Origin of the sequence: Streptomyces sp. CHD11, from assembly GCF_018638295.1 — a bacterium.
Lineage (GTDB): Bacteria > Actinomycetota > Actinomycetes > Streptomycetales > Streptomycetaceae > Streptomyces.
Genome location: NZ_JABTTS010000005.1, coordinates 170,862 through 227,473, shown reverse-complemented (window position 1 = coordinate 227,473; position 56,612 = coordinate 170,862). Strand labels below are relative to the sequence as shown.

The window sequence follows — 56,612 nt, the reverse complement described above, 5'->3', positions numbered from 1 at the left end:
CGTGGGCAAGGAGCTCGAGGCGAAGATCATCGAGCTGGACAAGAATCGCAACAACGTGGTTCTGTCCCGCCGTGCCTGGCTCGAGCAGACCCAGTCCGAGGTCCGCCAGACCTTCCTCACGACCCTCCAGAAGGGTCAGGTCCGTTCCGGCGTCGTCTCCTCGATCGTCAACTTCGGTGCCTTCGTGGACCTGGGTGGCGTCGACGGTCTGGTTCACGTCTCCGAGCTGTCCTGGAAGCACATCGACCACCCCTCCGAGGTCGTCGAGGTCGGCCAGGAGGTCACGGTCGAGGTCCTCGACGTCGACATGGACCGCGAGCGTGTCTCCCTGTCGCTGAAGGCGACCCAGGAAGACCCGTGGCAGCAGTTCGCCCGTACCCACCAGATCGGCCAGGTCGTGCCCGGCAAGGTCACGAAGCTGGTTCCGTTCGGTGCGTTCGTCCGCGTGGACGAGGGGATCGAGGGTCTGGTCCACATCTCCGAGCTGGCCGAGCGCCACGTGGAGATCCCGGAGCAGGTCGTCCAGGTCAACGACGAGATCTTCGTCAAGGTCATCGACATCGACCTCGAGCGCCGTCGCATCAGCCTCTCGCTGAAGCAGGCCAACGAGGCCTTCGGTGCCGACCCGTCGACGGTCGAGTTCGACCCGACCCTGTACGGCATGGCCGCGTCCTACGACGACCAGGGCAACTACATCTACCCCGAGGGCTTCGACCCCGAGACCAACGACTGGCTCGAGGGCTACGAGACCCAGCGGGAGGCGTGGGAGACCCAGTACGCCGAGGCGCAGTCCCGCTTCGAGCAGCACCAGGCGCAGGTCATCAAGTCCCGCGAGGCGGACGAGAAGGCCGCTGCCGAGGGCACCGACACCGCGGGTGCGGCTCCGGCCGCGTCCGGTGGCGGCGGTGGCGGCGGCGGTTCGTACTCCTCCGAGGGTGGCGACCAGTCCGGCGCGCTGGCCTCGGACGAGGCGCTGGCCGCGCTGCGGGAGAAGCTGGCGGGTGGGCAGAGCTGACGCTCTCCGCTGAGGCTTAGCCGTTGACTGAGGGGCCGTACCTTTCGAGGTGCGGCCCCTCAGTGCTGTCCCGGGGCGGAGCAGCACTGTCCGGGAGTGGGGCAGGCGGATCGCCACAGGGCCGGAGGGGGCTTGTCGCACAGGTCCCGCGCCCCCGACCGGAGAAGTCGCCCCTGATCGGCTCGGGCCCGGGAATGCCGGTGTCGCCGGCCACGTTGTGCTGTACGGACACGAGGAGGAGCGGTCACTGTGCTTGATCCGCAGGGTTTGTACGCATGGGAGCCGAAGGGGCTCGGCGTCGTCGACATGGCGCTGGCCCAGGAGTCGGCCGGACTTGTCATGCTCTACCACTTCGACGGATACATCGACGCGGGGGAGACCGGCGACCAGATCGTCGACCGGCTGCTCGGCGCGCTGCCCCACCAGGTCGTCGCCCGGTTCGACCACGACCGGCTCGTCGACTACCGGGCCCGGCGTCCGCTGCTGACCTTCACCCGCGACCGCTGGAGCGACTACGAGGTCCCCGCCATCGAGGTGCGCCTCGTCCAGGACGCCACCGGGGCACCGTTCCTGCTGCTGTCCGGGCCCGAGCCGGATGTCGAGTGGGAGCGCTTCGCCGCGGCCGTCCAGCAGATCGTGGAACGGCTCGGCGTCCGCCTCTCGGTCAACTTCCACGGCATCCCCATGGGCGTTCCGCACACCCGCCCCGTCGGCATCACCCCGCACGGCAACCGCACCGACCTCGTCCCGGTGACCAGCAGTGTCTTCGACGAGGCGCAGGTGCCCGGCAGCGCCGAGGCGCTGGTCGAGTACCGGCTCATGCAGGCCGGACACGACGTCCTGGGCGTCGCCGCGCACGTGCCGCACTACATCGCCCGTTCCCCTTACCCGGACGCGGCACTGACCGCCCTGGAGACGCTGACGGCCGCCACCGGACTGGTCCTGCCCGGTGTCGCGCACTCCCTGCGCACCGACGCCCACCGCACCCAGACCGAGATCGACCGCCAGATCCGGGAGGGCGACGAGGAACTGACCGCCCTCGTCCAGGGCCTCGAGCACCAGTACGACGCCGCGGCGGGCGCGGAGACCCGGGGCAACATGCTGGCCGAGCCGGCGGAGATCCCCTCGGCGGACGAGATCGGCCGCGAGTTCGAACGTTTCCTGGCGGAACGGGAAGGCGACAGCTGACGCCCTCGGCACACCCGGCGCCGTTCCCGCTCGCCGGTGGCGCGCCGGCGCCCTCCCCGGCGCCGCCCGCCGGACCGGCCTGGCTAGGCTGCTGCCCATGCTGACAGTGGGTCTGACCGGCGGTATCGGGGCCGGCAAGAGTGAGGTGTCGCGGCTGCTCGTCGAGTGCGGGGCAGTCCTGATCGACGCGGACCGCATCGCGCGGGAAGTCGTCGAGCCGGGCACGCCGGGCCTCCGCGCCGTGGTGGACGCCTTCGGTGAGGGGATCCTGGCCGAGGACGGCAGCCTCGACCGGGCCCGGCTGGGCTCGATCGTCTTCGCCGACCCGGAGAGGCTCGCCGTCCTGAACTCGATCGTCCACCCCCTGGTGGAAGCCCGCTCCCGCGAGCTGGAGGAGGCCGCCCCCGAGGACGCGGTCGTCGTGCACGACGTCCCGCTGCTGACCGAGAACGGTCTGGAGTCCCTCTACGACCTCGTGATCGTCGTGGACGCGAGCCCTGCGACCCAGCTCGAGCGGCTCGTGGGCCGGCGCGGCATGACGGAGGAGGACGCACGCGCGCGGATGGGCGCCCAGGCGTCCCGCGAGCAGCGCCGGGCGATCGCCGACATCGTCATCGACAACGACGTACCCCTCGACGAGCTGGCGCAGCGCGTCAAGGACGTGTGGTCCGGGCTGGAGCACCGGGCACGGTCGTCCGGCCCGGAATAGACGGCTTCCGGCGGGGCGTTGAACGTGCTGAGTGAGGGAAGGATTCCGCCGTGCCCGAGATCAGTGGTCCGACCGGACGTACGCCTCAGACGCATGTCATCGACTTCCGTGCCGCCGAACAGCTGCTCGCCTCCCGTGACCCGAAGGGCGCGGTGAAGCTGCTGGACGGCGTGATCGACGTCCACCCGGAGAACACCGCCGCGCGCCTGCTGCGGGCTCGCGCCTTCTTCGCGGCGGCCCAGCTGCGGCCCGCCGAGCTGGAGTTCTCCCTGGTCCTGGAGCGCGAGCCGGACAACGCCTTCGCCCACTTCGCCCTCGCCCGCACCTATCAGCGGCAGAACCGCCCGCACCCGGCCAGGCGCCACTTCCGGCTGGCGGCCGCCCTGGACCCCAATCCGGAGTACCTGAAGGCGGCCCGCTTCGACGCGTGACGGCTCAGGCGCGTGACGGCTTCGGCGCCTGACGGCGACGCGCCCGGCTACGGACGTCGCTCCGGCGGTTCGTAGGGAGGGATGTCCGGGCCGGGCTGGTAGCGCGGCCCGTGGCGGATGTGCCGGACGACGACGATCAGGTCGACCGTGATCAGCAGCCACAGCGCCCCGCAGGCCACCGCCCAGCCGGGATGTCCGGCGAGCGCGAACGCCACCGTCCCGGCCGCCGCCCAGACCACACCCCACACGCTCAGCCAGAACCGCATCCGCAGAGCACTGCGGGCGGTCACCGGTTCACTGCCCGTACGCATCGACCTCACCACCACTCTCGCCCGCCACCTGCGGTTTTCCCTGTCCGAGTGCCCGGAACAGGCCGGTTCACCACCCGCCGGAAGAGACCGGCACTCACTCGAACGGGTGAACCTGCAGGAGGTGGGAACGGGCGTGCGGAAAGGGTCCGTTGGACGGACATGGAGCTGAGAAGGCGTGACGGGTACGGAGGGACGGGGCCGGGGGCGATCACCCCGGACGGCTGTGCGGTGGAGCTCTACTCGCGGCTCACCGTCGGGGACGAGCCGGACATCGTCGCCGGCGCGGTGCCGACGGGAGCACGCCTGCTGGAGCTGGGCAGCGGTGTGGGACGGATGACCCACGCGCTGCTGGAGCGGGGGTTCGACGTCACCGCGGTGGACGAGTCCGCAGAGATGCTCGAGCGGGTGCGCGGGGCGCGGACGATATGCGGCCCGATAGAGGGACTCGACGCGGGCGAGACGTTCGACGTGGTCCTGCTGGCGTCCTTCCTGGTGCACGCGGGGGATGTGGAGGTGCGGCGGGGCCTGCTGCGCACCTGCGTGCGACATCTGGCCGAGGGCGGCTGTGTGCTGATCCAGCGGGAGGGCGAGGACCACCACACGGATGTGCCGCGCGAGCGGAAGGACCCGTCCGGCGGCACCATACGGATCGTGTCGGCGGAGCCGGTGGGCGACGGGGTCGACTCGGTGCACGTGGAGTACGTGTTCCCGGACGCGGTCTGGACCCAGACGTTCCGAGCCCGGCCGCTGACGCGGCAGCAGTTCGAGGAGGCACTGGGGGAGGAGGGACTGAGGGTGGACCGGTATCTGACGGCGGACAGGACATGGGTGCGGGCGGTGCCCACGGCCGGCGGATGACGGCGGAATGGCCCCCGCGCGCGATGAGTTCGGGGGAGGGCGTCGGTCTACCTCTGTGACAGCACCACGGACCGCATCCCACAGGAGACCCCCGTGCCCGAGACCTCCGCTCCCGTCACGACTTCCGTCCCTTCCAGGACCGTTGTCGCCGAGTCGGCGACAGCCCGTGGGCGGCGGGCCCGTACCGCCCTGCGCGGACTGCAGATCCTGCTCGCCCTCTTCTACGCGGTCGCGAGCGCGCTGCCCAAGCTGATCGCGCACTCCTCGGCGGCCGGTCCCTTCGACGAGATGGGCTGGGGCAGCACGGGCATGTACGCCATCGGCCTCCTCGAACTCGCCGGAGCGATCGGCCTGCTGGTGCCGGTGCTCCAGTCCGCGGCGGCGACCGGTCTGGCCGCGCTGATGGTGGGCGCCTTCGTCACGCAGATCACAGTCCTCGACGGGGAGAACGCGGCGACACCGGTCGTCCTGATCGTGCCGCTCGTCCTCATCGCCTGGGCCCGCCGGGACCACAACAAGGACCTGCTGCGACTGCTGCGGCACCGGAGCTGAGGCCCGCCGGGCAGTGGGGACCCTTGCCCCGGTCAGGGCCGTGTCGCGGAGGCACACCTCCCCGTCCCCGTCCTCCCGGGCCGGGGCCTCTCCTCAGGGCCCCGAACCCCCGAAGCGGCCCGGTGCCCGTCTCCGCGGGGCCTGATGCGGTGTGCACGACGAGCGTCCGGTCAGGTGGGGCGCACGCTGGCGGTGCGCGTGCCGAACACCGGGGCGGGCGCCGTCGGCGGCCGTGCCTGCGGGTGGACGCGGCCCGACGGGGTGCCGGTCATACGGCGACCTTCCGGTCAGGCGGGGCGCGCGCCGCCGGAGCGTCTGCCGCGGGACCTGCGGCCCCCGTCGTCGGCCCGGCCTCCGGCTCCGCCACCCTCCCCGGCCGTGTCCGGCGCCCGGCCGCGACCACCGCCCGCGCCAGGCGCTCGGCGGTCATCGGTTCCCCCGCGGCCACCGGCATCCCGGGAAGCGGCGCCCAGGCCGCCGGGCCCGTCCGTCACACCACTCCCGCGGGGCGGCCCGGCGGTTCGGCCGGGCGCCCCGGCACCGAATCCGCCCAGTCCGCGCAGGCGTTCCAGCTCGCGGCGGTCACGCTTGGTCGGACGGCCGGTGCCGCGGTCGCGGATTCCGGCCGGGGCGACGGCGTCGCGGGGCGGGGGCGGCGGGGAGTTGTCGAGGTAGCACTGGACCGCGACCGGCGCGCCCACCCGCTTGCGGATCAGCCGTTTGACGACGACGACCCGTTCCCGGGTCTCGGCCCGCAGCCGCACCTCGTCACCGACCCGGACGGAGTGCGAGGGCTTCACCCGCTCGCCGTTCACCCGGACATGTCCGCCCCGGCAGGCGGCGGCACCGAGAGAGCGGGTCTTCACCAGCCGCACCGACCAGATCCAGCTGTCGATGCGCACGGACTCACCGCTCCCCGGTCCGGCCGCCTCGGCGGCGGCCACGGCGGCAGCGTTCTCGGGGTTCTCGGCACTCTCGGAAGCCATGCTCCCGACCTTAGTCTCCGGAGCCGGCCGGTGACGCGGGGATTTCCCGGCCGGCCCGGCCTCTACCGTGGAGTGATGGACCCCAGTGGCCTCTCCCTGCTCGATCAGCGCATCGCCGGCTGCCGTGCCTGCCCCCGGCTCGTCGACTGGCGTGAGGAGGTGGCCCGTACCAAGCGGGCCGCGTTCGCGGACTGGACGTACTGGGGCAGGCCGGTGCCAGGATTCGGGCCGCCGGACGCCCGGCTGCTGATCATCGGACTGGCGCCCGCGGCCCACGGCGGGAACCGTACGGGGCGGATGTTCACCGGGGACCGCTCCGGAGACGTCCTGTACCGGGCGCTGTACGACGTGGGGCTGGCCTCGCAGCCGGGCTCCGCCCACGTCGGCGACGGACTGGAACTGTACGGAGTGCGCGTCACCTCGCCCGTGCACTGCGCCCCGCCCGCCAACAAGCCCACCCCCGGGGAGCGGGACGCCTGCCGGCCCTGGCTGGTGCGGGAGCTGCGCCTGTTGCGGCCGACGGTCCGGGCCGCACTCGTCCTCGGTGCCTTCGGGTGGCAGGCGGCGCTGCCGGCCCTCGCCGGGGCGGGGTGGACCGTCCCGCGGCCCCGGCCCGCCTTCGCCCACGGCGCCCACACCGCACTGGACGCCCCCGACGGCCCCGGCCTCCACCTCTTCGGCTGCTTCCACGTCAGCCAGCGCAACACCTTCACCGGCCGGCTCACCCCGGAGATGCTCAGGGAGGCACTGCGCACGGCGGCCGCCACGGCGGGACTGGAGACGGCGTAAAGGGGAGGTGCGGACCCGGCCGGTGCCACTACGGTGCCCCGATGGGCAGATACCCGGAGATCGAACCGTACGACCACGGCATGCTCGACGTCGGTGACGGCAACCACGTGTACTGGGAGACCAGCGGAAATCCGCACGGCAAGCCCGCCGTGGTGCTGCACGGCGGGCCCGGCTCCACGGCCGGTCCGGGCCTGCGGCGCTACTTCGACCCGGCCGCCTACCGGATCGTCCTGCTCGACCAGCGCGGCGCCGGACGGTCACTGCCCTCCGCGAGCGACCCCGCCACCGACATGAGCGTGAACACGACCGCCCACCTCGTCGCGGACCTGGAACTGCTGCGCGCCCACCTGGGCATCGAGCGATGGCTGGTGTGGGGCGTGTCGTGGGGGTCGGCCCTGGGCCTGCGGTACGCGCAGACCCACCCGGCAGTCGTGTCCGAACTGGTTCTCACCGGCGTCGCCACCGGATCGAACGCCGAAGTGGCCCTGCTGACCCGGGGGCTGGGCACGTTCTTCCCCGAGGCCCACGAGCGTTTTCTCGCCGCACTGCCCGCCGGCGCACGCGAGGGCAATCTGGCCGCCGCTTTCAACGGGCTGCTGGAGTCGCCCGACCCGGGGGTCAGGGAGCGCGCCGCCCGTGCCTGGACCGACTGGGAGACGGCGATCGTCCCCGCCCCACCGGGCTCGGTCGAACGCTTCCACGACCCACAGTTCCGTCTGGGCTTCGCCCGTACCGTCACGCACTACTGGGGCAACGGCCACTTCCTCGGCGGGGCCGAGGGCGAAGGCAGGGACGACGGCGAGGGTGTCGTCCTCGGCGACGCCCACCTCCTGAAGGGCGTCCCCGGAACCCTGGTCCAGGGCAGTCTCGACGTCGGCAACCTCCTCGGCATCGTCTGGCGGCTGCACCACGCCTGGCCCGACAGCGAACTGGTGATCGTGGACGGGACCGGTCATGACGCGGGGGCGGCCGGCGACGAGGCACTGGTGGCGGCGACGGACCGGTACGCCCGCCCCCGCACACCCGACTCCCGGTCCCGTCCCTGACGTCCCACGACCGGTGACGTCGCTACGGCCGCCACACGTACCGCACGTCCGGCTCCCGTTCCTCGTTGGCGGAGCCGTCCGTGCACTCCACGGCCGCGAACCCGTGGCGCTCGTAGAAGCGGTGCGCGGGGGCGTTGACCTGGAAGGTCCACAGGGACAGCCCTCCGGGTCTGCGCTCCTTGGCCAGGGTGACGAACCGGTCACCGATCCCGCGTCCGCGCCACCCGGGGGCGAGGTACAGCTGCTCCAGCTCCTCACCCTCCAGCACCAGCACACCGACGACGCCGGCCCCCGCCGCCCCGGCCACCCACGTCTCACGCAGGGGCACCAGAACATGCCGGAAGTACTCCCGCACCTCGTCGTCGGACCGGGGCCGGACCACGTCCGGCAGCGCTGCGGCGAAGGACCGCAGCCACACCCCGGCCGCGGCCCCCGCATCGGAGGCGACGGCCCGGCGCAGGACCACCGTCCGCTCCGTGGCCGTCACGAGCCGGCCGGGTCGGGTACGACCGCCGTCGCCGTGATCTCCACGAGCTGCCCGGTGTAGCCGAGGCAGGCCACACCGATCAGGGTCGACGCGTGGGGTCCGCTGCTCAGCCCGGAGGTCTCGACGACCTCCCACACGGCGGAGAGCGTGGCGGGCTCGGCGCTCACGACGTACACATCCGTCGCCACGACGTGCTCCAGGCCGCTGCCCACCGCCCGCAGCTGTTCGCCGAGGTTGGCGATCACCTGCCGGGCCTGCCGCACCGGATCCCCCTCGCCGGCCAGCTTCCCGTCCGCGTCCAGCGGGACCGACCCGGCGAGGAACGCCAGCCTGGTGCCGGCCTCGACGACGGAGGCGTGGGAGTAGGCGGGCGGCGGGAACAGGGAGGGCACGGTGACACGCTGGATCACGGGAACTCCTGGAGAGGTGGACGGCCGGCGTCGCCGATCGTCCACCACCCTGGCCGTTGCCGCATCCGGATTTCGCCCGCCGGGGCCCGCCGGGCGGCCGTGTCACGGGCGCAGGATCACCTTCGTGTAGCCCTCGATCCGCTTGTCGAACTTGTCGTACGCCGACGGTGCCTCATCCAACGGCAGTTCATGGGAGACGACGAAGCTGGGCGCGGCCCGTCCCTCGATGATCATGTCGCGCAGCTGCCGGTTGTAGCGCTTCACGTTGCACTGCCCCGTGCCCAGTTTCAGCCCCTTCTCGAAGAGCTTGCCGACCGCGACGAGGAGCATGCCCTGCTTGGACTGCTCGTCGGGGGCGCCGGGGTCGGAGGGGACGTAGAGCCCGGGGACGCCGAGCATCCCGGTGGCCCGGACCGTACGGATCAGGGAGTTCAGGACGGTCGCCGGTTCCTCGCGGTCGGTGTCCGTGCCGCCCGCCGACGCCTGGTAACCGACCGCGTCGACGCCCTTGTCGGTGCCCAGGCCCTCGGTCTGCTCGTGGATCTGCTCGACCGGGTCGCCCTCGGCGAAGTTGATGGGCACCGCGCCGATCTCCTCGGCCTTCTGCAGCCGCTCGGGGACCCGGTCCACGACGAACACCTTCCTCGCGCCGCGCAGCAGCGCCGAGTAGGCGGCCATGAGACCGACCGGGCCCGCGCCGTACACCGTGACGCTCTCGCCGGGGCGGACCTGGGCGAGTTCACAGCCGTGGTAGCCCGTCGGGAAGATGTCGGCGAGCAGGATGAAGTCGTTCTCGTGTTCCTTTCCCGGCGGCAGTTTCAGGCAGTTGAAGTCGGCGTAGGGAACGCGCAGATACTCCGCCTGACCGCCCTTCCAGGGGCCCATGGCGACATAGCCGTAGGCGCCGCCGGGGAAGCCGGGGTTGACGGTCAGACAGTAACCGGTGAACCCCTCCACGCAGTTGGTGCAGAACCCGCAGGCGACGTTGAAGGGCATGACCACGCGGTCGCCCTCCTTGAGCGAGGTGACGCCCGAGCCGACCTCAGCGATGGTCCCCATGTTCTCGTGACCGAACGTGATGCCGGGCTCGGCGGCAGTACGGCCCTCGTACATGTGCAGGTCGGAGCCGCAGATCGCGGTCGAGGTGACGCGTACGATCACGTCGTTCGGATGCTGAATGGTGGGATTGTCGACGTCCTCGACCGCGACCTCGAACGGTCCCTTGTACACGACGGCCTTCATGTCTACGACCTCCACTCGATGGCATACGTGTCCGGTGGCGCGCCTCTCCCCGATGTTCCGCGTGACCGATATCTCATGATTCTCCGGTCTGTCCCTCGAGGCAAGCCGGTAATGTCCGCACACAGGTCGTCCGCAGGCACGCCGGGAATCCGGGAGTCCGGGATCCGGGGAGCGCCGGAGGGCGGCGTGAGTGACGAGAAGCCGAGACCGACGAGACCGACGAGAAGCGGAGAGGGGTCGACATGGCGGCGCAAAGACTGGGAACCCTGCTTGTCCCCGTGCCCGGGCTGTCCGGTACCACCTACCCGCCGGGGACGACGGTGACGGTCCGTGGTCGGGGTGCGGCGGTCGACGGCTTCGTGAACGGCGACTGGCTGCCGCTGTCGTGGTGGGAGTTCTCCGACGGCCTTCGCGAGGACATCTCCGACCGCTGACCACGGTGTCCGGCGCCTGCCGGCGACCGCGGACACCGTGAATCGCGGATACCGCGGGGACCGTCACCTGCCGGTCAGGCCCTGTCCGGGCCCGCGGATCCCTCCCGGGACACCGTCAGTCGTCGTCGACCTTGACCCAGTCCAGGGTGCGCTCCACCGCCCGCTTCCAGTCCTGGTAGCCCTGTCGGCGCCGCTCCTCGCTCCACTCGGGGCTCCAGCGCTTCGACTCCTGCCAGTGGGTGCGCAGCTCGTCGGTGTCCCGCCAGAAGCCGACGGCGAGCCCGGCGGCGTAGGCGGCGCCCAGTGCGGTGGTCTCGGCGACCACGGGACGGCTGACCGGTACTCCCAGCACATCGGCCTGGATCTGCATGCACAGATCGTTCGCGGTGACGCCGCCGTCGACCTTGAGCACGTCCAGGTGCACACCCGAGTCCTTCTCCATGGCCTCGACCACGTCGCGGCTCTGGTAGCAGATCGCCTCCAGCGTGGCCCGTGCGATGTGCCCCCCGGTGTTGTACCGGGCCAGGCCCACCATGGCGCCGCGGGCGTCGGAACGCCAGTACGGGGCGAACAGGCCGGAGAAGGCCGGGACGAAGTACATCCCGCCGTTGTCCTCCACCGAACGGGCCAGCTGCTCGCTGTCCGGGGCACTCCCGATGATCTTCAACTGGTCGCGCAGCCACTGCACGGCCGCGCCGGTGACGGCGATCGACCCCTCCAGTGCGTAGACCGCGGGACTGCCCGCGAACTGGTACGCCACCGTCGTCAGCAGACCGCTGCGCGAACGCACCAGCTCCTCGCCGGTGTTGAGCACCAGGAAGTTGCCGGTGCCGTAGGTGTTCTTGGCCTCGCCGGGGGAGAAGCAGACCTGGCCCACGGTCGCCGCGTGCTGGTCGCCGAGTACGCCGGTGATCGGGACGGCGGCGCTCAGCGGCCGGGAGGTACGGGCATGCCCGTACGCCTCGGCGTCGGACGAGGCGTGGATCTCGGGCAGCATGGACCGCGGGATGCCGAAGATGCCCAGCAGCTCGTCGTCCCAGTCCAGGGTCTCGAGATTCATCAGCATGGTGCGGCTGGCGTTGGTCACGTCGGTGGCGTGCACACCGCCGTTCGGTCCGCCGGTGAGGTTCCACAGCACCCAGGCGTCGGTGTTGCCGAACAGGGCGTGGCCCGCCTCGGCGGCCTCCCGCAGCCCGTCCACGTTCTCCAGCATCCACTTGATCTTGCCGCCGGAGAAGTAGGTGGCCGGCGGCAGACCGGCCTTGTGACGGATGACGTCGCCATGGCCGTCGCGTTCGAGGGCGGTGGCGATACGGTCCGTGCGGGTGTCCTGCCAGACGATCGCGTTGTGGTACGGGCGACCGGTGCGCGGGTCCCAGACCACCGTCGTCTCACGCTGGTTGGTGATGCCGATGGTCCGCAGATCGGTGGCCGCCAGGCCTCCGTCGCGCAGGGCGTTCTGGATCACCGTGTTGGTGCGCTCCCAGATCTCCACCGGGTCGTGCTCGACCCAGCCGGACCGCGGCAGGATCTGCTGGTGCTCGAGCTGGTGCTTCGCCACCTCGTTCCCGGCGTGGTCGAAGATCATGAATCGGGTGCTGGTGGTTCCCTGGTCCACCGCGCCGACGAATTCGGGCATTGCTGCCACCTCTCCTGGTGTGACGACAGGGCCTGGGGATCTACGGTTCCTCGGTGGCGGGGCCTTCCTCCTGCGCTCCTGCCCTGGCGGTGATCACGGGCTTGATGATCAGGTCGTAGACGAGGACGCCGGCGACTCCGCCGATGAGCGGGCCGACGATGGGGATCCACCAATAGCCGCTGAACCATCCGAATGTACCCGGCAGGGCGATGTCGCCCCAGCCCTCGAAATAGGTGAACAGCCGGGGTCCGAAATCTCGCGCGGGATTGATGGCGTATCCGGCATTGGTGCCGAAGGTCAGCCCGATCGCGACGACCACCAGTCCGATGAGGAACGGGTGGAGATTCGACAGCGGAGCCACGTTGCGCATGTCGATGAGGGAGCAGATCAGCAGCAGCAGGATCCCGGTTCCCACGATCTGGTCGAGGAGCGGTCCCCACCAGGAATCACCGAAGTATTCGGCGGGGAAGGTGGCGAAGATGGAGTAGGTCGCCAGTGACTCGTCCCGTGCGAGTTCCGCCTTGGCGTCGGCCGCGTCGATGGCCCACCGGTAGCAGGCGTACACGAGTGCGGCGGCGACGAAGGCGCCCACGACCTGGGCCAGCCAGTACGGCAGGACCTTCCGCCAGGGGAAGTCCCTGCGGACGGCGAAGGCCAGTGTCACCGCCGGATTGATGTGGGCTCCGCTGATGCCGCCGGCCACATAGACGCCGAAGACGACGGCGAGACCCCATCCCCATGCGATGATGAGCCAGTTCGCCGGCCCGAATTCCACGAATTGCCGCCCTGAACCGGGCAGGCCGACGACGGCGACAGCCACCGATCCCACGCCCAGCAGAATCAGGACGAACGTACCCAGGAATTCGGCAAGCATATCGCCGCCGACGCCTTCTTTGTAACCACGGCGACGTGGTGCTGCAACGCGTTCAGCCATCGGTTCTCCTCGGCGGGAATGGCGCGGGCCTTTCCTCCCCCTACCGGGAAGCGTAGATCGAACACGGTGACCGGGCGCGCGGGGAGCGGTATTTCCTTCCAACGGCCCAATGTCCCCGTCGGGCGGAGCCGTCGCTGCCCGGGGACGACGACGCCCGGTGCTGCGGTGCTGCGGTGCTGCGGTGCTGCGGTGCTGCGGTGCTCGGATCGCCCCGCGGGGCGTGATGACGGGTCAACCCGGTGGCCGGGCCCGTGGAGAAGGGACGCCGGAGGGGCGGCGGGACTGCCGCGGCCTCCGGCGCCAAGCGGCTCGCGGCCGGCCTCGTCACCTCCCGGAAACACCGCCGTTCGCTTTCCTTCCACGGACCCGCCTACCGTGGTGATCACCTTCCCCACGGCCCGGTCACCGTCGCCCGCGAGCACGCTCCCCGACACGTCGACTGGAGACCCGTGATCCGCCCCCGCCCCGCCCCGCCACCATGGCTCGCCCACGCCCTGCGCGCCCAGCGCGGACCCGTCCCGTGGAGCGCGGTCACCCGGGGCGCGCTGGGCGGCGGCCCTCTCCTGCTCGCCGCGGTCCTCGCCGGGCGGCCCACGCTCGGCGTCGTCGCCGCCATCGGTGCCATGTTCGCCGGGATCAACGACCGGCCCGGCAGCCGGCGCGCCGCTGTCGGACGGATCGGCGGGCCCGCGCTCGCCGGAGCGGCCGGACTGGCACTGGGGACCTACACCGGTGACCACCTCCCCGCCGTGCCGCTCACCCTGCTGCTGACCGCGCTCGGCCTGGCCGCCGGAGCCGTCAGCGCGGCGGGGCCGGTGGGCTCCTCCGCCGGTACCCAGGTGCTGGTCGGTGCCGCCGTCGGGGCCGGCATGCCGTTGCCGGAGCCGGGATGGCAGCGGGCCCTCGCCCTTCTCGCCGGGGCGGGGTGGCTGCTGCTTCTGCGGCTGGCGATGCCGGAAGCGCAGGCCGGGAACCTCCGGTCGGGCTTCCGGCTCGACTTCCGGTTCGACGGTGAACGGGCCGCCGTGGCCGGGGTGTACGACGCCGTCGCCGGGCTTCTCGACGCCGCCGGTACGGACACCGCCACCGCACACCGCGCCGCGCTCACCGCCGCCCTCGACCAGGCGCAGGACGCCCTGGCAGGGCCCAGACTGCGGCGGTACGCCTCCACCGTCACGGAACGCCGGCTGCACGCCCGGTACGCCGCCGCCCTCCCGCTCGCCGAGGCCGCGACCGCACTGGCCTGGGCGGGGGATCCCGTACCGCCTCGCGCCTCCGAAGGACCCCGCCGTCTCGCCGCCGCCGTACGCGGCGGCACCCCCACCGGGCCGCTGCCCGCCCCCTCCCGGACCGTCCCCGCACTGCGCGCCCTCGACGACGCGCTGCTGCGGGCCGCCGAGGTCTTCGACCGGGGCGAGGGCGGCGACCTGCACAGCCGCAAGCGGTTCCGGACCGCCCGGCTGCGGACCGTTCTCGGTGCCCGCGGCCGCGAGTACGGCATGCGGGTCGCCCTGGGCTTCGGGGTGAGCGCCGCCCTCGCCCAGGTGCTCCATCACGCCCGCTGGTACGGGCAGCACGAACACTGGTACTGGCTGCCCGCCACCGCCGTCTTCCTCGTCAAGCCGGACCTCGGACCGCTTGCCTCCCGGGTCCTGTCCCGGGCCGCCGGAACCGTCCTCGGGGCGCTGCTGTTCGCCGGGTTCGCCGCGGTGCTGCCCCGGCCGGACGGGCTCGTCGCGCTGGTCGTGATCAGCGGGGCGCTGCTCCCGGTGGCCGCCCGGCACTTCGGCGCGCAGACCGCCGTCGTCACCGTGCTCGTGCTCGCCCTGGTCATGGCCGGGGGTGAACCGCAGGCCTCGGTCGCCCGCATCGGTGAGACGCTGCTGGCCTGCGCCGTCGTCCTGGTCGTCGGTCATCTTCCGATGCCGGGACAGCGCGGCGGCGCCATCCGCGCCCGACTGGCCGAAGCGGGCGCCGCGGCGCAGGTGTACCTCGACCATGTGCTCGCCGCGTCCGGCACCGGCGCGGCCCGCGACCGCGGGGCCCACAACCGCGAGGTCCGCGACCGCGAGGTCCGGTGGGCGCTGCGCCGCGAGGCCTACCGCACCCTCGCCGAAGCCCGTACGGCCATCGCTCTCGCCTCCGCCGAACTGCCCGCGCTGGCCCGGCACGCGGACGGCGCCGACGGCATCGCCGCCACCCTCGAACTGCTCGTCGACACCACCACCGCCTGCGCCGTCCACCTCGACGACACCGGCCGCCTCGACCCCCGGCAACTGGCGCGGCTCGCCGGACTGCGGGACGAACTCGCCCGGCGCCACGGCACCGTGCGACTCCACCTGCCGGACCTGCGCCTCGCCGGATGACTCCGATGGCCCGTACGGCCGGGATCGGGCCGCGGTCCCGCACCCGCCACCGTCACCCGGCGGTCCGGGCGTCGGGCGGGCCGGGGGAAGTCCGGCCGGTCAGGCCACCCGCACCCATACCGGTGCGTGGTCCGACCCCGCCGCCCCACGCCGCTCCCCGGGGTCCTGCCCGACCGACGGCAGCCGCGGCGCGGCCTCGTCCGGCAGTCCCGTACCCGCCACCGTCACCCGGCGTACCAGCCGATGGCTGAGCAGCACATGGTCGATCAGTTCCCGGCGTCCGGCGCTGATCCGGGAGTAGCGGCGGTCGGCCGGGATCAGCGGGGCCACGTCCCACAGCCGGACCGCGTCGCCGTTGTCCGGCCGGTCGTGGCCCGGTGTGCCGATCTCCGACCCCGGCGGGCCGAGCAGGATCTGCGTGGTCGCCGCCTGTACCTCGTCGTTGAGGTCGCCGAGCACCGCCACGTCCCGGTCCCGTCCGTCGCCGCCGAGCAACTCGTCCGCGAGGGCGCGCAGGGTCGCCGCCTCCGCCGCCCGCCGGTACAGGGCGTAGGCGCCGTAGCGGGCCCGTTCGCCCTCGTCACGCGGATGGAAACGGCCGTTCGGATACGACAGCAGCTTCGACTTGAGGTGACACACCGCCACCCGCAACGGCCCCTGCTCGCCGTCCACCTCCACCGCGAGGAGGCCCCGGCCCGCCCTGTCGGCGGCCGGTCCGGCGTCGTCCGCCTGCACCGGGCGCAGCTTCGCGGGGAACGCCGCCGTGTCGGCGACCACCGCCGGCTCCGTGCGGCTCAGGAAGCCGACACGTATGCCCCGGCCGTCCGCGTGTTCCGAGAGGGCGATGTGCCAGTCGTCGTCCAGCATCGCGGCCAGGTCCTCCAGCGCGCCGGGGTCGCCGACCTCCTGCACACCGAGCAGCACCGGATCGAGCTCCGTGATCACGGCGGCGAGCGCGGCCAGTTTCGACTCGTACGCGGCCTGGTCCCCGGGCCCGAAGGGGCCGCCGGGCCGGTAGAGGTTCTCCAGATTCCAGGTGCCGAGGAGCATGCCGGGCCCCTTTCAGCCGTGGGCGGGCTCATGGTGAGGCCAGGGTGCGCGCCCGGCCCGCCCCGCGACAGAGCCGCGACGGGATGTCGCGGTTCGGCTCACTCAGGGTCAGGAAGGAGTCGTACGTTGACGTGATGACGCCTTCTGCCGTGGAGAGTCCCGCCGGGCTCATCATCACCGGATGTACCGTCCTCACGCACGACGATCAAGAACGGATCGGCTTCACCGAGAACGCGGCCGTCGTCGTACGTGACGGGGTGGTGGAGGAAGTGACGACCGCCGAGGCCGTCGCCGGGCGGGCGGCCGACGAGTGGATCGACGGCCGGGGGCAGATCGCGCTCCCCGGTCTGATCAACTGTCATACACATGCTCCGATGGTGTCCCTGCGCGGTCTCGCCGAGGACCTGCCGACCGAGGAATGGTTCAACGACGTCATCTGGCCGGTGGAGTCCAACCTCACCGAGCGGGACGTCGAACTGGGCGCGCGGCTCGCCTGCGCGGAGATGATCCGGGCCGGCGTCACCTGCTTCGCCGACCACTACTTCTCCATGGACACGGTCGCCGCCGTGGTCGCCGAGTGCGGGATGCGGGCGCTGCTGGGAGAGGCGTACTTCTCCTCCCAGGGTGTGCGCGGGCGCGAGCGGTCACTGGAGTTCGCGCTGCGGCACCGGGGCGCGGCCGGCGGCCGGATCACCACCGCGCTCGCCCCGCACGCCCCCTACACCGTGGACGACGCCGACCTCACCGCCACGGCGGCGCTGGCCCGCGAGCACGGGCTGCCCGTGCATCTGCACGCCGCCGAGAACCGCGACCAGACCGAGGCCTCCCTCGCCCGGCACGGTGTCACCCCGATCGGGGTCCTCTCCCGCACCGGCATCCTGGACACGGACGTGCTCATCGCGCACGGCACCGGCATCATCGAGGACGACCTGCCGCTGCTGGAGCGGGCGGAGGGCCGGACGGCCGTGGCGACGGCGCCCCGCGGGTACCTCAAGTTCGCCTGGCCCGGCACCACACCGGTGCGGGCGCTGCGGGACATCGGCATCCCGGTCGGGCTCGCCACGGACGGGGCCGCCTCCAACAACTCCCTCGACGTGTGGGAGACGATGGCGCTCATCTCCCTGATCCAGAAGTCGGCGGAGGGCGACCCGCGTTGGCTGACCTCCCGTCAGGCCCTGCACCACGCTTCACTGCAGAGTGCCCGCGCGGTCGGGCTCGGCGGGAGCGCCGGCAGCATCGCGCCCGGCCGCCGCGCCGATCTCGTCCTCGTCGACCTGACCGGCCCGCACACACAGCCCGTGCACGACCTCGCCGCGACCCTGGTGCACAGCGCCCGTGCCGCCGACGTCCGCACGACCGTCGTCGACGGCCGGACCCTCATGCGGGACCGGGAACTGCTCACGATCGATGTCGCCGAGGTGGTGGAGGAACTGGGGGAGCGGCTGCCGGCGCTGGTCGACCGGAGCCACGGCCGGCGGATCCAGGAGTACGGCGCCTGAGATTCCCCGGGCGCCGGCGGTGCGTTCCGCACGGCCCGGGAGCCACCGTCCGCAACAGGACCGTCGCCCACGGGAGAGACGTGTCGGCTCCGGGCATCGCCTCGCGCGCCGAGTGGCACGCGGCGCGCGAGGAACAACCGATCAAGGACCAGGCGGTCACCCACGCGCGGGACACGCCGAGCGCCGAGCGGCGCCGGCTGCCCATGATCCGGGGCGACCGGGAGGGCGGGTCGGCCTCCGGGTACCCGGCGTGGGCGGAACGGCCCGCTGTCACGACGAGTACGACGACTGGTACGCCCCGGGCGACAGCGAGGTAGCGGCGAGTGCCGAGCGAGCGCCGGACGGGCGGTACCACGCGTGTGAGAGGCGATACGGAGGGTGACGGATTACTCCGTAAAGTCGAGATCCCGCTCACACTTGGCGGTGAACGGGTGTCAACTACGTCTCAGTACCGTCACCGGACGAGGCGTTCACCCCATGGTTGGCGTTTAACTCTACGAGTACAGCGCTACATGGAGGTGGCAGGGTGAACGGGCGAACAGTGCTCGAACGCTTTCCCGCAGGTGGACCGCGCGGCTCGTGGCCGGCGGAGGAGTTCGCGCACGCGCGGCGCCTTGAGGGACTGCCCGCCGAGGTTGTCATGGACCTCGCGACCGACATGTTTCTGGTGATCGTCCGCGCGGACGGCGGCGTGGCCGATGTGACGGTGTGAGCGGGCGCCGGAGGGCGCGCGGTCCGGCGGGGGCAGCTACGGGCTGTTACGCGGTGACCGGGCGGGACCAGGCGGGGGCGGTTCCCGTCAGACGGCAGACGGCCAGATAGAGCGGTATCGGCGGCGTGTAGGGGAGCGTGCCGTCGGGGCGGTGGATCAGGCCGGGCAGGCCGGGGGCCTCGGTGTCGGGGAGGAGCGCGCCGGCCGCGTAGTGCGCGGGGGCGGGCCAGTCCAGGGCGTAGTCGGAGTCGGACGGGACCAGCCACCACCAGTGCGCCTCATCGGCGTAGACGCACCCCACCCGGGGCAGCCGGGGCAGCACCATCGGGCCGAAGCGGGCGGGTACGGCCACGGCGTCACAGCCCATGGGGGCCGTCATGCCCTCGGGAACCGGCAGGCGCCGGGAAGCGGCTCGGGGGTCCTGTCCGCGCCGGAGGCGGACCAGCGAGTCCAGGCTCAGCACGCGGGTGCCGGCCGGGCCCGTCACGCCGGCCCTCCGTCCCGGTGGCCGGCCTCGTCGGTGTCACCCTGACCGCCGCCCTCCGGGGCGTCGGGCGAACCGGGCTTCGGGCGGGCGCCCCAGCCCAGGTCGTTATGGGGGCCGACCGGTTCGCGGGGGGTGTCCGCCCGGTGGGAGAGATCGGCCCAGACCAGCAGCCCGGGGCCCTGCTCGTGGGCGCCCCAGGAGTGGCACAGGGCGTCGACGAGGAGCAGTCCCCTGCCGTGCTCCTCCTCCGGCCGCTGCCGGGTGTTGGCGCGCGGTCTGTCCGGCGCGCAGCCCTCGTCCCGCACGGCTATGCGCACCAGATCGCCGCCGTCATGGAGCTCGCAGACGATATGACTGCTCGCGGTGTGCACGATGGCGTTGGTGACGAGTTCGGAGACGACCAGTTCCGCCGTGTCGCAGGTGTCCTCGCATACCGACCAGCCGGTCAGCCGTGCCCTGGTCAGGCGTCTGGCCTGAGCCGGGGAGCCCGGATGAGCGGCCAGCTCGAAGCGGAACCGGCGCTCGGCGGCGGCCCCCGAAGGGGCGGGTGCCGAGGCGGTGCCGAGGCCGATGGAACCTGCGGCGGCGTCTGTTCCTAAGGGCGCGGACGGAATCACGCTTGCCACTATCGCCCCGCCGTGAACACTTGGCAAGTGTCACTCTGAAAAATGCAGAGTGCTGTGTGACGGTCTGGACAGTCGTGGCACACTGCACGCAACAGCATCTCGCGCGGCGCCAGTTGGGATCGCCGAAGACTCATTCGAACGAAAGTTCGTTTTTAATGAGTCTTCGAAAGGATCTTCGAATGGCGCCGCCGGGCTGTCAGGATCTGTTCGAGGGAGGTGGAGTGTGAGCGAACCGCGGTCCGCGCCGACGGTGGGCCAGGTCGTCCTCGGCCGGCGTCTGCTGGACCTGCGGGAACGGGCGGGACTCAAGCGCGAGGAGGCTGCCCGTATCCTCCGGGTCGCCCCCGCCACCGTGCGCCGCATGGAGATGGCCGAGGTCGGCCTCAAGATTCCGTACCTCCAGCTCCTGCTGAAGGCGTACGGCGTCTCCGACGACGAATCCGACGCCTTCGTGCAGCTGGCGGAGGACGCCAACCGCCCCGGTTGGTGGCAGCGCTTCCATGACATCCTGCCCGGCTGGTTCTCGATGTACGTCAGCCTGGAGGGTGCCGCCTCCCTCATCCGCAGTTACGAACCCCATTTCGTCCCCGGAGTGCTTCAGACCGAGGACTACGCGCGCGGCGTGCTGCGCTCCGGTGCCATAGGGCAGACCCGGCCCGAGGACATCGAGCGCCACGTCGACCTGCGCATGCAGCGGCAGGAACTGCTCACCCGCAAGGACGCGCCCCGACTGTGGGTCGTGATGGACGAGACCGTGCTCCGCCGCCAGGTCGGCGGCCCGGAGGTGATGCGTGCGCAGATCGACAAACTGCTCGAGGCCACGAAGCTGTCCCATGTGACGCTGCAGGTCGCGACCTTCGCCGGCGGGCCGCATCCCGGCACGTATGGGCCGTTCGTGCTGTTCCGATTTGCCATGCCCGAACTGCCGGACATGGTCTACAGCGAGTACCTGACCGGCGCCGTCTACCTGGACGCGCGCACCGAGGTGGCGACCCACCTGGAGGTCATGGACCGCATGGCGGCGCAGGCCGCTTCGGCACATCGCACGAAGGAGATCCTCCGGGATCTCCGCAAGGAGCTGTAAATGGAACTCATCAGGTCCCGGAAATCCCCGTCCTCGTCGCGGGTCCGCACCGAGCGGATCTACAACGGCATGCCCGCGCGGGAGCTGGGCAGCGAGGGCTGGCACAAGCCGTGGAGCGGCGGCAACGGAGGGAACTGCCTGGAGGCGATGAAACTCGACGACGGCCGGATCGCCGTACGTCAGTCCACCGATCCGGATGGTCCCGCGCTCATCTACACCTCCGCGGAGATGACGGCCTTCATCGAGGGAGCGAAGGCGGGAGAGGCGGATTTTCTGCTGTCGTGACACCCGTTGCCCCCTCTACCTTTGCGTTCGTCCCCCTTCTGACTTGGCACTGACTTGATCACTAACGCTTGCAGAGACTTATGGAGTCCGTCATGACCGGGCAGCACCCCGTGGAGATCGACACGACCCGGCCGCACCCCGCGCGGATGTACGACTGGTACCTCGGAGGCAAGGACAACTACCCCGTCGACGAGGCCATGGGCCGGCAGATGCTGGAGCTCGACCCGCGCGTGCCGGTCATGGCGCGCGTCAACCGCGCGTTCATGCAGCGGGCCACGCGCTGGCTGGCCGGCCAGGGCGTGCGCCAGTTCCTCGACATCGGCACCGGCATACCCACCGAGCCCAACCTGCACCAGGTGGCCCAGCGGACCGTGCCGGACGCCCGGGTCGTGTACTGCGACAACGACCCCATCGTGCTGGCGCATGCCGCGGCGCTGCTGCGGGGCACGGACGAGGGCGCGACCGAGTACCTCCAGGCGGACGTGCGTGATCCGGACGCCATCCTGGAGGGGGCTCGCAAGGTCCTCGACTTCAGCGAGCCGGTCGCGCTGTCCCTCATCGCGCTGCTCCACTTCGTCCCCGACGAGGAAGGCGCGCACGCGCTGGTGGGGCGGCTGGTGGACGCACTGCCCCCGGGCAGTCACCTGGTCATCACCCACGCGACCGCCGACTTCACTCCCGAGGAATCGGCGGCGGCGACCGAGAAGCTCAGGGCGGCCGGCGTCACCCTGGCCCTCCGGTCCCGGCCGGACTTCACCCGCTTCTTCGACGGTCTCGAGCTGGTCGCCCCCGGAGTCCAGGTCCCCCACGAGTGGCACCCGGAACTGGGTGACCCGATACCGGGCCAGACCGACGGCATCATCCCCGGTTACGCAGCGGTGGCCCGCAAGCCGTAACGCCCTCGGACGCCCCCGCTCCGGGGGCGTCCCACCCTCCTTCCCTCCCCCCTCATACGGCCCCACGACTCATACGGCCCCACGACTTCGGCGGGGCTGCTCGGCGGCTGCGTCGGCCGTTTCCCCGGGACCCGGGAGCGCATGCCCGGTTCCGGCGCACGCCCGCACGGTCCTGCCCCCCACGGCTGCTCCGGCGGGGCACCGCACCCGCGCCACTGTGCCGGGTCGCACCCTCTCAAGGGCGGTACCGGCCACCCGCAGTGCACAGGGCACCCGGTGAGCGCCCGGGCCGGGCCCAGCACACCGGCCGGAGACACCCGGCCCCGGCCGAGCGACACCGGCCCCCGGGCCACGCTCCGGACAGCGGATGGACGCATCATGGCCGTGTGCGACTCGAAGCGATCACCTGGGAACGGCTCGGCGACCTCCTCGCCGACCGCCTGCTGGAGCTCAAGACGGCCGACGGCGGACCCTGGCCCCGGGTCGCCTTCGACGGTGCTCCGGCCGCCCGAGCGGGAGACCTCGCCGATCGGGTCGCCGGAGCGCTGCGGATACGCGGCCGTCCCTCCCTGGTGGTGGGCGCCGACGGCTTCCTCCGCCCCGCCTCGGTCCGGCTGGAGTACGGTCGCCGGGACGAGGAGTCCTACTACAGCGGCTGGTACGACACCGCGGCCCTGTGGCGCGAGGTGTTCGCCCCCCTCGAACCGGGCGGAAGCGGGCGGGTCCTGCCCGACCTCTGGGACCCCGTCACGGACCGCGCCACCCGCAGCCCCTATGCCGAGCTTCCGCCCGGCGGCGTGCTGTTGCTGCACGGCCCCCTCCTTCTGCGCCACTGGTTCCCCTTCGATCTGAGCGTGCACGTCCTCCTCTCGCCGGGCGCACTGCGCCGCCGTACCCCCGAGGCCGACCACTGGACACTCCCGGCCTTCGAACGCTACGAGCGGGAGACCGACCCGGCCGGAACGGCCGACGTACTGGTGAGGGCCGACGATCCCCGCCACCCGGCATGGCGCTGCTGACACCGGCAGAACCGGGCGTCCCGTCCCTCTCCGCCGTGATCCGCCCTCCGGGTGCCGTCCCCGGGAGGCACGACGAGAATGAAGGGCACCGGGACTCGCGGTGTGCCCCGCGCCGCGCCGGCCGTCCGGGCAACGGGAGGTACCTCATGACCACCGCCGGAGACATCATGCACCGCGGCGCCCAATGGGTCCCCGCTCACGAAACCCTCGACCGTGCCGCTCAGTTGATGCGCGAACTGAACGTCGGCGCCCTTCCCGTCAGCGACGTGAACGAGCGGCTCTGCGGCATCCTCACCGACCGGGACATCGTCGTCGGCTGCGTCGCCCTGGGCCACGACCCCGCCCGGGTCACCGCCGGCGAGATGGCCAAGGGCACCCCGCGCTGGATCGAGGCGGACGCCAGTGTCGACGACGTCCTGCGCGAGATGCGGACCCACCAGATCCGCAGGCTCCCCGTCATCGACGACAAGCGCCTCGTCGGCATGATCAGCGAAGCCGATCTGGCGCGTCACCTGACGGACAGCCAGATCGCCACCTGGGCCGAGAGCGTCTACGCCAGGTCAGCCACGGGCTGACCCGGCCCAGGCCCCGGTGCCCGGTACGGAGCCGACGCGATACTGCCGCCCGTGTCGGAGCGGGCGGTCGCGCCGGAACGTGCGGTACGGCTGCGGTCCCACCACGGCTGTCGGTCCCCATCGGCATCCATCCCCCTCTGCGTAGTCCGCGCGCCGTCCCGCCTTCCACGGGCGGCGGCCCTGATCTTCGCGCCTGCCTCGTCAGTCTGCCGGACCTGGACGCACCGCGTGCGAGCCTGTGGACAACGGCCGTTCGGCCCTGACCGCCTGTGGACAAGGGAAGCCCGGAAGCCCTCGCCGGCGGTGCCCCGCTGGGATCAGGCGAGGGCGGGCGGGCGGCCCCCGGTCCGCTCCACAGCCAGCGCGCCCGCCCCACAGCCTTCCGCCGCCGCCTGTTCCGGCCCGGCGCCGGCGAGCAGGGCCGCGAGAAACGCACCGGTGAAGGCGTCTCCCGCGCCCGTGGTGTCGTGCGGCGTGACCGGCACGGCGGGGACCCGGGCGTACACCTCGCCGGACCGTGCCAGCAGCGCGCCCCGCGCGCCCTGCTTGGCCACCACCAGCGGAACATGGCGGCTCAGCCGCGCCGCGGCCTCCGCGGTGTCGGACGCCCCGGTCAGCAGGCACGCCTCGTCACGGCTCGGCAGCAGCACGTCCACCCCTTCGACGCAGGCCAGGAAACGACCGGCGCCCAGCACGCCGAGGAACCCGGCCGACGCCGGATCCAGACTCACCGGAACGCCCCGCGCACGGGCGGCCTTCAGGGCCACCGCGACAAAGGCCCGGCTCGGTTCGGTGAACAGCAGATAACCCGACAGATGCAGCCGCGCCACACCGTCCAGCAGCGTGTCCGACCAGTCGCCGGGGTCGAGCCGCAGCGACGCGCCGCTGTCGGTGAGGAAGGTCCGCTCGGCCGCCGCGCCCTCGTCGACCAGGCAGACGACCGTCCCCGTCGGTGCCCGTCCGTCCACGACCAGCAGCGAACGGACCCCACAGGCGGCCAGCTCCCTCTCGTGCCAGGCCGCGGCGTCCGCGCCCACCCGCCCGAGGAGCCGCACCTCGACGCCCCCGCGGCGCGCCGCCCAGCAGGCCACATTGGCGCCCGCGCCGCCCGGCACCGTCCGGATCGCCGCCGTCGTGTCCGTCCCCGGGGCGAGCGGGCCCCGGTGCCGGGCCACCACATCCGTGATCACGTCACCGACGACCAGGAGCGCCCCGCCCCGCACGGCCCCCGTCACTCCCCGGCGGCCCACGCCGCCGCGATGCGTGCCGCCAGGCGTACGTTGCCCCGGACCGCGGCCAGGTTCGCGGCGAGTGAGGCACCGTCGGTGCCACGGACCAGGTGGTCGAGCAGGAAGGGAGTGACCCCCTGACCGGTGACCCCCTGCGCCTCGCACGCGCGCAACGCCTCGTCGAGCACCCGCGCGTGCACTGCGGGATCCAGCTGCTCGGCTTCCGGGACGGGATTGGCCACGATCAGCGCCGACTCCGGCCCGCCGAGCGCGTCCCGCGCCCGCATGACGCCCGCCACCTGCCCCGGTGTGTCCAGCCGCCAGTCCACGGGGTGCCCCGAGTCGGACAGATAGAAGCCGGGGAAGCGGTCCGTGCCGTACCCGGCGACCGGCACCCCCAGGCTCTCCAGCCGCTGCAGGGTCGCGGGCACGTCCAGGATCGACTTCACCCCCGCGCACACCACGGTGATCCGGGTACGCGCCAGCAGACCCAGGTCCGCCGACTCGTCCTGCGTCACCGTCCACTGCCGGTGCACCCCGCCGAGCCCTCCGGTGGCGAACACCCGTATCCCCGCGAGCGCCGCGAGCAGGGCCGTGGCCGACACCGTGGTCGCCCCGCTCGCCGCCGCGGCCACCGCGAGCGGCAGATCACGATGGCCCAGCTTGCGGATGCCGTCCTCGGTGGCGACCCGCTCCAGCTGCTCCTTGTCCAGACCGACCAGAGGACGCCCGTCCAGTACGGCGATCGTCGCCGGAACCGCGCCCTCCTGCCGTACGGCCTCCTCCAGCTCCAGCGCCACCCGGAGATTGCGCGGCCGGGGCAGCCCGTGCGCGATGATCGTGGACTCCAGGGCCACCACCGGCCGGTCCGCGGCGATCGCCTCCCGTACCTCTTCGGACACCGTCAGCACCACGCGCCTGCCTCCTGTCTGCCGCCTCTCCCTCATCTCTGGCGGGCCGGGCCCCGGACCAAACCCCTTGCGCGTCCCGGCACCGGTCACGGAGGCTGGCAAAGATGACAGACCACACGACGCGTCTCGACCACATCGTGCTGTGGGTGCGTGATCCCATCGCGGCCGCCGGCTTCTACGACGAAGCCGTGGGCCTGGAGCCGGTCCGGCTCCCCGAGTACTCCGCGGGCGAGGCGCCGTTCCCCTCGGTGCGTGTCAACGAGGAGACGATTCTCGACCTCATGCCACTGACCATGGCGGAACGCATGACGATGCTTCCCGGAGCGGCGGAGAGTTCGGGCCACCCCGTCAACCACGTCTGCCTGTCCCTGCCCGCCGAGGGCTTCGACGCCCTCCGCGGCAGGCTGGAGGCGCGGTCGGTACCCATGACGGACCTCTCGCACGACTCCTTCGGGGCGCGCGGGCGAGCCCGGCGAAGTTTCTACTTCCGCGACCCGGACGGCAATCTGTTCGAGGCGCGGCATTACGACTGAGTGACCGGCGGTGCCCGCTGTCCGGCCCGTCAGAACAGCGGCTCGGGCAGCACACCCTCCAGGGCGAGCAGCCGCCGCTTGGTCTCGAGACCGCCGCCGAAGCCGCCGATGCCCCCGTCGCGCTCCACGACCCGGTGACAGGGCACGACCACCGGCAGGGGATTGGCGCCCATGGCCGTGCCCACGGCCTGCGCGCCACCCGGCTGCCCCACCCGTCCGGCCAGATCGCCGTACCCGACGACGGTGCCGAACGGCACCCCGGCGGCCAGCTCCCGGAGCACGTCCCGGTTGAAGCCCGCTGTCAGGGACCAGTCCAGCGGCAGCTCGAAGGAGTGCCGCTGCCCCGCGAAGTACGCCTCCACCTGACGTATCGCCTCGGCCACCAGCGCGGAGCCGGACCCGTCGGCCGGCGCGCTGCCCAGCTCGGCCGGTTCGGTGCCGAGCCGGGACGCCAGCCGCTCCAGCGCGCTGTCGCGCACTGTGTCCGTGGCGTGGAACACGACGTTGACCAGGCCCTCACGGGTCGCGGCCAGCAGCAGCGGGCCGATGCCGGTGTCCACGACGGCCCACACCACCCGCCGCCCGTACTGCCCATGGCTGTCCATGCGCCCCACGGTACGGCCCGCCACCGACAACGCCGGCCGGTGACCGGTGACCGGTGACGGTTGACGGCTGACCGGGACGGACGGTCAGCCGCCCACCGCGTCCCGCACCACGTCGGGCGTGTTGGTGATGATGCCGTCCACCCCGAACCCGGCGACCCGCCGGGCCGCCGCCGCGTCGTTCACGGTCCAGGTGAGCACCTCCATCCGCTTCCCGCGGGGCCCCCGGAAGCCGTGTACGGCGGCGACGTAGGGGGCGGACAGCGAGCCGTGCGAGGGATTGATCTGATCGGTGAAGGCCGCGTACGAGGGCAGGTCCGCGACGGGCGGCGTCCCGAGGAATCCGGTCTTCACCGCGGGCTCCAGAGCATGGACGGTCCGCACGCTGTCCGCGCTGAAGCTCTGCACGACCAGCCGGTCCTCCACATGCCGGCGGTCGAGCCACCCCTCGTTGCTCAGGACCTTGAGGGTCTCCTTCTCGATGCCCGGATAGAGCTGGGGGTTCTTGAGCTCCAGCAGCAGCTTCTGGTCGTACCGCTCCACGCGGTGCACGAACTGTTCGAGCGTCGGCACACGCGCGCCCGCGTACACGGGGTCGAACCAGCTGCCCGCGTCCAGCCGGGCGATCTCCGCCGCGGTGAAGTCCTTCACCTTCCACGGAGCCCGGCCGGGGAAGACCTCCTCGACGTCGGTGGTGCGCTGCAGGCTGTCGTCGTGGAGGACGACGAGTTCACCGTCCCTGGTGCGCTGGACGTCGTTCTCCACCCACTCGGTACCGAGGGCGGCCGCCTTGTCGACGGCCGCGAGGGTGTTCTCGGGCGCGTAGGCGGAGGCGCCCCGGTGGGCGATGACCGCGGGGTGCGGGGTGGCGTCGCCGGCGGCCCGCGCGGGGGAGAGCGGGAGCAGGAGGGCGGCGGTTCCCAGGAGCGCGGTGGTCGAGGCGGCGACGGCGCGTGCGTGCATGCGGACTCCTCGCGTCGATCGGTCACGTTCGGTCCAACTGTGACAGCAGACGGTCAACGCGAGGTGGGCGCCGGATGGCCGCGGATTGAACGGAGTTGCCCGAACTCCGCACACGGGTGCCACACACCTGGGGCAAGGACGTGTTTCTTTGCTGGAAAGTCGTTCGACCATTGCGGTGGGGGTCATACTCTCTGCGGCAACCCGGGCCGCCCCGCGGATCCGGGAGGGGGACGACATCGGGACACTGCGGGACGAACAGGGCGGGAAGGGCAGCCGCGCATGCAAGGCACGGTCGACGGATTCAGCTACGGTCTGGTCACACCGCTGGCGGCCTTCCTCATGGCCTGCCTCGGCGGCGCCCTGGGGCTCCGCTGCACCACCAGGGCCATCACGGCCCCCCGGCGCCGACGGCCCCTCTGGCTCGTCCTGGGATCCGTGGCCATCGGCTCCGGCATATGGACGATGCACTTCGTCGGCATGATGGGCTTCGCGATAGAGGGCACCCCGATCCACTACGACCGGGCCCTGACGTTCGCGAGCCTCGCCGTCGGCATCCTCATGGTCGGCACCGGGATCTTCATCGTCGGCTACCGGGGCGCCTCGGGCACGGCCCTGTTCACCGGGGGCACCGTCACCGGCCTCGGCATCGCCTCGATGCACTACCTCGGCATGGCCGGCATGAGCCTCGACGGAAGCCTGGATTACAACACCGTCCTGGTCGCCGCCTCCGTGGCCATCGCCATGGCCGCCGCCAGCGCCGCCCTCTGGGCGGCCGGACAGGTCAAGGGCTTCCTGTGGAGCGTGGGGGCGAGTCTCGTCATGGGGCTCGCGGTCACCGGAATGCACTACACGGGCATGGCCGCGCTCGACGTCCACGTCCACGGCACGGCCACCCCCGCGCAGGGCGAATCCGCCGCCGCGCTGCTCGGACCCCTCATGGTCGGCCCGCTCGCCTTCCTCGTCCTCGCGGGCATCGTGGCGATCTTCGACCCGCTGCTGGTCACGGGCGGGCCCGGGAGGTCCCCCGCCGAGCACCGGCCCGGCATCCCCGCCCACCCCCCGGCCCACCACCGTCCGCCGCGCGCCCGCCTGCGGCTGCGCGGCCCCGTGGAACACCGCTCCCGGACCCCGCAACGACGCTGATCCGGACGCGTTGTCAGTGGGGGGTCGTACCGTGGATGGCATGCGGCCCGTTTCCCAGATCGAACGCACGGTGGCGCCCTTCGAGGTCGTCAGCCCCTACCAGCCGAGCGGCGACCAGCCGACGGCCATCGCCGACCTCGCCCGGCGTATCGAAGCAGGTGAGAAGGACGTCGTCCTGCTCGGCGCGACCGGCACCGGAAAGTCCGCCACCACCGCGTGGATGATCGAGAAGCTCCAGCGCCCCACCCTGGTGATGGCGCCCAACAAGACCCTGGCCGCCCAGCTGGCCAACGAGTTCCGGGAGCTGCTGCCGAACAACGCGGTGGAGTACTTCGTCTCGTACTACGACTACTACCAGCCCGAGGCGTACGTCCCCCAGTCGGACACCTACATCGAGAAGGACTCCTCGGTCAACGAGGAGGTCGAGCGGCTGCGCCACTCGGCGACCAACTCGCTGCTCACCCGCCGCGACGTCGTCGTGGTCGCCTCCGTCTCCTGCATCTACGGCCTGGGTACGCCGCAGGAGTACGTGGACCGCATGGTCCCGCTCCGCGTGGGCGACGAGTTCGACCGCGACGAGCTGCTGCGCCGTTTCGTCGACATCCAGTACACGCGCAACGACATGGCCTTCTCCCGCGGCACCTTCCGTGTGCGCGGCGACACCATCGAGATCTTCCCGGTCTACGAGGAGCTCGCCGTCCGCATCGAGATGTTCGGCGACGAGATCGAGGCGCTGTCCACCCTCCACCCGCTCACCGGCGAGATCGTCAGCGACGACCAGCAGCTCTACATCTTCCCCGCGTCGCACTACGTCGCAGGACCGGAGCGGCTGGAGCGCGCGGTCAACGACATCGAGAAGGAGCTCGGCGAGCGCCTGAGCGAACTGGAGAACCAGGGCAAGCTGCTGGAGGCCCAGCGACTGCGCATGCGCAGCACGTACGACGTCGAGATGCTCCGCCAGATCGGTTCCTGCTCCGGCGTGGAGAACTACTCGATGCACTTCGACGGCCGGGCCCCCGGATCGCCGCCGAACACCCTGCTGGACTACTTCCCGGACGACTTCCTCCTCGTCATCGACGAGTCGCATGTCACCGTCCCGCAGATCGGCGCCATGTACGAAGGCGACGCCTCCCGCAAGCGCACCCTCGTCGACCACGGTTTCCGGCTCCCCTCCGCCCTGGACAACCGCCCGCTCAAGTGGGAGGAGTTCCAGGAGCGCGTCGGCCAGACCGTCTATCTGTCGGCCACCCCCGGACAGTACGAACTCTCCCGGTCCGACGGCTTCGTCGAGCAGATCATCCGCCCCACCGGCCTCGTCGACCCCGAAGTCGTGGTCAAGCCGACCGAGGGCCAGATCGACGACCTGGTGCACGAGATCCGCGAGCGCGTGGCCAAGGACGAGCGCGTCCTGGTCACCACGCTCACCAAGAAGATGGCCGAGGACCTCACCGACTACTTCCTGGAACTCGGCATCCAGGTGCGCTACCTGCACAGCGACGTCGACACCCTGCGCCGGGTGGAGCTGCTGCGGGAGCTGCGCAGTGGCGAGTACGACGTGCTCGTCGGCATCAACCTGCTGCGGGAGGGCCTCGACCTGCCCGAGGTGTCGCTGGTGGCGATCCTCGACGCGGACAAGGAGGGCTTCCTGCGCTCGGGCACCTCGCTGATCCAGACCATCGGCCGCGCGGCGCGCAATGTCTCCGGCCAGGTCCACATGTACGCCGACCGGATCACCCCGGCGATGGAGAAGGCCATCGACGAGACCAACCGCCGCAGGGAGAAGCAGGTCGCGTACAACCGGGCGAGGGGCATCGACCCGCAGCCGCTCCGCAAGAAGATCAACGACATCGTCGCCCAGATCGCCCGCGAGGACATCGACACCGAGCAGCTGCTCGGCTCGGGTTACCGCCAGGCCAAGAAGGACGGCGGCGCCGCCAAGGCCCCCGTCCCCGCCCTCGGCGGCAAGGCGGCGAAGAGGACCAGGGGCAAGGCCGACGAGACCGTGCCGACCGACCGCCCCGCTGCCGAGCTGGCCGGGCAGATCGAGGACCTCACCGCGCGGATGCGGTCCGCCGCCGCGGACCTCCAGTTCGAGATCGCGGCCCGGCTGCGCGACGAGGTGTCGGAGATGAAGAAGGAACTGCGGCAGATGCGGGAGGCGGGCCTGTCCTGACCTCCCGTACGGGATGTGTTGCAAGAACGACACAAAGTGCGGACCTGGCTACGTCACTGTCAGTGCCCCTGCGTAGGGTTCAGGTCAACCGCGGTTCCGCGGCAACAGGGGACAGTCCGAGAGGGGAATCAGCGCGTGACCGTCAACATGACCAAGGGTCAGGCCATCAGTCTGGAAAAGAAGGACGGCGGCAGCCTGACCGCGGTGCGCATGGGTCTCGGCTGGCAGGCGGCTCCCCGTCGCGGCCTGTTCGGCTCGCGCACCCGGGAGATCGACCTGGACGCCTCGGCCGTCCTGTTCGCCGACAAGCAGCCGGTCGACGTCGTCTTCTTCCGTCACCTCGTGAGCGACGACGGCTCCGTGCGCCACACCGGTGACAACCTCGTCGGCGGCGTCGGCCAGGGCGGCGACGACGAGGCCGTCCTCGTCGACCTGTCGCGCGTCCCGGTCCACATCGACCAGATCGTCTTCACCGTGAACTCCTTCACGGGCCAGACGTTCCAGGAGGTGCAGAACGCGTTCTGCCGTCTCGTCGACGAGACCAACGGCCAGGAGCTGGCCCGCTACACGCTGGCCGGCGGCGGCGCCTACACGGCCCAGATCATGGCCAAGGTGCACCGCACCGGCACCAGCTGGACCATGACGGCGCTCGGCAACCCGGCCAACGGCCGCACCTTCCAGGACCTGATGCCGGCCATCCTGCCGGTCCTGTAGGAACCCGAAGACGAACCGGCCCCCGGGCGGGGGCCGGCGGGCGGCGGACGACCGATCACACGCGACGCAGGGGGACCAAGGCGATGACGGCCGAGCTGGTGCGGGGACAGAACCACCCGCTCTCCCAGTCCCGTCTGGAGATCCGGATCTCGGCCGGCACACCGGTCGTGGCCACGGCCGCGCTCGGCGACGAGAACGGCCGGATCCACGGAGTGGAGTGGGTGGCCCACCCGGGCGCGCCCACCCGGCCCGGTCTGGAGGTGCCGCGTCAGGCGGCCGCCGACCACCGTCTCGCGGTGGACCTGGACGCCATGACGAACGCGGTGCACCGCGTCAGTGTGCTGCTCGCCCTGCCCGGCCGGGGAAGCGGCCCGGGGCCCACCCGGTTCGGCGCCGTGGCGGCCCCCTTCGTGGCCGTCACCGGTCTGGACGGCGGCGAGGTCGCCAGCTACACCATCACCGGCCTGGAGGCCGAGTCGGCCGTCGTCGCGCTGGAGCTCTACCGGCGCCAGGACGCCTGGAAGGTGCGCGCCGTCGGCCAGGGCTACGCGGGCGGCCTGGCCGAACTCCTCGGGGACCAGGGCCTCCCCGAGGCCGTACAGCTGGCCGGCAGCATCAACGAGGCGGTCGCGCGGGGGATCGCCCGCTCCGTGCAGGCGCCGCCGTCCCGCACCACCGAGGGCAACCGCCCCCGGCAGGCCGCCGCGCCCGCGGTCGGCCCCGACCAGGGCGGCACCGCGCCCCAGGGCACACCCGGCCCCGTACCGCCGTCCTACGGCGGACAGCCGGCCGACGGACCCGGCCCGGGCGGACCGCAGCCGGCCTACGGAGCGGCCGGGGCCGCGGAGCCGTCCGCGCCCACCGGCGGCGGCCCGGTCGACTACAGCCACCCCCGTCGGCGGGACTCCGCCCCGCCGCCGCCCCCGCCCGCCGCTCCGCGGCCCCACCCCGGGCAGCCCGCACAGCCCGTCGCGGGGGACGCGACCGGCTGGTCCATGGAGGAGCGGCTCTACAACCAGGTCTGGGGCATGTTCGAGGACCTGGCCCGCACCACCGCCGCCTACCGCAGCGCCGTCGACTTCGCCGAGTCGCGGATGGACAAGGAGCTCGAGCAGGCCCTGTCCGACCCGCGCAGCCGCATCGGCGGCCAGGGCGACGCGGCCCGTGAGAGCGCCCGGTCCCGGCACGCCCAGCTTGTCGGACAGGCACGGGAGTCCCTCGACCGGGACCTCGCCCAGCTCGTCGCCGAGGCCGAGGTGGTCGAGCCCGCCCTGCCCCTGGCGTTCGCCCGCTGGGACAACCCCGTTTGGCACGCCTACCGGGTGCCCATGGAGATTCCCATGGCGATCCGCCTGGGCGACCTGCGTCTTCCCGAGGCCGACCCGATCCGCGTTCCCATGCTGCTCCGCCTGCCGCTGGAGCGCGGCCTGTGGATCGACAGCGGCCGGGCCGACTCCCTCGACGGTTCGTTCACCGACTCGCACGAGGCGCGGCGCCTCGCCGTGGAGACCGCGGTGGCGCACGCGGCCCGGCTGCTCGCCGTCTATCCGGCGGGCGAGTTCACCGTGCACGTCATCGACCCGGCAGGAGCGGGTGCGCAGGCACTGGCGCCGCTGACCCGTACCGGGGTACTGGCCGGCCCGCCCGCCCAGGGTGCCGCGGGCGTCACGGAGGTGCTCGGCCGGCTCATCCAGCGGGTCGACCTGGTGCAGATGGCGCTGCGGGGAGGTGCGCCGGACGCGCTGCCGCCCGGCTTCGACACCTCCCAGCAGCTGCTGATCGTCAACGACTTCCCCCACGGCTTCGACGACCGGGCCGTGAACCAGTTGCGCTACCTCGCCGACGAGGGCCCGTCCGTCGGCGTCCATCTGATGATGGTCGCCGACCGCGAGGAGTCCTCGGCCTACGGCCCGCTGCTGGACCCGCTCTGGCGTGCGCTGCTGCGGCTGACTCCGGTGCCCGACGACCACCTGGCCGACCCGTGGGTGGGGCACGCCTGGACGTACGAGCCGCCGCTGGTGCCGCCCGGAAGTCAGGTCCTCGAGCAGGTGCTCACCCAGGTCGCTGCGGCCCGCCGCACAGGGCACCGGTGACCGGAACCGGGTTGCCCAAGCCCTTGTGAACCCCCCCCCTTGACCTGCGGCTTTGTAAGTTTCTTTACTTGCTCCTTTACCAACCCTTGGTGATTGAGTACCCTTGGCCGCACGGAGGGGAGTACTCCCCGTCTGTGCGGCGACCCCGTCAATACGGATCAGGCCAGATCCCGGGGCGTCGGCCCGAAGGACCTTCGGACACAACTCGAGTGTCTGGTGGCCCGGGTGGAAGAGACCTCCGGCAGCGACGACGCTGACTTTCCCTGTCTTACGTATCTGCCGGAGGCGCAGTGGATGTGTCCATGACCCTATGGGTCCTTACGATCGTGGGCCTGAGTGCCCTGATCGCTGTCGATTTCTTCATCGGCCGCAAACCGCATGACGTATCCATCAGGGAAGCCGGAATCTGGACGGTCGTCTGGATCATCCTGGCCGGGCTCTTCGGGCTCGGTCTGGTGATCTGGGGCGGAGGCCAGGCCGGTGGCGAGTTCTTCGCCGGATACATCACCGAGAAGTCGCTGAGCGTCGACAACCTCTTCGTCTTCGTCCTGATCATGGCGAAGTTCGCGGTGCCGTCGCAGTACCAGCAGCGGGTGCTCCTGATCGGTGTTCTGATCGCCCTGGTGCTGCGCGCGATATTCATCGCCGCCGGCGCCGCGATCCTGGCGAGCTTCTCGTGGGTGTTCTACATCTTCGGCGCCTTCCTCATCTGGACGGCCTGGAAGCTCATCCAGGAAGCCCGGGCCGACGCGGACGACGAGGAGTTCGAGGAGAACAAGCTGCTCAAGGCCGCCGAGCGCCGCTTCGGTGTAGCCGACCGCTACCACGGCACCAGGCTGTGGATCGAGGAGAACGGCAAGCGGGTCATGACCCCGATGCTTGTCGTGATGCTCGCCATCGGCACCACGGACGTCCTGTTCGCGCTCGACTCGATCCCCGCGATCTTCGGTCTGACCCAGGACCCGTACATCGTGTTCACCGCGAACGCGTTCGCGCTGATGGGCCTCAGGCAGCTGTACTTCCTCATCGGCGGACTGCTCAGGAAGCTCGTCCACCTCTCCTACGGCCTGTCGATCATCCTCGGCTTCATCGGCGTGAAGCTGGTGCTGCACGCACTGCACGAATCCGGGGTCCACGTCCCGGAGATCGGCATCCCCGTGTCGCTGGGCGTGATCTGCTCCGTCCTGATCGTCACCACCATCACCAGCCTCCGGGCCTCCCGCAAGCAGGCGGAGACCGCGGCGGCCACGGCCAGGGACGACAGCCTCACGAAGAACGACCTCGACGCCTGATCCTGTCGGACGCACAGGGAGATCCGGCACCGGGAGCGAAGAGCCGCACATCGTCGGCCACCGCTCCCGGTGCCGCTCTGTCTCAGAACGCGCCGCTCACCGGCGCCGCCGACCCCATCCGACCCGCACCAGGAGACCATGCGTGACCGTGATGACCCCGAGACGGCCAGGACGCGGCGGAGGGATACGCCGGGCGGCGGTGACACCTCCCGTGCCCACCGCGGCCGGCCCTCGGGCGCAGGCCCGCAGCGGAGTGCGGCGGCCCTTCGCGTCTGCGACGATCGTTCCGTGATCGCTCGGTTCAGGGCACTGGCGACGCGGTGGACGGTCGCCGCGCCCGTGTCCGCCGTGGTGCTGCTGGTGCTGACCTGGGGCCGCGATCTGCCCGGCGGCATCGTCGCGTTGGTGACCCTGGTGCTCGCGGCGTCCGTGATGGCCGCCGTGCACCACGCCGAGGTGGTCGCACACCGGGTCGGGGAGCCCTTCGGCTCCCTGGTCCTCGCGGTCGCCGTCACCGTCATCGAGGTGGCGCTGATCGTCACGCTGATGATGGACGGCGGAGACCAGAGCGCGACCCTCGCCCGGGACACCGTGTTCGCGGCCGTGATGATCACCGTCAACGGCATCCTCGGCCTCAGCCTGCTGGTGGGCTCACTGCGCCACGGCACCGCGGTCTTCAATTCGGAAGGCACCGGAGCGGCCCTCGCCACGGTCGCGACCCTGGCGACACTCAGTCTCGTACTGCCGACCTTCACGACGAGCAAGCCGGGGCCGGAGTTCTCCACCGTGCAGCTCACGTTCGCGGCGGTCTCCTCGCTGGTCCTCTACGGCCTGTTCGTCGCGACCCAGACCGTCAGACATCGTGACTACTTCCTGCCGGTAGCCAGGCAGAGCGAGAACCCCAAAGCGGTGGAGCACGCCCCCGCGCCCTCCACCCGCACCGCTCTGATCAGCCTATGCCTGCTGGCCCTGGCACTGGTCGGAGTGGTCGGTCTGGCCAAAGGCGTCTCGCCCACCATCGAGTCGGGGGTGCAGGCCGTGGGGCTGGGACACTCCGTCGTCGGTGTGATCATCGCTCTGCTGGTCCTTCTCCCGGAGACCATCGCCGCGGTGCGTGCCGCGCGCCGCAACCAGGTGCAGACCAGCATGAACCTCGCGCTCGGCTCGGCGATGGCCAGCATCGGCCTGACCATCCCCGCCGTGGCGCTGGCCTCCCTCTGGCTCACCGGACCTCTCGTCCTCGGGCTCGGCAACACCCACCTGGTGCTGCTCGCCCTGACCATGGTGGTGGGCGCGCTGACCGTGGTCCCCGGGCGGGCCACACCCCTCCAGGGCGGGGTGCACCTGGTGCTGCTCGCCGCCTATCTCGAACTGGCCGTCAACCCGTAGCCCGACGCCCTCCCGACGTCAGTACGTGACGGTGACATGCCGGGCGGGACCGTCGACGCGGACGACACCTCCGTAGGGGATCACCAGTTGCGGGTCGGTGTGCCCGAGGTCCACGTCGAACACGACGAGGGCGTCGGGCGCATAGTCCCGCACGGCCCGCAGCACGGCCTCGCGCTGCTCGGCCGCGTAGGCCGCGGCCTCCCCGGGCGTGTGGGGCCGCTCGGGAGGACCAGGTCTTCGGGCGGCCCATGAGGAGCGCCGAGAAGCGTCCGGGCAGACCACGCTCGCCCATGCTCCGCAGGGTGCGGAAGACCTCCTCGCCGCTCGGCAGCTCCTCGGAGGTCTCCAGGAACAGCACTCCGCCGTCGTACACGGACAGGTCCCGCGCCACCCCGCGGCCGGCCATCAGCATCCGGCCGACCACCTCCAGACAGCCGCCCCAGGTGCGGCCCTCCACCACCCGGCCGGCGTTCACCCAGGTCCAGCCCGCGCCGGGGCGCGTCTCCGGCTCCGCGTCGAACGTGGCGGGGTCCGCCCAGTCGCGGTCCAGGTCGCGAAACCGTTCGGCCGGCAGCAGTTCGTACGGGCCGGGCGTGAACAGGGCGGCCCGCAGCGACTCGGCGGTCCGCGGGTGCATGGCTCCGGGACGGCCCAGCTCGGCCATCACGCTCGCACCGTGGAAGGTGACGATCCCGCTCTCGTGGAGAAACGCGAGGAGATGGGTGTTGTCGCTCATCCCGAAGAACGGTTTCGGGTTGGCGCGGATCCCCTCCCTGTCCAGCAGGGGTATCACGGTGATCTGGTCGTCGCCGCCGATCGACGCCATGACCGCCTTGATGTCCGGGTCGGCGAAGGCGGCACGGATGTCGTCGGCACGTTCCCGGGGCGTCGAGCCCATCCGGCGCGTCGCCGGATACTCGACCGGGTCCAGCCCGTACTCCCCGCGCAGCCGCTCGAGGCCCAGTTCGTACGGCAGCGGGAAAAGCCCCGGAAGACCGGACGAGGGGGAGATCACGGCGACGCGGTCGCCCGGTGAGGGCTCGGGTGGGTACGAAGGAGTCGGCATGGGCGGAGGTCAGGGCCGGGCGGGCCCGCGCCGCACCGTGATAAACCGGGGACGATCAGCGGTTCCGCCGAGAACCGCCCGCCCCGACGGACCGGAGGAACCGTGCCCCGCACCCTGGCCAACGCCCCGATCATGATCCTCAACGGCCCGAATCTGAACCTGCTCGGGCAGCGTCAGCCGGAGATCTACGGCTCCGACACGCTCGCCGACGTCGAGGCGATGTGCGCCAGGGCGGCGGCCGTCCACAACGGCACGGTGGAGCTGCGCCAGTCCAACCACGAGGGGCAGCTGGTGGACTGGATCCACGAGGCGCGGCTGGATCACTGCGGGATCATCATCAACCCCGGCGCCTACTCGCACACCTCCGTGGCGATCCTCGACGCCCTCAACGCCTGTGACGGGCTTCCCGTGATCGAGGTGCACATCTCCAACATCCACCGGCGCGAGTCGTTCCGGCACCACTCCTATGTCTCGCTGCGCGCGGACGGGGTCATCGCGGGATGCGGCGTCCAGGGATACGTGTTCGCGGTGGAGCGGATCGCGGCGCTCGCCGGTCCGGGGCTGGCCCGGGCGTAGCACCCGCCGGCCGGGCGGACGCCCGATACCGGCGTCACCAGCCCCGCGCGCGCCACTCCGGCAGGTGGGGCCGCTCCGCGCCCAGCGAGGTGTCGTCGCCGTGGCCGGGATAGACCCAGGTCTCATCGGGCAGGGCATCGAATACCTTGGTCTCCAGGCCGTCCATCAAGGAGTTGAACTCCTCGGGCTGTGTTGTCCGGCCGGGGCCCCCCGGGAACAGACAGTCCCCGGTGAACAGGTGCGGATGTCCGTGGGGATCGTCGTAGACCAGGGCGATGGAACCGGGGGTGTGTCCGACCAGGTGGCGGGCGGTGAGTTCCACCTGCCCCACCCGGATGGTGTCGCCGTCGTCGACCGGCACGTCGGTCGGAACCGGGATGCCCTCGGCGTCGTCCCGGCCGGCGTGGGTGCGGGCGCCGGTGGCGGCCACCACCTCGGCGAGCGCCTGCCAGTGGTCGCCGTGCCGGTGGGTGGTGACGACGGACGCGATGCCGTCGTCACCGATGGTGCCCAGCAGGGTCTTCGCGTCGTTGGCCGCGTCGATCAGCAACTGCTCGTCGGTGGCCCGGCAACGCAGCAGGTAGGCGTTGTTGTTCATGGGGCCGACCGCGACCTTGGTGATCATCAGGTCCTTGAGTTCGTGCACGTCGGCTGGGCCGCCGACCGTCACCCGACCGCTGTACGTCATGGCTGCCAGCCTAGCGCCGGAACCGGTGCCGGACAGACCTCAGAGCGGGGGGAGTGACGGAAGCGCGCCGCCCTTCACGGTCAGCCCGGCCCCGTCCCTGCGGCCGGCGAGCCAGCCGAGCAGGTCGGCGGCGGTTCCCTCGACCGCGACCGGGTCGCCTTCCGATCCGCCGCCGGTCGTCCAGGTCCGGCCGTCCGCGGTGACCAGGGAGACCGACGGCACGTCCTGGTGACCGGCGAACCGCGCGGCGAGGAAGCCGATCTCCCGCTCCGTGAAGTCCTCCGGCAGGTCCTCCAGCCCGTAGCCGATCCCGAGGTCCACATGGTGCAGTTCCACCTCGATCCAGCGCCGGAACGGCACCCGCTCGGCGCGGTCGGTGACTCCGTTGCGCAGGGCCACGCTGCGGGACCAGTCGGCCGGGGCGGCCCCCGCGGCACGGAAGCGCTCCGCGCTCTCCCGCACATCGGCGACCTGGACGTCGAGGGGGCGCGGGGCGTCCCGCTCGATGTCGGCGTCCCGGGCCTCCGCGGAGGCGTACATGGGCCGGCCCTCCAGCACGTTCACCAGTGCGTCCGCGTTGCGGGCCAGGTGGGCCAGTACGTGGCCGCGGGTCCAGCCGGGCAGGCGTGAGGACTGGGTCACAGCCCTGTCGTCCAGGGCGACGAGTGCGGTGAGCAGCCGTTCCGTAGCGGTCTGTACAGATGCCAGGTCATCAGCGTGATCAATCATGGGGCCGACCCTAGCCCGGTCACCCCTTCGGGTGAAGGCAGCGGAATGCGACCGTAAATCGAATGTACGTGCTATAAGGTCGAAGGTGGCGTCGGGCATGCTGGAGAGCCGGGGATTGTTGACAACCCGTGAATCCGAACCGGCGTTGTCAGTGGCTCCCCCTAGTCTGAGAAAGACGGGGGCCCCGCCCCTGTCACTTCTCTCAAGAAAGGTGCGGACCGGCGTGGCCGACCGTCTCATCGTCCGTGGAGCGCGCGAGCACAACCTCAAGAACGTCTCGCTCGACCTTCCGCGCGACTCGCTCATCGTCTTCACGGGCCTGTCGGGGTCGGGCAAGTCCTCGCTGGCCTTCGACACCATCTTCGCCGAGGGCCAGCGGCGCTACGTGGAGTCGCTGTCCTCCTACGCCCGGCAGTTCCTCGGCCAGATGGACAAGCCGGACGTCGACTTCATCGAGGGCCTCTCCCCGGCGGTCTCCATCGACCAGAAGTCGACCTCCCGCAACCCGCGCTCCACGGTCGGCACCATCACCGAGGTCTACGACTACCTCCGGCTGCTCTTCGCGCGCATCGGCAAGCCGCACTGCCCCGAGTGCTCCCGGCCCATCAGCCGCCAGTCGCCCCAGGCCATCGTCGACCGGGTCCTGCAGCTGCCCGAGGGCAGCCGCTTCCAGGTCCTCTCCCCGCTGGTGCGCGAGCGCAAGGGCGAGTTCGTCGACCTCTTCTCCGACCTCCAGACCAAGGGGTACTCACGCGCGCGGGTGGACGGCGAGACCGTTCAGCTCTCCAGCCCGCCCACGCTGAAGAAGCAGGAGAAGCACACCATCGAGGTGGTCGTCGACCGCCTCACCGTGAAGGACGGCGCCAAGCGGCGCCTCACCGACTCCGTGGAGACCGCCCTCGGCCTGTCCGGCGGCATGGTCGTGCTCGACTTCGTCGACCTCCCCGAGGACGACCCCGAGCGCGAGCGCATGTTCTCCGAGCACCTGTACTGCCCGTACGACGACCTGTCCTTCGAGGAGCTCGAGCCCCGCTCCTTCTCCTTCAACTCGCCCTTCGGCGCGTGCCCCGAGTGCACCGGCATCGGTACGCGCATGGAGGTCGACCCCGAGCTGATCGTCCCCGACCCGGACAAGAGCCTCGACGAGGGCGCCGTCCACCCCTGGTCGCACGGCCACACCAAGGACTACTTCGGCCGTCTGATCGGCGCCCTCGCGGACGCGTTGGGCTTCCGGACGGACATTCCCTTCGCCGGCCTGCCGCAGCGCGCCAAGAAGGCACTGCTGCACGGACACAAGACCCAGGTCGAGGTCCGCTACCGCAACCGCTACGGCCGCGAGCGCCGGTACACGACGGCCTTCGAGGGCGCCGTCCCCTTCGTCAAGCGCCGGCACAGCGAGGCCGAGAGCGACTCCAGCCGCGAGCGCTTCGAGGGCTACATGCGCGAGGTGCCGTGTCCCTCCTGCGCGGGCACCCGCCTCAAGCCGGTCGTCCTCGCCGTCACGGTCATGGGCAGGTCCATCGCCGAGGTCTCCTCGATGTCCATCAGCGACTGCGCGGACTTCCTGGGCGAACTGAAGCTCACCGCACGCGACAAGAAGATCGCCGAGCGGGTGCTCAAGGAGGTCAACGAGCGGCTGCGGTTCCTGGTCGATGTCGGCCTGGACTACCTCTCGCTGAACCGCGCGGCGGGCACCCTCTCCGGCGGTGAGGCCCAGCGCATCCGCCTGGCCACCCAGATCGGTTCCGGACTCGTCGGCGTGCTCTATGTCCTCGACGAGCCGTCCATCGGACTGCACCAGCGCGACAACCACCGGCTGATCGAGACCCTCGTCCGCCTGCGCGACATGGGTAACACGCTCATCGTCGTCGAGCACGACGAGGACACCATCAAGGTGGCCGACTGGATCGTCGACATCGGCCCCGGCGCCGGTGAGCACGGCGGCAAGGTCGTGCACAGCGGTTCGTACAAGGAACTGCTGGACAACGCCGAGTCGCAGACCGGTCGGTACCTGTCCGGCAAGAAGGCCATCCCGCTGCCCGACATCCGCCGCCCGCACGACCCGTCGCGCAGGCTCACCGTGCACGGCGCCCGGGAGAACAACCTTCAGGACATCGACGTGTCCTTCCCGCTGGGGGTGTTCACCGCGGTGACCGGAGTGTCCGGCTCCGGCAAGTCGACGCTGGTCAACGACATCCTGTACACGCATCTGGCCCGTGAGCTGAACGGCGCCCGCAGCGTCCCCGGCCGGCACACGCGCGTCGACGGCGACGAACTCGTCGACAAGGTCGTGCACGTCGACCAGTCGCCCATCGGACGCACCCCGCGCTCCAACCCGGCGACGTACACCGGTGTCTTCGACCACGTCCGCCGGCTGTTCGCCGAGACGACGGAGGCGAAGGTCCGCGGCTATCTGCCGGGCCGCTTCTCCTTCAACGTCAAGGGCGGCCGCTGCGAGAACTGCGCGGGCGACGGCACCATCAAGATCGAGATGAACTTCCTCCCGGACGTGTACGTCCCGTGCGAGGTCTGCCACGGCGCCCGCTACAACCGGGAGACCCTTGAGGTCCACTACAAGGGCAAGTCCATCGCCGATGTGCTGAGCATGCCGATCGAGGAGGCCATGCACTTCTTCGAGGCCGTCCCGGCGATCTCCCGTCACATGCGGACGCTCCACGACGTCGGTCTCGGCTACGTCCGGCTCGGCCAGGCAGCGACCACCCTGTCCGGCGGTGAGGCCCAGCGCGTCAAGCTCGCGAGCGAGCTGCAGAAGCGCTCCACCGGCCGCACGGTCTACGTGCTGGACGAGCCGACCACCGGCCTGCACTTCGAGGACATCAGCAAGCTGCTGACGGTCCTGTCCGGCCTGGTCGACAAGGGCAACACGGTCATCGTCATCGAGCACAACCTCGACGTGATCAAGACCGCCGACTGGGTCGTCGACATGGGCCCCGAGGGCGGTTCCGGCGGCGGCCTGGTCGTCGCGGAGGGTACGCCCGAGCAGGTGGCCGGCGTTCCGGCCAGCCACACCGGCAAGTTCCTGCGGGACGTCCTCGACTCGGACCGGATCAGCGACGCCGCCCAGGTGAGCGCCCCGCGCAGGACGGCGGCGAAGAAGACGGTCGCCGCCAAGTCCGGCGCCCGGAAGACCGCCACCAAGGCGGTGGACAGCGGCGCGGCCACGAAGACGGCCACCAAGGCCGCCGCCAGGAAGACGGCCACCAAGGCCGCCGCGAAGAAGACGACGCGGGCCGCCAAGGCCTGACCGGCACGCCTCGCACCCCACACGCCCTGCCGCGGGACCGTACGTCCCCACGCGGCAGGGCGTGCGCATGTGTCAGGCGCCTCCCGCCACCAGTTCGCGGGCGTAGGGCGGTTCCGCTCCCGCGCGGGAGCAGGTGATCGCCGCCGCGCGGGCCGCGAAGCCGAGCAGGTCCCGCCAGCCCCGCGGACCCAGCGCGCAGACCCCCTCGGCGCTCAGCGCGTCGCGAGCCGCCAGGCCGTGCAGCAGCGCCGCGTTCACCGTGTCACCCGCGCCGATCGTGTCGGCCACCTCGATCCGCTCGCCGGGCACCGTGTACTCGCCGCCGTCACGGGTGTACGCCGTCAGTCCGTCCCCGCCCCGGGTGACCACGACCGCCGCCGGGCCGGCCGCCAGCCACTCGCGCGGGGATCCGCCGAGCCAGCGGGCGTCCTCCTCGGAGAGCTTCAGCAGCGACACCGACGGCAGCCAGCCGCGGAAACGGGCGCGGTAGGCGTCGGCGTCCGGGATCAGACCCGCCCGGATGTTCGGGTCCAGCGCCGTGAACACGCCTCGCGCGGACGTGCTGCGCATCAACTCCTCATAGGCGCTCGCACCGGGCTCCAGCACCAGCGAACAGGTGCCGAAGGACACCGCGCGGGTACCGGCCGGCAAGGTCCCTGGGGCGGCGAACAGCCGGTCGGCGGTCCCCTCCACGTAGAAGGAGTAGGCCGCCGATCCGCCCGCGTCGACCGAGGCCACGGCGAGCGTCGTCGGCTCGTCGCCGCGCTGCACCGGTGACACGTCCACGCCGGTCTCCCGCAGCCGGTCCAGCAGCGCCTCGCCGAAGGAGTCACGGGACACCCGGGAGCAGAAGGCGGTGGGGGAGCCGAGGCGGCCCAGCGCCACCGCGGTGTTGAACGGCCCGCCGCCGAGCGCCGGGGTCAATGCCGCGAGCGCGCCCGCGCCCTGCGGTACCAGGTCGATCAGTGCCTCACCGGCTACGACGATCACGATGGGTCCCTTCTGGCGGGGTGGTCGGGTTCTTGGCGCCGATGAGGACTCAGGGGGAGTCATGGGCTCATCGGGTCGCCCGGACAGCCGCAGGAGGTGCGGTGCACGAAGGCGCAGGGGAGCTGTTCGGTCCGGGTGGGCCGGTCCGGTTCGGCGAGACGTTCCAGGAGTACGCGCACGGCCCGGGAGCCGATCTCCCGGCTGGGCTGGGCGACGGCCGTGAGACGGGGCGAGAACAGATCGGCCCAGGCGAAGTCGTCGAAGCAGCACAGGGCGATGTCCCGGGGAACGGACAGACCGTGGTCCCGCAGGGTGCGCAGTGCGCCGATGGTCATGGCGTTGTTGGCGGTGACCAGCGCGGTGGGAGGCGCGTGGAGGGCCAGCAGGGTGGTGGTGGCCCGTTCGGCCCCGGCCGTCTCGGAGTCGCCGTGCACCAGGAGCCGCTCGTCGTACGGCAGACCGGCCGCCGCCAGCCCGTGCCGGTAGCCGGTGATCCGCTCGGCGGTCGTACTGAGCCCCGGCAGCCCGGCGACCAGGCCGATCCGGCGGTGGCCCAGGCCGGCGAGATGGGTCACCAGGCCGGCTGTCGGCGCTGTGCTCTCGGCGCACACCTGGTCGAAACGGAGGCCTTCGCCGCCGGCCGTGGGCGTCCTGACCAGCCGGTCCAGGAAGACGGTGGGCACCCGGTGGCGTCCCAGGTAGGTGAGGAGCGCGTGCGGCTGGGCGGACGGGGCGACGATCAGGCCCTCCACGCGGCGCTCGTGCAGCAGCTGGACGACCTTGCGTTCGTGGTCGGGGTCGTCGTGCGGGTCCGCGATGAGGAGGCTGTAGCCGTGCTCCAGGGCCGCGGCCTCGACACCCTGGAGGATCTCCGTGAAGAACGGGTTGCTGATCGCCGACACCGCCAGCCCGATCGACCGGGTGCGGGAGGTCACCAGGGAGCGGGCGAGGGTGTTGGGGGTGTACCCCAGTTCCTCGATGGCGTCGAGGACGGCACGGCGGGTGTGGGGGCGCACCGGGCGGGTGTTGTTCAGGACGTGGGAGACGGTGGCGACGGAGACACCCGCGGTGCGGGCCACGTCGGCCATGGTTGCCATCGGGGCGCTCCCTTCGTGCCGTCACGTCCTGGTGGGGACCGTAGCCCACGTGAGTGGCGTGCGTAAACGCTTGCGTAAGCGTTTACGCGATGTCGGCGCCGGGGGGGATCCTGCGCAGTCCGGCGCCTGCGGGGTGCCCCCGCTCTCGGCTCAGCTCGGGCGGAGGGACGCCCACCGCCCATCCGTGCCGCCCTGCGGCACGAGCGCCCGCGAAGACGGAGACGGAGACGAAGACGGAGGCGGATTCACCCGCGCGCGGCGAGCACGGGCGCCCCCGGTATCGTCCCTGGTGGCCCCCGTCTGTCGACGTTGCACCAGTGGAGTTCTCATGTCCGCCCGACCCGCCGCGAGCCGCCGTACCGTTCTGCGAGGCGTGGCTCTCACCCCCGTCGCGGCTCTGGGGCTCACCGCGTGTCAGGGCGACGAGGACGGGGCCGCTCCGCTGAGCGGGCCCGTCGAGCTCGGTCCGCAGAGCGAGGTTCCCGAGGGCGGCGCGAAGCTGTACCGGGACCACAACGTGGTGGTCACCCGGAGCGGTGACGGCACTCTCAAGGCGTACGGCAGCATCTGCACGCACGCGGGCTGCCCCGTCGACAGGCTGGACGGGACGAGACTGATCTGCCCGTGTCACGGCAGCGAGTTCGACGCCACCACCGGCAAGGTGCTGCGCGAGCCGGCCGTGGCGCCACTGAAGCAGCTGACCGTCGAGGTGAAGAACGGCACGCTGGTCGCCGCCCCGCAGGTCTGACCGGGGTCAGTCCCAGTCCCAGGAGATCCCCACGTAGCCCGACCGCAGTCGCGGTTCCACGAGGTGCACCGAGTGGTGCCGTCCCCGTAGCGGCAGCTCCTGGCGCCCTCCGCGCGGTGCCGCGGCCGAATGCTGGGTGAACCGGTGACAGCGCACCGGGAGCGCCCCGGGGTCGAAGCACACCTGGAGCGCGTACTGGCCGCCGGGGGAGTCCGCCCCGCGCACGTACTCGCGCGAGACACCGGCCGTGCCGTCCTCGACGGCGTAGCGGAAGAGGAAGGTGTCCCCGGCCCGCAGCCGAGTGTCGAAGAGCAGTTCGACGGCGAGCACACCGGTGTCGTGGTCCCGGCGCACCCGCCCGGTCCGGCAGTTCTCCAGCGCGTGCACGGTCATCCGCTCCGGCGCGGAGCCGGGGTCGCCGTGATGGACGGCCACATAGCGGTCGACGCCGTCCCGGTGCGCGCGCACGATGTGGTGCGACTCGCACCCCGCCAGCTCCCGGTGCGCTCCGATCCGTACCCGCTCGTGGTGTCCCAGGGCGTGCAGCCCGCCGTCGCGCGGTGTGCCGAAGCCGGCCAGCAGGCGTTCCAGGGCGCCCGACGCCTCCACCAGGGAGCGGTAGGAGCGGCCGGGGGAGCGGCGGTCCGCCGCGCGCGCGTCGGATTCGGCGAGCAGCCGGATCAGGGACTCCTCCGGCAGCTCCAGGATCTCCTCCAGTGCCCGTACGGCACGCAGTGACTCCGGGCGCTGAGGGCGGCGGGCGCCCTGCTGCCAGTAACTCAGGCTGGTGACGCCCACCCTGACGCCGTGGCGCGACAGATGGTGCTGCACCCGCTGCAACGGCAGTCCCCGCGCGGCTATGGCGGCGCGCAGGGCGACGTGGAACGGGCCGCCACGCAGGGCCGAGTCCAGTTCCGCGGTGTCGACGTCCGCGTGCTGTGTGGCGTGCGGCATGCAGGGGCCTTTCTGTGAATGTCCACAACGGCTGGTCAGACCGTTCGCGCGGGGCACCCCGGAGCCCGCCCCCGTCGGCATGGCGGAGCCTTCACATCCGTACGCCGCCGTTCAGGGTCCCGAGTCCCCCCGCATTGAAGCGTGTTGACCTAGTCCCGACAACACCTGACGCCCAACAGCGGCGCACACCCGCCGGGGGCACGCGCCGTGATGTGGTTCTCGTCCGTTCCGGAAGCCCTTCCGGAAGCTCTTCCTGCCCTTCCGGACCTTCCGCGAGGCGGTCTAGGAGCCGCCCGCGCCGTCCGGCCCCTGAAGGCGCGACCGCAGGCGCTTCGCGCGCACGATGTCCGGATCGCGCGGGTCGAGGGAGTCGAGGAGCGCGGACGTCTCGTCCGTGTACCGGCGGGAGCGGGCCGGCCGTCGTGGTTTCTCGATCCGCGTCTGTCGCATCCGACCAGTCCTCCGACTCGTGACCGTCCTGACCGCCTCATGACCGTCCGGGGGACGGAACCCCCACCTTCCCGCTTCCCACCCGCCGTAACCCCTTCCGGGCCGCACCGCGCCCCCGGCCGTCCACAGCCCCGCCGCGCTGTCGGTCTCCGCCAGTAGGGTGTGAGACATGGCCGACCCCTCCAGCTACCGCCCCAAACCGGGTGAGATCCCCGACTCGCCGGGGGTCTACCGGTTCCGCGACGAGCACCGCCGGGTGATCTACGTCGGAAAGGCGAAGAGCCTGCGCCAGCGCCTGGCGAACTACTTCCAGGACCTGGCCGGGCTGCACCCCCGCACGCGCTCGATGGTGACCACGGCCGCGTCCGTGGAGTGGACGGTGGTGTCCACGGAGGTGGAGGCGCTCCAGCTGGAGTACTCCTGGATCAAGGAGTACGACCCCCGGTTCAACGTCAAGTACCGCGACGACAAGAGCTACCCGTACCTCGCGGTGACGATGGGCGAGGAGTTTCCGCGCGTCCAGGTGATGCGCGGTCACAAGAAGAAGGGCGTGCGCTACTTCGGTCCGTACGCGCACGCGTGGGCGATCCGCGACACGGTGGACCTGATGCTGCGCGTCTTCCCGGTGCGTACCTGCTCGGCCGGAGTGTTCAAGAACGCCGCCCGCACCGGCCGGCCGTGCCTGCTCGGCTACATCGACAAGTGCTCGGCGCCCTGTGTGGACCGGGTCTCCGCCGGGGAACACCGTGAGCTGGCCGAGGAGTTCTGCGACTTCATGGCAGGCCGCACCGGTACCTACCTCCGCCGTCTGGAGGCGCGGATGACGGAGGCGGCCGAGGAGATGGAGTACGAGCGGGCCGCGCGCCTGCGCGACGACATAGGGGCCCTGAGGAAGGCCATGGAGAAGAACGCGGTCGTGCTCGCCGACGCGACCGACGCCGACCTGATCGCGGTCGCCGAGGACGAGCTGGAGGCGGCCGTCCAGATCTTCCACGTGCGGGGCGGACGCGTGCGCGGCCAGCGCGGCTGGGTCACCGACAAGGTCGAGGAGATCACCACCGGCGCCCTGGTCGAGCACGCCCTGCAGCAGCTCTACGGCGAGGAGACCGGCGACGCGGTCCCCCGGGAGGTCCTGGTTCCCGCCCTGCCGGACCCGGTGGAGCCGGTCCAGGAGTGGCTGACCGGGCGGCGCGGCTCGGGCGTCTCCCTGCGCATCCCGCAGCGCGGGGACAAGAGAGCCCTGATGGAGACCGTGGAGCGCAACGCCCAGCAGTCGCTCGTGCTGCACAAGACCAAGCGCGCCTCCGACCTCACCACGCGCTCGCGCGCGCTGGAGGAGATCACCGACGCCCTGGACCTGGACAGCGCCCCGCTGAGGATCGAGTGCTACGACATCTCCCATCTCCAGGGCGACGACGTGGTGGCCTCCATGGTCGTCTTCGAGGACGGGCTGGCCCGCAAGAGCGAGTACCGGCGCTTCCAGATCAAGGGCCGGGCCGGGGACACGCAGCTCTGGCACGGCCAGGGACAGGACGACGTCCGTTCCATGCACGAGGTGATCACCCGGCGCTTCCGGCGCTACCTCGCGGAGAAGGAGCGCACGGGGGAGTGGACCGACGGCGAGGACCCGGGGGCCGGGACGCCGGCCGGAGGGCTCGCCGAGCCGCCCGCGCACACGCTCACCGAGGACGACGGCCGTCCCCGGCGGTTCGCCTACCCGCCGCAGCTCGTCGTGGTCGACGGCGGCGCCCCGCAGGTCGCGGCGGCCCGGCGGGCGCTGGACGACCTGGGCATCGACGACATCGCCGTGTGCGGACTCGCCAAGCGGCTGGAGGAGGTCTGGCTGCCGGGCGACGACGACCCGGTGGTGCTGCCCCGTACCAGCGAGGGCCTCTATCTGCTCCAGCGGGTCCGTGACGAGGCGCACCGCTTCGCGATCTCCTACCAGCGGACCAAACGGACCAAGCGTTTCCGCTCCAGCCCGCTGGACGATGTGCCCGGCCTCGGCGAGACGCGCAGACAGGCACTGCTCAAGCACTTCGGTTCGTTGAAGAAGCTGCGAGCGGCGACAATCGACCAGATCTGCGAGGTTCCTGGCATAGGACGCAAGACGGCCGAAACGATCGCCGGGGCTCTTGCGCGGGCGGAACCCGCCGCCCCCGCGGTGAACACGGCGACGGGCGAGATCATGGATGACACGGATGAACCCGGGCAGGCGACGGGTTCTCCCGGGGAGCCCGTGTCCACGGGCGCCCCGGACGAACGACGGGGGCAGGAGCGATGACCGAGCACGAGACAGGGCAGCCCGCAGCGGAGCAGGACGGGGCGAGGCAGCACACTGGCGGGACCGAGACCCGCGGGAGCGCCCGCCGGAACGACGGAGCACAGGTGGAAACGGGCAAGGAAAACGGCGGGGTGCCCGAGGCGGGCATCCCCGAGCTGGTGATCATCTCCGGCATGTCCGGGGCCGGCCGCTCGACGGCGGCGAAGTGTCTGGAGGACCTGGGCTGGTTCGTGGTGGACAACCTGCCGCCCGCGCTGATCACCACCATGGTGGAGCTCGGCGCGCGTTCGCAGGGCAACGTGGCGCGGATCGCGGTCGTCGTCGACGTCCGCGGCCGGCGCTTCTTCGACAATCTGCGCGAGTCCCTCGCCGACCTCGACGGGCGGGGCGTCACCCGGCGGACCGTCTTCCTGGAGTCCTCCGACGACGCCCTGGTGCGCCGCTTCGAGTCCGTGCGGCGCCCGCACCCCCTCCAGGGCGACGGCCGCATCGTCGACGGCATCGCCGCCGAGCGGGAGCTGCTGCGCGAGCTGCGCGGCGACGCCGACCTGGTGATCGACACCTCCAGCCTCAACGTGCACGAGCTGCGGGCCAAGATGGACGCCCAGTTCGCCGGTGAGGAGGAGCCCGAGCTGCGGGCCACCGTCATGTCCTTCGGCTTCAAGTACGGCCTCCCCGTCGACGCCGACATGGTCGTGGACATGCGGTTCCTGCCCAACCCGCACTGGGTCCCGGAACTGCGTCCGTACACCGGCCTCAACGAGGAGGTGGCGTCGTACATCTTCAACCAGCCCGGCGCCAAGGAGTTCCTCGACCGGTACGCCGAGATGCTGCGGCTGATCGCCGCGGGCTACCGGCGTGAGGGCAAGCGCTATGTGACCATCGCTGTGGGCTGTACGGGTGGCAAGCACCGCTCGGTCGCCATGTCGGAGAAGCTCGCCGCCCGGCTCGTCGCCGAGGGTGTGGAGACGGTGGTCGTCCACCGGGACATGGGACGGGAATGACACGACGTACCCCCCGGCTGAGCCGGCTGCGCAGAGCGGTCCCCGAGGGCCGCGCCGGCCGTCCGGTCGAGACCCGGGGCGCCAGACCGCGCCGCAGGGGTGCCCAGCCCAAGGTCGTCGCCCTCGGCGGCGGCATGGGCCTCTCGGCCTCGCTCGCCGCCCTGCGCCGGATCACCGGCGACCTCACGGCCGTCGTCACCGTCGCCGACGACGGCGGCTCCAGCGGGCGCCTGCGCGACGAACTGGGCGTACTGCCCCCGGGTGATCTGCGCAAGGCGCTGGCCGCGCTGTGCGGGGACGACGACTGGGGCCAGACCTGGGCCCGGGTCATCCAGCACCGCTTCCAGTCCCAGGGCGACCTGCACGAGCACGCGGTCGGCAATCTGCTGATCGTCGCCCTGTGGGAGCAGCTCGGTGACCATGTGCAGGCGCTGGACCTGGTGGGCCTGCTGCTCGGCGCGCACGGGCGCGTGCTGCCCATGTCCGCCGTGCCGCTGGAGCTCCAGGCTCTCGTCAAGGGCCACGACCCCGAGCGGCCGGAGGAGACCGGCACGGTCCGCGGTCAGGCCACCGTCGCCCTCACCCCCGGCGAGGTGCAGTCCGTCCACCTCGTCCCGAACGACCCGCCGGCCGTCCCCGAGGCGGTGGCGGCGGTCCTCGACGCGGACTGGGTGGTGCTCGGCCCCGGCTCCTGGTTCTCCTCCGTCATCCCGCATCTGCTCGTGCCCGAACTGCTGGACGCGCTCGTCGAGACGAAGGCCCGCAGGGTGCTCTCGCTGAACCTCGCGCCGCAGCCCGGGGAAACCGAGGGCTTCTCACCGCAGCGTCATTTGGAGGTTTTGGGACGACACGCCCCTAAACTCGCTCTGGACGTGGTGCTGGCCGACGAGGCCGCCGTGCCCGACCGCGATTCACTGACCGAAGCCGCCGAGCGGTTCGGCGCCGCGGTCGAGCTGGCCCCCGTGGCCCGGCCCGACGGAAGCCCCCGGCACGACCCGGAGCTGTTGGCCGCCGCGTACGACCGTATTTTTCGGATGCATGGAAGGATCGGCCCATGGCGATGACGGCAGCGGTGAAGGACGAGATCAGCCGGCTCCCCGTCACCCGTACCTGCTGCAGGAAGGCGGAGGTCTCCGCCATTCTGCGGTTCGCCGGCGGCCTCCACCTGGTGAGCGGGCGCATCGTGATCGAGGCGGAGCTGGACACCGCGATGGCGGCGCGCCGGCTCAAGCGGGACATCCTGGAGATCTTCGGCCACAGCTCCGAACTCATCGTGATGGCGCCGGGCGGACTGCGCCGCGGCTCGCGTTACGTCGTCCGGGTGGTCGCGGGCGGTGACCAGCTGGCCCGCCAGACCGGGCTGGTGGACGGCCGGGGCCGCCCGATCCGGGGTCTGCCCCCACAGGTGGTCTCGGGAGCGACCTGTGACGCCGAGGCGGCCTGGCGCGGGGCCTTCCTGGCGCACGGCTCCCTCACCGAGCCCGGCCGGTCCTGCTCCCTGGAGGTGACCTGCCCCGGCCCGGAGGCCGCGCTCGCCCTGGTCGGTGCCGCCCGCAGGCTGCACATCCCGGCCAAGGCCCGGGAGGTCCGCGGTGTGGACCGGGTGGTGGTCCGTGACGGCGACGCCATCGGCGCGCTGCTCACCCGGCTCGGCGCCCACGAATCGGTGCTGGCCTGGGAGGAGCGCCGGATGCGCCGCGAGGTGCGTGCCACGGCGAACCGGCTGGCCAACTTCGACGACGCCAACCTGCGCCGCTCCGCCCGCGCGGCGGTCGCGGCCGGCGCCCGGGTCCAGCGAGCCCTGGAGATCCTCGCCGACGACGTCCCCGAGCACCTGGCCGCGGCCGGCCGGCTGCGCATGGAGCACAAGCAGGCCTCCCTCGAGGAACTGGGCGCGCTCGCCGACCCGCCGCTGACCAAGGACGCCGTGGCCGGCCGGATCCGCCGGCTGCTGGCCATGGCCGACAAGCGCGCCTCCGACCTCGGCATCCCGGGCACGGACGCCAACATCGGCGAGGAGCTGGACGACAAACTCGCCGTCTGACCCGCCCGCCCCGCCCGCCCAGCCCTCCCGCAGGACGCACCGGCTCCGCAGGACGCCCGCCCCGTACGACGGGGCTGCCGTCAGGGCTCGTGCGGCCGTGGAGCCGCTTGACGACCGGGGTGGGAGCGGCCGGTCGAGGGCTGCGCCGGCGGGTGGTGCTCCGCCCGTGGTCCCGGCCCGTCAGGCCGGCCGGTCTGACCGTCGAGTTGTCTGACGGGTGATCAGAGCTGCGTCGCCGGCACCCACTTGGGTGGCCGGTACCGGTCGCCGTGTGTCGTGGTGGCGCCCTTGACTCGATCATGGTGTGTCATGAGCCTGGCATCTGTTCGCCGCTGTGGCGGACCACTCTCTGGGGGGCTCATGAGACACAGAGCGAGATCGATCCTCGCTGTCGGCACGCTCCTGATCGGCGGAGCGAGTCTTGCACCCATCGCCCAGGCACAGCCCGGTGACCCCGCGGCTCCCGGCCCCGAGGAGGTCAAGGTCTTCCGCGCCGACGTCACCGAGCGGCAGGTCCCCCTGCTGCTGGCGGCCGGCCAGGACGGCCACGAACTCGGCGAGCGGGTGCCCGAGACGGGCACCGCCACCGTCGAGGTCTACCTCACCGAAGGGCAGGCGCAGAAGCTGGAGCGACAGGGCGTCGACCTCACCGAGCACACCCTCTCCGCCCGCGCGCAGGCCCGGGTCGAGGACTCCGCCGAGGGCGTGTTCCGCCCGTACGGCGCGAAGGGCGGGCTCAAGGAGGAGATCCTCCGCACCGCGCGGGAGCACCCCGGTCTCACCAAGGTCGTCTCCATCGGCAGGACGGTGCGGGGCCAGGACATCCTCGCCCTGAAGCTCACCAGGAAGGCCAGGGAGACCGGGGACGGCTCCCGGCCGGCCGTGCTCTACATGTCCAACCAGCACGCGCGCGAGTGGATCACCCCGGAGATGACCCGGCGGCTGATGCACCACTACCTGGACTCCTACCAGACGGACAAGCGGATCAAGAGGATCGTCGACACCACCGAACTGTGGTTCGTCCTCTCCGCCAACCCCGACGGCTACGACCACACCTTCGCCGGCGACGCCAACCGTCTGTGGCGCAAGAACCTGCGTGACGTCAACGGCGACGGCGCCATCGGCACCGGCGACGGCGTCGACCTCAACCGCAACTTCCCCTACAAGTGGGGCTACGACGACGAGGGCTCGTCCCCCCACCCCACCAGCCAGACCTACCGCGGCGCGAGCCCCGGCTCCGAGCCCGAGACCAGGGCCGTCGACGCCTTCCAGAAGCGCATCGGTTTCACGTACGGCATCAACTACCACTCCGCGGCGGAACTCCTGCTCTACGGAGTGGGCTGGCAGGTGGCCACACCCACCCCCGACGACGTCCTCTACGAGGCCCTCGCCGGCACGCCGGGCAACTCCGCGATCCCCGGCTACCACCCGCAGCTCTCCTCGGAGCTCTACACCACCAACGGTGAGGCCGACGGCCACGCGGCCAACGTCAACGGCATGGCGATGTTCACGCCCGAGATGTCGACCTGCCAGACCGTGTCCGACGCCGACCCCGGCGACGGGTGGAACGCGCGCGACTGCCGGTCGGGCTTCAACTTCCCCGACGACGAGCGGCTGATCCAGCAGGAGTTCGCCAAGAACATCCCGTTCGCGCTCTCCGTCGCCGAGTCCGCCGCCCACCCCGACCGGCCGTCCTCCCCGGTCGGTCTGGAGGCCGCGGACTTCACCCCGGCGCCCTTCACCGCGTCGTACGCCCGCGGCGCCGCCCAGGAGGTCTCCGTCGTCGTCCGCAAGGCCCTGCGCGACAAGGAGCTCGAGTACCGCGTCAACGGCGGCCGCACGCACGGCGCGGACCTCAGGCGCTTCAAGGGCGGCGAGCGGTACGGCGGTGAGGACAACCTCTACTTCGACGAGTACCGGGCGAAGGTGCGGCACGGCAAGCCCGGCGACAGGGTCGAGGTCTGGTTCACCGGCGAGGCCCGCCGGGGCAGCAAGGTCACCGGCGGGCACTTCACCTACACCGTGTCCGCACGCCCCCGCGCGGACGTCCTCGTCGTCTCGGAAGAGGGTGCGAAGGCCACTCACAGCCGGAAGTACGTCGACGCGCTCAGGGCGAGCGGCCACCGCGCGGCGGTCTGGGACGTCGCCGAGCAGGGAGCCCCGGACGCCCTCGGCGTGCTGAGCCACTTCCGCACGGTCGTGCACCACACCGGCGCGGCCACCCCCGGCGTCGCCACCCAGCTCCAGCTCCGGGCCTTCCTCAACGAGGGCGGCCGGCTGATCGAGGCGGGCGAGCAGGCGGGCGGCAGCGTCGACCTCGGGGACGGCACCCTCTCGGACGACTTCAGCCAGTACTACCTGGGGGCCTACAGCCGCACTCCGGCCCCGGAAGTCACCGGCTTCACCGGAGACGGAGCGCTGAGCGGCTTCACCGGCCCGCTGGGCGACGCGCCCGGCAACCCGCTGGACCGGGCCGGCACCTACGCCGTCACCTCCGACGAACTGCCCGCCGACCGCTACCCCCGGTTCGCGAGCGCCGGTGCCGGGCAGTACCCCGGCACCGTCAACCCGTACGGGCCCTACGCCGGCTCGTACATGGCCGCCGCCGTGCACACCGACGACGGCTACAAGCGCCTCACCCGCACCATCGACCTCACCGGCACCACCGCGGCCGAGCGGCCCACCCTGCGCACCCAGTTGCTGTGGGACACCGAGCCCGGCTACGACAACGTCATCGCCGAGGCGCACACCTCCGGCGCCGGCGACTGGACGACCCTCCCCGAAGCGGGCGGCGCCACCCGCACCACCGTGCCCGCCGAGTGCGCGGCCGGGTTCTATCTGGCCGGGCATCCCTGGCTGGAGCACTACCTGACGCTGTCCGACGACGGCTGTGCCGCGACCGGCACCACCGGGTCCTGGAACAGCCTCACCGGTTCCTCCGCGGGCTGGCGGCAGGTGGAGTTCGACCTGAGCGCCTACGCCGGGAGAACGGTCGAGGTGTCCCTCGCCTACGTCACCGACCCGGGCAGCGGCGGCCGGGGCGTCCTCGCGGACGAGGCCTCCCTGGTCGTCGGCGGTACGGCGGCGGGGACCGAGGGCTTCGAGGCCTCGCTCGGTGCCTGGCAGGCGTCCGGGCCGCCCGCGGGCAGTCCGGCCGTGCTGAAGGACTGGGCACGCACCGGGGCACTGTTCCGGACCCACGGCGCGGTCACCACCGGCGACACCGTGCTGCTGGGCTTCGGTCTGGAGCACCTGACGTCCGCGGCCGACCGGTCCGCGCTGCTGAGGAGGGCGCTGGATGCCCTCGGCAGGTGAACACGGCAGGCCGCCGGCACACCGCCTTCCGTGGAGGAACGAGGTGAGAAGGGGCTGCCGGCACGGGCGGTCCGTACCCTACTGACGGGTACGGACCGCCCTGCCGGGTATGGGGCAACTCGATGTCACGGCCAGGGTCCCGGAGGGGTAGGGTCGACAGTGGTCGGGGACATCCCAAATACAGCTCGCCGGCGTCACAGCCGGCGTACCAACGAGGAGATCGGTTCGTGACGATCCGCGTAGGCATCAACGGGTTCGGCCGCATCGGTCGCAACTACTTCCGCGCATTGCTGGAGCAGGGCGCCGACATCGAGATCGTGGCCGTCAACGACCTGGGTGACACGGCGACCACTGCACATCTGCTGAAGTACGACACCATCCTGGGCCGCCTCAAGCAGGAGGTCTCGCACACCGAGAACACCATCACCGTCGGGGACAAGACGGTCAAGGTCCTCTCCGAGCGCAACCCCGCCGACATCCCGTGGGGCGAGCTGGGAGTCGACATCGTCATCGAGTCGACCGGCATCTTCACCAAGAAGGAAGACGCCGGCAAGCACATCACCGGTGGCGCCAAGAAGGTCATCATCTCCGCCCCGGCGAAGGACGAGGACATCACCCTCGTCATGGGCGTGAACCACGACCAGTACGACCCGGCGAACCACCACGTCATCTCCAACGCCTCCTGCACCACCAACTGTGTGGCGCCGATGGCGAAGGTGCTGGACGAGAA

54 protein-coding genes and 1 pseudogene (2 of these 55 cut by a window edge) are annotated in these 56,612 nt (G+C 71.7%); 34 read left to right on the top strand and 21 right to left on the bottom strand.

Annotated elements, in window-relative coordinates; all coding sequences use genetic code 11:
- The 4 genes from rpsA to HTV45_RS07680 form a co-directional block, all read left to right on the top strand.
- Window positions 1-1,015, top strand: partial view of a 30S ribosomal protein S1 gene (gene rpsA / locus HTV45_RS07695; protein WP_215204876.1) — the 3' portion only. Its footprint begins 500 nt before the window's first position; the window shows 1,015 of its 1,515 coding nt (coding positions 501-1,515); the start codon falls outside the window, past its left edge; it ends in the stop codon at window positions 1,013-1,015.
- A 249-nt stretch (window positions 1,016-1,264) separates the two neighbouring features.
- Window positions 1,265-2,203, top strand: coding sequence for a PAC2 family protein (locus HTV45_RS07690; protein ID WP_215204875.1), 939 nt, complete (start codon window positions 1,265-1,267; stop codon window positions 2,201-2,203).
- Between the two features lie 97 nt (window positions 2,204-2,300).
- Complete coding sequence (gene coaE, locus HTV45_RS07685) at window positions 2,301-2,912, top strand: dephospho-CoA kinase (protein WP_215204874.1); 612 nt, start codon at window positions 2,301-2,303, stop codon at window positions 2,910-2,912.
- A 50-nt stretch (window positions 2,913-2,962) separates the two neighbouring features.
- On the top strand, window positions 2,963-3,343 hold the full coding sequence (locus tag HTV45_RS07680; RefSeq protein WP_215204873.1) for a tetratricopeptide repeat protein: 381 nt from the start codon (window positions 2,963-2,965) through the stop codon (window positions 3,341-3,343).
- Between the two features lie 47 nt (window positions 3,344-3,390).
- On the opposite strand, the gene HTV45_RS07675 is transcribed toward HTV45_RS07680, so the two are convergent.
- Entirely contained in the window at window positions 3,391-3,654 is a 264-nt protein-coding gene (locus HTV45_RS07675) for a DUF6343 family protein (RefSeq protein ID WP_215204872.1), read from the bottom strand.
- A 159-nt stretch (window positions 3,655-3,813) separates the two neighbouring features.
- On the opposite strand from HTV45_RS07675, the gene HTV45_RS07670 reads away from it, so the two are divergent.
- Entirely contained in the window at window positions 3,814-4,512 is a 699-nt protein-coding gene (locus HTV45_RS07670) for a bifunctional 2-polyprenyl-6-hydroxyphenol methylase/3-demethylubiquinol 3-O-methyltransferase UbiG (RefSeq protein ID WP_215204871.1), read from the top strand.
- Between the two features lie 93 nt (window positions 4,513-4,605).
- On the top strand, window positions 4,606-5,064 hold the full coding sequence (locus HTV45_RS07665) for a DoxX family protein (protein WP_215204870.1): 459 nt from the start codon (window positions 4,606-4,608) through the stop codon (window positions 5,062-5,064).
- Window positions 5,065-5,351: 287 nt separating this feature from the next.
- Here the strand turns inward: HTV45_RS07665 and HTV45_RS07660 are convergent, their stop codons facing one another.
- Window positions 5,352-6,050, bottom strand: coding sequence for an RNA-binding S4 domain-containing protein (locus HTV45_RS07660; RefSeq protein WP_215204869.1), 699 nt, complete (start codon window positions 6,048-6,050; stop codon window positions 5,352-5,354).
- A 75-nt stretch (window positions 6,051-6,125) separates the two neighbouring features.
- Here HTV45_RS07660 and HTV45_RS07655 point away from each other — a divergent pair, with 75 nt between their 5' ends.
- Both HTV45_RS07655 and pip read left to right on the top strand, forming a co-directional pair.
- A complete protein-coding gene (locus HTV45_RS07655) occupies window positions 6,126-6,839 on the top strand; it encodes a uracil-DNA glycosylase (RefSeq protein ID WP_215204868.1) in 714 nt (237 codons plus the stop codon).
- A 41-nt stretch (window positions 6,840-6,880) separates the two neighbouring features.
- A complete protein-coding gene (pip, locus tag HTV45_RS07650; protein ID WP_215204867.1) occupies window positions 6,881-7,885 on the top strand; it encodes a prolyl aminopeptidase in 1,005 nt (334 codons plus the stop codon).
- 22 nt (window positions 7,886-7,907) lie between these two features.
- Here pip and HTV45_RS07645 read toward each other — a convergent pair whose 3' ends face one another.
- The 3 genes from HTV45_RS07645 to HTV45_RS07635 form a co-directional block, all read right to left on the bottom strand.
- On the bottom strand, window positions 7,908-8,372 hold the full coding sequence (locus HTV45_RS07645; protein WP_215204866.1) for a GNAT family N-acetyltransferase: 465 nt from the start codon (window positions 8,370-8,372) through the stop codon (window positions 7,908-7,910).
- Complete coding sequence (locus HTV45_RS07640; RefSeq protein WP_215204865.1) at window positions 8,369-8,782, bottom strand: RidA family protein; 414 nt, start codon at window positions 8,780-8,782, stop codon at window positions 8,369-8,371. Before HTV45_RS07640 ends, HTV45_RS07645 begins: the two co-directional genes overlap by 4 nt.
- 102 nt (window positions 8,783-8,884) lie before the next feature.
- Complete coding sequence (locus HTV45_RS07635) at window positions 8,885-10,024, bottom strand: glutathione-independent formaldehyde dehydrogenase (protein WP_215204864.1); 1,140 nt, start codon at window positions 10,022-10,024, stop codon at window positions 8,885-8,887.
- 242 nt (window positions 10,025-10,266) lie between these two features.
- Here HTV45_RS07635 and HTV45_RS07630 point away from each other — a divergent pair, with 242 nt between their 5' ends.
- On the top strand, window positions 10,267-10,458 hold the full coding sequence (locus HTV45_RS07630; protein ID WP_215204863.1) for a hypothetical protein: 192 nt from the start codon (window positions 10,267-10,269) through the stop codon (window positions 10,456-10,458).
- Between the two features lie 115 nt (window positions 10,459-10,573).
- On the opposite strand, the gene glpK is transcribed toward HTV45_RS07630, so the two are convergent.
- Entirely contained in the window at window positions 10,574-12,097 is a 1,524-nt protein-coding gene (gene glpK / locus HTV45_RS07625; protein ID WP_215204862.1) for a glycerol kinase GlpK, read from the bottom strand.
- Window positions 12,098-12,137: 40 nt separating this feature from the next.
- A complete protein-coding gene (locus HTV45_RS07620; RefSeq protein WP_251691552.1) occupies window positions 12,138-12,971 on the bottom strand; it encodes an MIP/aquaporin family protein in 834 nt (277 codons plus the stop codon).
- Window positions 12,972-13,480: 509 nt separating this feature from the next.
- On the opposite strand from HTV45_RS07620, the gene HTV45_RS07615 reads away from it, so the two are divergent.
- Window positions 13,481-15,397 carry an FUSC family protein gene (locus HTV45_RS07615; protein WP_215204860.1) on the top strand — a complete coding sequence of 639 codons (1,917 nt, stop codon included), beginning with the start codon at window positions 13,481-13,483 and terminating at the stop codon, window positions 15,395-15,397.
- 99 nt (window positions 15,398-15,496) lie between these two features.
- On the opposite strand, the gene HTV45_RS07610 is transcribed toward HTV45_RS07615, so the two are convergent.
- Entirely contained in the window at window positions 15,497-16,447 is a 951-nt protein-coding gene (locus HTV45_RS07610; RefSeq protein ID WP_215204859.1) for an endonuclease/exonuclease/phosphatase family protein, read from the bottom strand.
- A gap of 134 nt (window positions 16,448-16,581) precedes the next feature.
- Between HTV45_RS07610 and HTV45_RS07605 the strand changes: the two genes are divergently transcribed.
- The 3 genes from HTV45_RS07605 (at window position 16,582) to HTV45_RS07595 (ending at window position 18,658) form a co-directional block, all read left to right on the top strand.
- Window positions 16,582-17,946: an amidohydrolase gene (locus tag HTV45_RS07605; RefSeq protein ID WP_215204858.1), complete on the top strand. Its 1,365-nt coding sequence runs from the start codon at window positions 16,582-16,584 to the stop codon at window positions 17,944-17,946.
- 80 nt (window positions 17,947-18,026) lie between these two features.
- On the top strand, window positions 18,027-18,263 hold the full coding sequence (locus tag HTV45_RS07600) for a DUF899 family protein (RefSeq protein ID WP_215204857.1): 237 nt from the start codon (window positions 18,027-18,029) through the stop codon (window positions 18,261-18,263).
- 209 nt (window positions 18,264-18,472) lie between these two features.
- On the top strand, window positions 18,473-18,658 hold the full coding sequence (locus HTV45_RS07595; protein WP_215204856.1) for a hypothetical protein: 186 nt from the start codon (window positions 18,473-18,475) through the stop codon (window positions 18,656-18,658).
- 46 nt (window positions 18,659-18,704) lie between these two features.
- On the opposite strand, the gene HTV45_RS07590 is transcribed toward HTV45_RS07595, so the two are convergent.
- Window positions 18,705-19,145, bottom strand: a complete 441-nt coding sequence (locus tag HTV45_RS07590; RefSeq protein WP_215204855.1) for a hypothetical protein — start codon at window positions 19,143-19,145, stop codon at window positions 18,705-18,707.
- Entirely contained in the window at window positions 19,142-19,771 is a 630-nt protein-coding gene (locus tag HTV45_RS07585; RefSeq protein WP_215204854.1) for an ATP-binding protein, read from the bottom strand. The genes HTV45_RS07590 and HTV45_RS07585 overlap by 4 nt, the downstream gene beginning before the upstream one ends.
- A gap of 223 nt (window positions 19,772-19,994) precedes the next feature.
- Here HTV45_RS07585 and HTV45_RS07580 point away from each other — a divergent pair, with 223 nt between their 5' ends.
- The 5 genes from HTV45_RS07580 (at window position 19,995) to HTV45_RS07560 (ending at window position 23,630) form a co-directional block, all read left to right on the top strand.
- On the top strand, window positions 19,995-20,855 hold the full coding sequence (locus HTV45_RS07580; RefSeq protein ID WP_215204853.1) for a helix-turn-helix transcriptional regulator: 861 nt from the start codon (window positions 19,995-19,997) through the stop codon (window positions 20,853-20,855).
- Window positions 20,856-21,140, top strand: coding sequence for a DUF397 domain-containing protein (locus HTV45_RS07575; protein ID WP_215204852.1), 285 nt, complete (start codon window positions 20,856-20,858; stop codon window positions 21,138-21,140). It abuts the gene before it with no gap.
- Window positions 21,141-21,232: 92 nt separating this feature from the next.
- Window positions 21,233-22,036, top strand: coding sequence for an SAM-dependent methyltransferase (locus tag HTV45_RS07570; RefSeq protein WP_251691548.1), 804 nt, complete (start codon window positions 21,233-21,235; stop codon window positions 22,034-22,036).
- 386 nt (window positions 22,037-22,422) lie between these two features.
- Complete coding sequence (locus tag HTV45_RS07565; RefSeq protein WP_215204851.1) at window positions 22,423-23,055, top strand: uridine kinase; 633 nt, start codon at window positions 22,423-22,425, stop codon at window positions 23,053-23,055.
- A gap of 146 nt (window positions 23,056-23,201) precedes the next feature.
- Complete coding sequence (locus HTV45_RS07560; RefSeq protein WP_215204850.1) at window positions 23,202-23,630, top strand: CBS domain-containing protein; 429 nt, start codon at window positions 23,202-23,204, stop codon at window positions 23,628-23,630.
- A gap of 317 nt (window positions 23,631-23,947) precedes the next feature.
- Here the strand turns inward: HTV45_RS07560 and HTV45_RS07555 are convergent, their stop codons facing one another.
- Complete coding sequence (locus HTV45_RS07555; RefSeq protein WP_215204849.1) at window positions 23,948-24,880, bottom strand: carbohydrate kinase family protein; 933 nt, start codon at window positions 24,878-24,880, stop codon at window positions 23,948-23,950.
- Complete coding sequence (locus tag HTV45_RS07550) at window positions 24,862-25,773, bottom strand: pseudouridine-5'-phosphate glycosidase (RefSeq protein ID WP_215204848.1); 912 nt, start codon at window positions 25,771-25,773, stop codon at window positions 24,862-24,864. The genes HTV45_RS07555 and HTV45_RS07550 overlap by 19 nt, the downstream gene beginning before the upstream one ends.
- Window positions 25,774-25,874: 101 nt before the next feature.
- Between HTV45_RS07550 and HTV45_RS07545 the strand changes: the two genes are divergently transcribed.
- The gene (locus HTV45_RS07545; RefSeq protein WP_215204847.1) at window positions 25,875-26,303 is read left to right on the top strand and encodes a VOC family protein; all 429 of its coding nucleotides are present in this window, start codon (window positions 25,875-25,877) and stop codon (window positions 26,301-26,303) included.
- Window positions 26,304-26,332: 29 nt separating this feature from the next.
- Here HTV45_RS07545 and HTV45_RS07540 read toward each other — a convergent pair whose 3' ends face one another.
- Window positions 26,333-26,908 (bottom strand): methylated-DNA--[protein]-cysteine S-methyltransferase, encoded by a 576-nt coding sequence (locus HTV45_RS07540; protein WP_215204846.1) that lies wholly within the window; start codon window positions 26,906-26,908, stop codon window positions 26,333-26,335.
- An 84-nt stretch (window positions 26,909-26,992) separates the two neighbouring features.
- Window positions 26,993-27,868, bottom strand: a complete 876-nt coding sequence (locus tag HTV45_RS07535) for a glycerophosphodiester phosphodiesterase family protein (protein ID WP_215204845.1) — start codon at window positions 27,866-27,868, stop codon at window positions 26,993-26,995.
- Between the two features lie 279 nt (window positions 27,869-28,147).
- Here HTV45_RS07535 and HTV45_RS07530 point away from each other — a divergent pair, with 279 nt between their 5' ends.
- From HTV45_RS07530 to HTV45_RS07505, 6 genes are all read left to right on the top strand, one after another.
- Window positions 28,148-29,011: an MHYT domain-containing protein gene (locus tag HTV45_RS07530; protein ID WP_215204844.1), complete on the top strand. Its 864-nt coding sequence runs from the start codon at window positions 28,148-28,150 to the stop codon at window positions 29,009-29,011.
- A gap of 40 nt (window positions 29,012-29,051) precedes the next feature.
- A complete protein-coding gene (gene uvrB, locus HTV45_RS07525; protein WP_215204843.1) occupies window positions 29,052-31,184 on the top strand; it encodes an excinuclease ABC subunit UvrB in 2,133 nt (710 codons plus the stop codon).
- A 135-nt stretch (window positions 31,185-31,319) separates the two neighbouring features.
- Window positions 31,320-31,898, top strand: a complete 579-nt coding sequence (locus HTV45_RS07520) for a TerD family protein (protein WP_215204842.1) — start codon at window positions 31,320-31,322, stop codon at window positions 31,896-31,898.
- Window positions 31,899-31,981: 83 nt separating this feature from the next.
- The gene (locus HTV45_RS07515) at window positions 31,982-33,991 is read left to right on the top strand and encodes a TerD family protein (RefSeq protein WP_215204841.1); all 2,010 of its coding nucleotides are present in this window, start codon (window positions 31,982-31,984) and stop codon (window positions 33,989-33,991) included.
- Between the two features lie 290 nt (window positions 33,992-34,281).
- Window positions 34,282-35,283, top strand: coding sequence for a TerC family protein (locus tag HTV45_RS07510; protein ID WP_215204840.1), 1,002 nt, complete (start codon window positions 34,282-34,284; stop codon window positions 35,281-35,283).
- A 288-nt stretch (window positions 35,284-35,571) separates the two neighbouring features.
- Window positions 35,572-36,672: a calcium:proton antiporter gene (locus HTV45_RS07505; protein ID WP_215204839.1), complete on the top strand. Its 1,101-nt coding sequence runs from the start codon at window positions 35,572-35,574 to the stop codon at window positions 36,670-36,672.
- An 18-nt stretch (window positions 36,673-36,690) separates the two neighbouring features.
- Here HTV45_RS07505 and HTV45_RS07500 read toward each other — a convergent pair.
- Window positions 36,691-37,738 (bottom strand): annotated as a pseudogene (locus HTV45_RS07500) (S66 peptidase family protein).
- A gap of 102 nt (window positions 37,739-37,840) precedes the next feature.
- Here HTV45_RS07500 and aroQ point away from each other — a divergent pair.
- Window positions 37,841-38,314 (top strand): type II 3-dehydroquinate dehydratase, encoded by a 474-nt coding sequence (gene aroQ / locus HTV45_RS07495; RefSeq protein ID WP_215204838.1) that lies wholly within the window; start codon window positions 37,841-37,843, stop codon window positions 38,312-38,314.
- 34 nt (window positions 38,315-38,348) lie between these two features.
- Here aroQ and HTV45_RS07490 read toward each other — a convergent pair whose 3' ends face one another.
- Together HTV45_RS07490 and HTV45_RS07485 are read right to left on the bottom strand one after the other, a co-directional pair.
- The gene (locus HTV45_RS07490; RefSeq protein WP_215204837.1) at window positions 38,349-39,002 is read right to left on the bottom strand and encodes an MBL fold metallo-hydrolase; all 654 of its coding nucleotides are present in this window, start codon (window positions 39,000-39,002) and stop codon (window positions 38,349-38,351) included.
- Between the two features lie 39 nt (window positions 39,003-39,041).
- A complete protein-coding gene (locus tag HTV45_RS07485) occupies window positions 39,042-39,731 on the bottom strand; it encodes a maleylpyruvate isomerase family mycothiol-dependent enzyme (RefSeq protein WP_215204836.1) in 690 nt (229 codons plus the stop codon).
- A gap of 223 nt (window positions 39,732-39,954) precedes the next feature.
- Between HTV45_RS07485 and uvrA the strand changes: the two genes are divergently transcribed.
- Window positions 39,955-42,996, top strand: a complete 3,042-nt coding sequence (uvrA, locus tag HTV45_RS07480) for an excinuclease ABC subunit UvrA (RefSeq protein ID WP_215204835.1) — start codon at window positions 39,955-39,957, stop codon at window positions 42,994-42,996.
- A gap of 72 nt (window positions 42,997-43,068) precedes the next feature.
- Here the strand turns inward: uvrA and HTV45_RS07475 are convergent, their stop codons facing one another.
- Both HTV45_RS07475 and HTV45_RS07470 read right to left on the bottom strand, forming a co-directional pair.
- Window positions 43,069-43,986, bottom strand: coding sequence for a carbohydrate kinase (locus tag HTV45_RS07475; RefSeq protein WP_215204834.1), 918 nt, complete (start codon window positions 43,984-43,986; stop codon window positions 43,069-43,071).
- A gap of 59 nt (window positions 43,987-44,045) precedes the next feature.
- Window positions 44,046-45,083, bottom strand: a complete 1,038-nt coding sequence (locus HTV45_RS07470) for a LacI family DNA-binding transcriptional regulator (RefSeq protein ID WP_215204833.1) — start codon at window positions 45,081-45,083, stop codon at window positions 44,046-44,048.
- Window positions 45,084-45,411: 328 nt separating this feature from the next.
- Between HTV45_RS07470 and HTV45_RS07465 the strand changes: the two genes are divergently transcribed.
- Window positions 45,412-45,831 (top strand): Rieske (2Fe-2S) protein, encoded by a 420-nt coding sequence (locus HTV45_RS07465; RefSeq protein ID WP_215204832.1) that lies wholly within the window; start codon window positions 45,412-45,414, stop codon window positions 45,829-45,831.
- A gap of 6 nt (window positions 45,832-45,837) precedes the next feature.
- On the opposite strand, the gene HTV45_RS07460 is transcribed toward HTV45_RS07465, so the two are convergent.
- Together HTV45_RS07460 and HTV45_RS07455 are read right to left on the bottom strand one after the other, a co-directional pair.
- Window positions 45,838-46,785: a hypothetical protein gene (locus HTV45_RS07460; RefSeq protein WP_215204831.1), complete on the bottom strand. Its 948-nt coding sequence runs from the start codon at window positions 46,783-46,785 to the stop codon at window positions 45,838-45,840.
- Between the two features lie 282 nt (window positions 46,786-47,067).
- Window positions 47,068-47,235: a hypothetical protein gene (locus HTV45_RS07455; protein WP_215204830.1), complete on the bottom strand. Its 168-nt coding sequence runs from the start codon at window positions 47,233-47,235 to the stop codon at window positions 47,068-47,070.
- A gap of 169 nt (window positions 47,236-47,404) precedes the next feature.
- On the opposite strand from HTV45_RS07455, the gene uvrC reads away from it, so the two are divergent.
- The 6 genes from uvrC to gap form a co-directional block, all read left to right on the top strand.
- Window positions 47,405-49,519 (top strand): excinuclease ABC subunit UvrC, encoded by a 2,115-nt coding sequence (gene uvrC / locus HTV45_RS07450; protein ID WP_215204829.1) that lies wholly within the window; start codon window positions 47,405-47,407, stop codon window positions 49,517-49,519.
- Window positions 49,516-50,523: an RNase adapter RapZ gene (gene rapZ, locus HTV45_RS07445; protein WP_215204828.1), complete on the top strand. Its 1,008-nt coding sequence runs from the start codon at window positions 49,516-49,518 to the stop codon at window positions 50,521-50,523. The genes uvrC and rapZ overlap by 4 nt, the downstream gene beginning before the upstream one ends.
- Entirely contained in the window at window positions 50,520-51,587 is a 1,068-nt protein-coding gene (yvcK, locus tag HTV45_RS07440) for a uridine diphosphate-N-acetylglucosamine-binding protein YvcK (RefSeq protein WP_215204827.1), read from the top strand. Before rapZ ends, yvcK begins: the two co-directional genes overlap by 4 nt.
- The gene (gene whiA, locus HTV45_RS07435) at window positions 51,578-52,567 is read left to right on the top strand and encodes a DNA-binding protein WhiA (RefSeq protein WP_215204826.1); all 990 of its coding nucleotides are present in this window, start codon (window positions 51,578-51,580) and stop codon (window positions 52,565-52,567) included. The genes yvcK and whiA overlap by 10 nt, the downstream gene beginning before the upstream one ends.
- 360 nt (window positions 52,568-52,927) lie before the next feature.
- A complete protein-coding gene (locus HTV45_RS07430; RefSeq protein ID WP_215204825.1) occupies window positions 52,928-55,882 on the top strand; it encodes a M14 family metallopeptidase in 2,955 nt (984 codons plus the stop codon).
- Window positions 55,883-56,109: 227 nt separating this feature from the next.
- Window positions 56,110-56,612, top strand: partial view of a type I glyceraldehyde-3-phosphate dehydrogenase gene (gene gap / locus HTV45_RS07425; RefSeq protein WP_215204824.1) — the 5' end (the start) only. It continues 505 nt past the right edge of the window; 503 of the gene's 1,008 nt are visible here — the first part of the coding sequence; its start codon is at window positions 56,110-56,112; its stop codon lies beyond the right edge, outside the window.

What these genes read in the sequence shown, in the direction of transcription:
- coaE (WP_215204874.1), top strand. Translation starts at nt 2,301, where the DNA reads ATGCTGACAGTGGGTCTGACCGGCGGTATCGGGGCCGGCAAGAGTGAG.
- HTV45_RS07675 (WP_215204872.1), bottom strand. Translation starts at nt 3,654, where the DNA reads ATGCGTACGGGCAGTGAACCGGTGACCGCCCGCAGTGCTCTGCGGATG.
- HTV45_RS07670 (WP_215204871.1), top strand. Translation starts at nt 3,814, where the DNA reads ATGGAGCTGAGAAGGCGTGACGGGTACGGAGGGACGGGGCCGGGGGCG.
- HTV45_RS07660 (WP_215204869.1), bottom strand. Translation starts at nt 6,050, where the DNA reads ATGGCTTCCGAGAGTGCCGAGAACCCCGAGAACGCTGCCGCCGTGGCC.
- HTV45_RS07655 (WP_215204868.1), top strand. Translation starts at nt 6,126, where the DNA reads ATGGACCCCAGTGGCCTCTCCCTGCTCGATCAGCGCATCGCCGGCTGC.
- pip (WP_215204867.1), top strand. Translation starts at nt 6,881, where the DNA reads ATGGGCAGATACCCGGAGATCGAACCGTACGACCACGGCATGCTCGAC.
- HTV45_RS07635 (WP_215204864.1), bottom strand. Translation starts at nt 10,024, where the DNA reads ATGAAGGCCGTCGTGTACAAGGGACCGTTCGAGGTCGCGGTCGAGGAC.
- HTV45_RS07630 (WP_215204863.1), top strand. Translation starts at nt 10,267, where the DNA reads ATGGCGGCGCAAAGACTGGGAACCCTGCTTGTCCCCGTGCCCGGGCTG.
- glpK (WP_215204862.1), bottom strand. Translation starts at nt 12,097, where the DNA reads ATGCCCGAATTCGTCGGCGCGGTGGACCAGGGAACCACCAGCACCCGA.
- HTV45_RS07620 (WP_251691552.1), bottom strand. Translation starts at nt 12,971, where the DNA reads ATGCTTGCCGAATTCCTGGGTACGTTCGTCCTGATTCTGCTGGGCGTG.
- HTV45_RS07610 (WP_215204859.1), bottom strand. Translation starts at nt 16,447, where the DNA reads ATGCTCCTCGGCACCTGGAATCTGGAGAACCTCTACCGGCCCGGCGGC.
- HTV45_RS07605 (WP_215204858.1), top strand. Translation starts at nt 16,582, where the DNA reads ATGACGCCTTCTGCCGTGGAGAGTCCCGCCGGGCTCATCATCACCGGA.
- HTV45_RS07575 (WP_215204852.1), top strand. Translation starts at nt 20,856, where the DNA reads ATGGAACTCATCAGGTCCCGGAAATCCCCGTCCTCGTCGCGGGTCCGC.
- HTV45_RS07570 (WP_251691548.1), top strand. Translation starts at nt 21,233, where the DNA reads ATGACCGGGCAGCACCCCGTGGAGATCGACACGACCCGGCCGCACCCC.
- HTV45_RS07560 (WP_215204850.1), top strand. Translation starts at nt 23,202, where the DNA reads ATGACCACCGCCGGAGACATCATGCACCGCGGCGCCCAATGGGTCCCC.
- HTV45_RS07545 (WP_215204847.1), top strand. Translation starts at nt 25,875, where the DNA reads ATGACAGACCACACGACGCGTCTCGACCACATCGTGCTGTGGGTGCGT.
- HTV45_RS07540 (WP_215204846.1), bottom strand. Translation starts at nt 26,908, where the DNA reads ATGGACAGCCATGGGCAGTACGGGCGGCGGGTGGTGTGGGCCGTCGTG.
- HTV45_RS07535 (WP_215204845.1), bottom strand. Translation starts at nt 27,868, where the DNA reads ATGCACGCACGCGCCGTCGCCGCCTCGACCACCGCGCTCCTGGGAACC.
- HTV45_RS07530 (WP_215204844.1), top strand. Translation starts at nt 28,148, where the DNA reads ATGCAAGGCACGGTCGACGGATTCAGCTACGGTCTGGTCACACCGCTG.
- uvrB (WP_215204843.1), top strand. Translation starts at nt 29,052, where the DNA reads ATGCGGCCCGTTTCCCAGATCGAACGCACGGTGGCGCCCTTCGAGGTC.
- HTV45_RS07515 (WP_215204841.1), top strand. Translation starts at nt 31,982, where the DNA reads ATGACGGCCGAGCTGGTGCGGGGACAGAACCACCCGCTCTCCCAGTCC.
- HTV45_RS07490 (WP_215204837.1), bottom strand. Translation starts at nt 39,002, where the DNA reads ATGACGTACAGCGGTCGGGTGACGGTCGGCGGCCCAGCCGACGTGCAC.
- HTV45_RS07485 (WP_215204836.1), bottom strand. Translation starts at nt 39,731, where the DNA reads ATGATTGATCACGCTGATGACCTGGCATCTGTACAGACCGCTACGGAA.
- HTV45_RS07470 (WP_215204833.1), bottom strand. Translation starts at nt 45,083, where the DNA reads ATGGCAACCATGGCCGACGTGGCCCGCACCGCGGGTGTCTCCGTCGCC.
- HTV45_RS07465 (WP_215204832.1), top strand. Translation starts at nt 45,412, where the DNA reads ATGTCCGCCCGACCCGCCGCGAGCCGCCGTACCGTTCTGCGAGGCGTG.
- HTV45_RS07460 (WP_215204831.1), bottom strand. Translation starts at nt 46,785, where the DNA reads ATGCCGCACGCCACACAGCACGCGGACGTCGACACCGCGGAACTGGAC.
- HTV45_RS07455 (WP_215204830.1), bottom strand. Translation starts at nt 47,235, where the DNA reads ATGCGACAGACGCGGATCGAGAAACCACGACGGCCGGCCCGCTCCCGC.
- uvrC (WP_215204829.1), top strand. Translation starts at nt 47,405, where the DNA reads ATGGCCGACCCCTCCAGCTACCGCCCCAAACCGGGTGAGATCCCCGAC.
- rapZ (WP_215204828.1), top strand. Translation starts at nt 49,516, where the DNA reads ATGACCGAGCACGAGACAGGGCAGCCCGCAGCGGAGCAGGACGGGGCG.
- yvcK (WP_215204827.1), top strand. Translation starts at nt 50,520, where the DNA reads ATGACACGACGTACCCCCCGGCTGAGCCGGCTGCGCAGAGCGGTCCCC.
- whiA (WP_215204826.1), top strand. Translation starts at nt 51,578, where the DNA reads ATGGCGATGACGGCAGCGGTGAAGGACGAGATCAGCCGGCTCCCCGTC.
- HTV45_RS07430 (WP_215204825.1), top strand. Translation starts at nt 52,928, where the DNA reads ATGAGACACAGAGCGAGATCGATCCTCGCTGTCGGCACGCTCCTGATC.